Source organism: Prochlorococcus sp. MIT2302, assembly GCF_059772385.1.
In genome coordinates this window covers 1,239,753-1,297,423 of the sequence record NZ_CM186285.1, presented here as the reverse complement: position 1 = coordinate 1,297,423, position 57,671 = coordinate 1,239,753, and the positions used below count along the sequence as shown (strand labels likewise).

The following is a 57,671-nucleotide window of genomic DNA, read 5'->3' as shown; positions in this document are numbered from 1 at the left end:
TTTGTCGTTCATAATTACTATATTAATGCTTGAGATTGATCTTCGCTAATTCCCAGTATTTTTCTAATTTCTTTTTTGATTGCGAATGTAATTCCCCATCTATATTTTCTTCTATATATGTTAATCGTTCAAGGAACCTTTTATTGGTTTTTGCTAATCCTTCTTCTATAGATACCTTATGCCATCTTGCAATATTGATCAATGTAAATAATACGTCTCCTATTTCAGCTTCAGCCTTGGAAGTATTTTCGTTTTTTAATGCATCTTTTAATTCTTCTAATTCTTCATATAATTTATCCCAAATCTGATCACTTTTTTCCCATTCGAATCCGTTTTTTGAGGCTTTATTAGAGATGATTAGTGCTGCTTTTGTTGAAGGTTGAGGTCGTATCTTTAATTTTAATCGGTCACTAATTGGAGTTTTTGAGTTATTTGATGGTCTCTCTTTATTTTTGATTTTTTCCCACGAGTATTCCACTTCTTTGATACTTACTGTTGCTTTTTCTTGAAATACATGTGGATGCCTGCGAATAAGTTTTTCAGTGATTATGTCAATGACATCTCCCATATCAAATAAGTTTTTTTCTTTTGCTATTTGAGCATGCAAAATTATTTGTAATAAGAGATCTCCAAGCTCCTCCTTTAATTCGTCAGGATTGCCTTCTCTTATTGCGTGAGCAACCTCATAGGCTTCCTCTAAAACATATGGGATCAACGAAAGATGAGTTTGATTGAGATCCCAAGGACAACCATTGATTGGATCTCTTAGATCTGAAACTACATCAATGAGTTTATTAATTTTTTTGTCTAAATTTAATTTGTTTGTGTTTGTCATTTTTAGTTGTCCTCAGAGAGCTGTAACGAAGCTTCTAAATCGATTTTTTTTGAATCGTTCATCTAATTATGATTAATTCTCAACATCAGAGCAGCTTGAGGTATAAAGTAAATGAATTAGTCCTTCGACTAAAAGATGTATGGGCGATTAGCTCAGCGGTAGAGCGCCTGCCTTACAAGCAGGATGTCCCTGGTTCGAACCCTGGATCGCCCATCTAGATTATTTTTCAATTTATGCAAAATGGTCCTGGATTAAAAATTTCAGCAACAGCAGTAGCAGAGTTAACTAGGCAAGCTGCTTTTACTGGAACACCAGGAGTTATGCATATTGATCTACTTGATGATAAGTGTGGAGAGGGATGGAAATTTATAAGAATTAGGCCAGGGAAAAATGATGGTGTTCCCCTTGCTAGAGCTGACGGGATTACTTTGTATGCTCGTCAAGATCAAGTCCAATTTTTTCAAGGTCTAAAGCTTAATTATTTTGGTGATTTAAGTGGAGGTGGATTTCTGATTAGCACGCCAAAAGGTGCAGAAGCCTCTCCATGTGGATCAGGCTTTAGAAAACTTGCAAAAGCTCAATAATTTTTTAAAACAATTAGTGAATTGACACTATTCTTCTGGAAACAAGATTGAAGAAAGTTCATCAGAATCAACTTCATAGACGCGAGCTAAACTTGTCTCAATTGCGCTGGTGACTTCACCAGGTAAGAATCTCATAGCATTTAAAGCATCATCCGATATTTCTTCTGTAAGTAACTTCTCCTTACTATTTAATTTTTCATCGTTGATTACTGCAATTACCCAGCTTTGATATGCGTAGACAAGATCGGAGAACTCAAGTTCAGGGTCGTTCAGATCCATGACAAATAAACAGATAATGAACAATAAACACTAGTTTGGCTGTAGTTGGAGAAAATGTCTTCTATGGAACAAATATCACGCACGTCTATTCAAGCAAAAGCATTTGAGTTCGCATTGATGGAATTAATTTATAGTAAGCGAGATAGCTTTCAGCCGCTATGGAGCGTGGATAGTTGGGTTAAATTTTTAATCTGGTTAAGTTTAAATTGTGGGCTTTCTGGAGATAAAGAAAGCCTGGAATTGTTTGCGAAAGCCATGGGTTCTCCTTTAACAAGTCGAATGAGAAAAATATTTTTTGAACGAGTTTTAGAAGATTTATCAATACATGTGATGGCTGATCCTGCAGAAGCGCAAGTTTTGATAATGCCAATAGCCGTAGATAAGAAGATTAATGATATTGATATAATTCAAGCCTTAAAAACGATTGGTTTAAGTGAAAAGGTTTCTCTATCTTCGACTAAATGGGAAAAGCATGATTCAATTGTTTCGATTCCTTGGAATGTGAAAAGTGACATTTGAATTTAGGAAAAGCAAGAATGATGTAAAACTTTTCTCGGGAATGAGTAAATTAAATTAAACACATTTTTTTTCTGTGATCGAGCGGGCAAAAACGACAAAATTATCTGAAGCCTTAGGGCTTTCTAAAACATATGATCCAGCTGGCACTGAAAATCGCTGGCAGAAAGCTTGGGAAGAAAAAGGAGCTTTTAAAGCTGATCCAGCAGCCTCTGGAGATCCATTCTGCGTAGTTATCCCTCCTCCAAATGTCACAGGGAGTCTGCATATGGGGCATGCATTTAATACTGCTTTGATCGATACAGTTGTCAGGTACAAGAGATTAAAAGGAAATAATGTTCTTTGTCTTCCAGGAACAGACCATGCTTCAATTGCAGTTCAAACTATTCTTGAGAGACAACTTAAGGAAAAAGGTATAAATCGTCGTGATCTTGGTAGAGCGTCCTTTTTGGAAAAAGCTTGGGGGTGGAAAGAAAAAAGTGGTGGAAGAATTGTTGATCAATTAAAGCGTTTGGGATATTCCGTAGACTGGAGTAGAGAGAGATTTACATTGGATCAGGGCTTGAGTAAAGCTGTTTCCGAAGCATTTGTTCGTTTATATGAGAAGGGATTGATATATAGAGGAGAATATTTAGTGAATTGGTGCCCTGCCTCAGGTTCGGCTGTGAGTGATTTAGAAGTTGAAATGAAAGAAGTAGACGGACATCTATGGCATTTTCGATATCCGTTAAACACAACATCTATATCAAGTGCAAGAAAAATTAGTTATTTAGAAGTAGCGACTACACGTCCTGAGACGATGCTTGGTGATGTCGCAGTTGCAGTGAACCCATCAGATGAAAGATATAAAGATCTCATAGGGGAGAAAGTTACTTTGCCTCTAGTTGGTAGAACTATTCCAGTTATTGGAGACCCTCATGTAGATAAAGATTTCGGAACTGGATGTGTCAAAGTTACTCCTGCTCATGATCCTAATGATTTTGAGATAGGCCAAAGACATGACTTACCTCAAATCACAGTCATGACTAAAAAAGGAACTATGAATCATAACGCAGGTCAATTTGAAGGCCTTGATCGTTTTGAGGCTCGTAAAGCTGTTATTAATTCTTTAAAGGAAATTGGTCTTTTAACAAAGATTGAAGCTTATAAACATAGTGTTCCTTTCTCTGATAGGGGGAAAGTACCAGTAGAGCCACTTCTTTCTACCCAGTGGTTTGTCAAAATGGATACTCTTGCAACTAGTTGTTCTGAATTTTTTGATAAAGGGCAACCTAAATTTATTCCTAATAGATGGTCTAAAGTTTATCGCGATTGGTTAACTGATATAAGAGATTGGTGTATTAGTAGACAATTGTGGTGGGGACATCGTATTCCGGCTTGGTTTGTAATTAGTCAAACAGATAATAAAGTTGTTAATGAAACACCGTACATTGTTGCTCGGACAGAAGATGAAGCGAAGAAATTAGCACGAGAAAAATATGGAGATTCAGTCAAAATTGAGCAAGATGAAGATGTTCTAGATACATGGTTTTCCAGCGGTTTATGGCCTTTTTCTACATTAGGTTGGCCTGATGAAACACATCCTGATTTTCAACGCTGGTATCCCACAAATACTCTAGTTACTGGCTTTGACATTATTTTCTTTTGGGTAGCAAGAATGACAATGATGGCTGGAGTCTTTACGGAGAAGATGCCATTTTCTGACGTTTATATTCATGGACTTGTTAGAGATGAGCAGAATCGAAAGATGAGTAAAAGTGCAGGAAATGGTATTGATCCTTTATTACTAATAGAAAGATATGGGACAGATGCTTTGAGGTTTGCTCTTGTTCGTGAAGTTGCAGGTGCGGGACAAGATATACGTCTTGATTTTGATCGTAAAAATCAAACTTCAGCAACGGTTGAGGCCTCTCGAAATTTTGCTAACAAGCTTTGGAATGCAACTAGATTTGCTCTTATCAATCTTGAGGATCAAGATTTTGAAAATTTGGAGAAATATGATTCTTTTCAGTTGCAATTATCAGATAAGTGGATTTTATCAAGGCTTGCTCGAGTCAATCGCGAGACTGCTAATCGATATGAAAATTATGCTTTAGGAGAGGCTGCTAAGGGATTATATGAGTTTGCTTGGAATGATTTTTGTGATTGGTATTTAGAATTAATTAAACGTCGACTGAATACTTCAAAAAATTTGTCTCCTGCTGAATTATTAGATCAAAAAATTGCGAAAAGTATTTTATACAAAGTTTTAAGTGATCTTTTGATTATGCTTCATCCTTTAATGCCCCATTTAACAGAGGAGCTTTGGCATGGATTAACAGGTTTAGCTGAAGATCAATTTCTAGCTTTGCAGCCTTGGCCAAAATCAAATGAACACGACTTGAATATTGATTTAGAGAGTTCTTTCACTGATTTATTTGCATCTATCAGATTAATTCGCAATCTACGAGCAGTTGCTGGGTTGAAACCCTCTCAAAAAGTTCCTGTTATGTTGGTCTCTGGCAAGGAAGTCTTGCAAAACACCCTAAAAACATCAACCAATGATATTGCTGCTTTGACTAAGGCTAAGGAAGTCCAAATATTATCTCCAGAGCAAGCAAAATCATTACCTTCTATGAAAGCTTTAGCCGGCGTAAGTGGCGAGCTAGAGGTGGTTCTTCCTATTGAAGGATTGATAGACATAGCTTCTTTACGATCAAGGCTTGAAAAAGATTTAAATAAAGCACAAAAGGAAATAGAAACTCTCTCTGGACGTCTAGCAAATAAGAATTTTATTGATAAAGCTCCCAAAGAGGTTGTTGAGGAATGCAGAGCAAATTTAACGGAGTCAGAAGCTCAAGTTCGCCTTGTCAAAGAGCGTTTAATGGGATTGGACTGAACTCTTAAACTATGTCTAACAACTTAGAGGCTCTTGTTAATAATTTCATTCCTTTTTTAAGTAGCCCTTTTGGAATTTTGTGTTTTGCTTTGGTGTATGTTTTTTGGGTGTCTTTTTTGTTGCCAGGCTCATGGCTTTCCATGTTGTCTGGCTTTCTGTATGGCACCTGGCTTGGAAGTTCGGTTGTGTTTGTAGGTGCTTTTCTTGGAGCTCATCTAACTTTTTATTTAGGGAGAACTTTTTTAAAAGAATGGGCTCAAAAAAAGGTCTCCAATTTTCCAAAAGTTCAAATAATGGAGAAAGCTGTTAAAAGAGAGGGTCTAAAAGTTATTCTTCTCACAAGACTTTCTCCTCTTTTTCCATTTGGCTTACTTAATTTTACATATGGCTTGAGTGAGGTAAAAGTTCGTGATTTTACTCTTGGAATGATTGGTATATTACCAGGTACAATTTTATATTGTAGCTTAGGTTCTTTAGCACTCAAAGTTTCAAGTTTTGGTGAAGTACTCTCAGGAAGATCTGATACTAGTTCATTTATTTGGAGCTTAATTAGTATTTTATCGACTATTTTAGTTGTTATTTTAGTTTTACGTTCAACAAGAAAACTAAATCAGGATTCTCAAAAACTAGATTAATCATCAGCTTTTAAATTCCAATCTTCAATCGCTGCAAATACGATAAACCAATAAAGTCTTATCCGATTAAATATACCTTTTTTAGAAGCCAGTATCTCATATTTTGCGCGTCCACATTCTGTTTTAATTAAAGCAAAGATTTGATTTTTATCCATTGTTAAATTCTAATTATTTTCACAATAATAGCTTAAATTCATTTTCGCTAATTATTTTTACTCCGAGTTCTTGTGCTTTTTTTAATTTACTACCCGCTTTTTCTCCTGATAGTAGAAAATCAGTTTTTTTACTAATTGAAGAGCTGACTTTCCCTCCAGCACTCTCTATCAATTCTTTTGCCTTATCTCTTGTAAGCGAATCCAAAGTTCCTGTTAAGACAAAAACTTTACCATCAAAAATATTCGATTTATTTGAGTTGTAGCTTGAATCTAAACTCTCTTTTAGAGAGAATCCGATAGCTTTTAATTCTTTAATTAATATTTGATTATTAGAATCATCAAACCATTTAATTATTGCATCTTTCATTTCATTTCCAAATCCATAAATATTGGATATATTTTTAGGTGACTCCTTAGCAACAGTAATAAGTTCTTCAATGCTATGAAAGTTTTTTGAAAGAGATTTAGCATTTGCTTCTCCTATGTGAGGTATCCCTAAACCGTAGAGCTGTTTGTGCCAATTTTTGTTTTTTGACTCGTTAATTTCTATGAGTAAATTATTTGCAGATTTTTCACCAAACCTTTCAAGTTCTAAAAGCGAATCAATTTCAAGTTTGTATAAATCTGCGATTGACTTCACATATCCTTCATTTACTAATTGATTAATAATTTTTTCACCTAATCCATCTATGTTCATGGATCCTTTACTAACCCAGTGACGTAAAAGACCTTTTAATTTTGCTGGGCATTTTGAATTAATACATTTCGTTATTGCTTCGTTTTCTTCTTGAATTAACTTGGAATTACATGCTGGGCATTTTTTAGGAAATTCTACTAATTTTGAATCAATTGTTCTAAATTCTTTGATAACTTTAATAACCTCAGGAATAATTTCTCCAGCTTTTCGAACAATAATTGTGTCTTCGTAATGAAGATCTAAAGAGGAAAGTCTTTTTGCATTATGAAGAGTTGCACGATTCACAGATGTTCCTGCAAGCTCTATCGATTCAAACTCTGCTACAGGAGTAATAGCACCAGAGCGTCCTACTTGGAAAATTAGTTTTTTTAATTTAGTCGCTTTCTCTTCTGCTGGATATTTCACAGCAATGGCCCATCTTGGGGCTTTATTCGTTGCACCTAAGACATTTTGTATTTCAAAATTATCTATTTTTACTACTATTCCATCAGTTGCATATGCTAAAGAATCTTTTTCAATTTCCCAATACTTGTAATAGCTGTTCGCTTCAAATAAGGTTTTTTTTGCTTCATATTTAGGGTTAACTTTAAAACCAATATTTTTTAAAAACTCAAGTGATTCAGATTGAGACTTTGGTTTTTTTAAATTGCTATCAGTAGGTTCCCAATTGTCTGGTAAATAAAGACTATATGCGAAGAAGTCAAGTTTTCTAGATGCAACTATTTTGGGATCTAATTGTCTTAATGTTCCTGCACAAGAGTTTCTAGGATTGGCGAAGAGTGCTTGATCAGTATTTTTTCTCTCAATGTTGAGTTTTTTAAATATATTATTGGGCATGAAAGCTTCGCCTCTAATTTCAATCCAAGTAGGTGGATTTTCTAATATTAAACTTAATGGAATTGTAGAAATTGTTCTAATATTAGTAGTGATATCTTCTCCATTTTTTCCATCTCCACGAGTAGCTGCTTTAGTTAGAATTCCATTTTCATATCTAATTGAAATAGCATTTCCATCAATTTTTAATTCACATATTAGTTCTGGATTATCAAAGTCTTTAGTATTTTTATTTTGAGAACTTATTAATTTTTTGATTCTTGAGTACCATGCTTCTAATTCATTTATATTGAAAGCATTATCTAGGCTTAAAAGAGGAATATTATGCTCAACATTTTTGAAACCTTGAGAAGGAACGCCTCCTAATCTCTGGGAAGGACTATCATTAGTAATTAATGATGGGTGGATATTTTCAATTTCAATTAATTCTCGGTAAAGTTGATCATAAACAGCATCATCTATCTCTGGTTTATCTAATACATAATAAGAGTAATTTGCTTTGTTGAGTAAAGCTCTAAGCTCCTTGGCACGTTCAGAATGTTGATTCAAGTTTGAATTCACTTATCACATTTGCGTCATTATGTATTGGCCTTGGCAATACGATCTATTTGCCAATTTTCGTTGATTTTAATAAAAGTGAAGTCCAGCGGCATTTCATTTTTTTTATCTTCAGATTTCAAACTTAGTGTGAGCATTATTTGATTGCCTTCTATCCTTGGGCGTCCTGACTTCAAGTTTCTATAACGATTTAATTGCAAGCTACCCAAAAATTTGATGAAGTCTTGTCTATTGACATGTGTTTTATAAGCTTTTGTAGTAAGTCTATAAGCTCCATCTATTCGGCCAGCTGCAATTTGATCAAAAAACTTTTTTACAAGAGGATTAATGCCTCTCGCACTTATTACGAGTTTAATTGCGTTAAAAGTCCAAAAAAGGAGAAGTGCACCAACTCCAACCAAGAGAGCTTTTAATCCAATTGCTTTGACAAGAGCACCATCCATTTTTTTAATTCCGTTTAGTTAAGGATTCTGACTTATTAGCCATGAGATTAGCTTGTTTGTTATTGATAGTCAGACAGAATGTTATCGGAATAATAAAGCTAATGAGTTCTCTGGATCAATGTCTTTAATACCTGTTTTACCATTGTTTCTTAAATTAAACAGGCAATTTTTTGAGAACTCTCTGCTTGAGAATGGAGTTCCTCGAGTCTCTGTGCGTTGGAGTGATGGCCGTATGCGTACTACGGCTGGGATGTATAAACGACAAACGAATTTTTTCGGAATGAAATCTAGTGAAATAATTTTATCTAGACCAGTATTAGAGAATCTCCCAAGGAACGCATTGATGAGTACCTTATGCCATGAAATGATTCATGCATGGATAGATCTTGTCCTAAAAGTTGAAGAGGCACATGGGCCAAATTTTCATCAACGTATGGCCGAGGTCAATTCTCTTCAACATGATTTCCAGGTAACAGTTCGTCATTCTTTCCCAGTTTCTAAAAAAATCCCTAAATGGTTGGCAACTTGCCCTTCATGTAAAAGAAGTTTTAGTTATCGTCGTATTGTTAAAGGGGCTGCTTGTCGGAGCTGTTGCAATAGTTATTTTGAAGGTCGGTGGGATCAAAAATGTGTACTTGAATTTCAGCCTTTTTCTAGAAGTTCATAAATATTTTTAATTAGCTTTTTTGGGAATTTTGGAAAAATTTCATCATTACGTTGTTTCACTAGTTGGTTTAAAAGCGTTAAATTTAGAAAATGAAATCATATAAAAATCGTTATCAAATTCGCCAGCGATCTCGGGCACCCCTTGATCGCAGAATGGATCAATGGATACAAACAGGGAAACAGGTGGTAGATGGAGTTGCAGGCAATCGCCCTGGTCAAAGAAGGAGAGGATGGCAGGATAAAGAGACCTCAGCAAATTTTGAAAAAGTTGGTCGTTGGATGGAAGAGAAAATTGATTGGTTTTTTGAAGATGATGATGATTGGTTCGATGTTGAGGAGTTGGATGATCAATCTTTTCAAGAAAATACAAACGATATAAAAAGACCCTTAAGTGCTATTTCCTTAAGAGCTCCTAAAGCTTTACCGCCTCAGATTGAAGGAAGGAGAAACAATCCAGACGAACTGGAAGAATGGCCAGATGATCAATCTTTTAAATTAAATAAGTGGGAAAGAAAAGATAATTTAATTAAGCAAAATGATCCTGAAATAGAAGATTTTTCTCTAAACGAACGAACTCCTCAAAGAAGAAAAAATATACCAAGATCTAATCGAAAAAAATATTAGTTGTTTTTAAAAAGCCTTTCTTGGTATTGGTCCTAACCACTTTTCTAGCTTTGGGCTGAACACTTCTCTGATTACAGTTAATTCTTTTTGTTGACGAAAAAATCGATAATGTCGGCTCCAAAAAGGACCATCTTCATTAAATTCCACTTTCAGCCACTTCGCATTAACTAATCCCAATCCATCTACTTCTCTAAAAAGTTCTGAGCGTCCTTGGGTCAAGCTTTTCCATATTGGTTGATCCTTATTTTGTAGATGTTTTTCTGCCTCTTGATAATTCCACCAGCTTTCAGCCCATGCCAGGGTTAAATCTCCACATGTAAGCCAAACTTGTCTTCTTATTAAAGGTGGCTCAAGCTCATTAACTTCTTCTGGAACTCCATTTTGATTATTATTTTCCATAGCCATAGATATGACCTTTATGGCAACCTCATGTCCTGTTAAAAGCTTCAGATGCCTGGTTGGGCTGCCATCACCAAGTAGCATTAGCTGCCATGCTCCAGATAGTTTGTAGTTACCTTTTCCTGAAAGAACACTTTCTTTTGAGGCTTTCCAAATTACTTCAGGGGAAGGTAATTGAGATTGGTCTGAATTCACTTTTATCAGCTTGTTATTTTAAGTTGATCTTTTCTCTCAGTTTTTTTCATTTGCTCTATTCTCAACCATACAAGAAGTGCAGTAAGGTCAGCTTTGCTCACGCCAGGGAGTTGAGCTGCATGCCCAAGGCTTTTCGGCTGAGAAATTGTTAATTTTTCTCTTGCTTCTTTCGAAAGGGTTTTTATATTATTGTAGTTAAGATTTTTTGGTAATAATTTTTTACTTTGTTGTTTTAATTGGTTTATTTGAGCTTTTTGTCGTTCTAAATAACCGGTATACTTGATATCTATTTCAACTCCTTCTTCAACATCTAAAGGAATACTTTCGGAGGCCAAATGATAATTAATCAAGTCTTTATAGTGAATATTTGTTCTTCTAAGGAAATTTGCTAGCGTTATTGAACCTTTGATAGGTGTTCCAGTTGAGGAATATATTTCCTTTGCACATGCATCGCTTTCTTTAATTCGTTCTTTTTCTAATCTTTCTTTCTCTTGATCGATCAACTTCTGCTTAGCATGAAATATCTTCCATCTTCTTTCATCAATTAATCCTAATTTGTAACCTAAGGGCGTTAGTCGCCTATCTGCATTATCACCCCTTAGGATTAATCGATATTCACTTCTACTAGTTAATACCCGATATGGTTCTTTTAAATCTTTTGTAACTAAATCATCAATCATAGTTCCTATATAACTACTTTCTCTTTCAAAAATAATTCCTTCTTTATCGTTTACTAATCTTGCAGCATTTAAACCTGCCACTAAACCTTGTGCAGCAGCTTCTTCATACCCGGTTGTTCCATTTAGTTGACCTGCACTGAATAAACCACTTACTCTTTTTGTTTCTAGTGTTCCCTCTAATTGTGTGGCTGGAATATAGTCATACTCTACTGCATAAGCAGGTCTAAGCATTACACAGTTTTGTAAGCCTGGCAGAGTCCTTAAAAGCTCTAATTGCAAGTTTTCTGGCAGTCCAGTTGAGAAACCTTGTACATATATTTCTGGAGTATCTCGACCTTCTGGCTCTAGGAAAATTTGGTGAGAATCTTTGTCAGCAAAACGTACAATCTTGTCTTCAATGGAAGGGCAATATCTTGGGCCTTTACTATCAATAAAACCTCCATAAATAGGTGTTAAATGAAGATTATTTTTAATAAGTTGGTGTGTTTCTTTTGTTGTTCGAGTTATATGGCAACTCATTTGCTCTCCACTTTCCCAGGAAAGAGGATCAAAAGAAAAGAATTTGTCTGAAGCATCGCTTAATTGCTCATCAAGAGAATCCAGATCAATACTTCTTCTGTCGATTCGAGCAGGTGTTCCTGTTTTTAAACGATCAGTAGTAAAGCCTAACTTTCGTAATTCTTCAGTTAACCCCTCAGAGGCTTGCTCTCCTGCTCGACCTGCACTCATGGATTGATTGCCAATCCAAATTCTGCCTCCTAAAAATGTTCCTGTTGTAAGTACAACGGCTTTTGCATGAAAAATGCTTCCGAAATAGGTTTTAACTCCCTTTATAAATCCAATTCTCTCTTGAATGTCTGGTTTATGGTCTTCAATCTTCTTGGGATAATGTTCAATTTCTAGCCCAGTCACCATTGCTTCTCTAATCTTTAGGTTTGGGGTGTTTTGAAGAATTTTCAACATTTCATTTGCATATAATCTCTTGTCTGTTTGTGCTCTTAATGCTCTAACTGCTGGACCTCTGCTTGCGTTCAGGACTCTTTTTTGAAGAGCTGTTAAATCGGCTAATTTTCCGATTATTCCTCCTAGCGCATCAACTTCATGAACTAATTGACTTTTAGCTGGTCCCCCTACGGCAGGATTACATGGTTGCCATGCGATTCGATCTAGATTTAGTGTAAATAAAGCTGTATTCAATCCTAATCTGGAAGTAGTCAGGGCAGCTTCGCAGCCTGCATGACCACCTCCAACAACAATTACATCAAAACTTTCATTTGAGGATTGTTTAGTAACCATCAATTAAGCATCAGGAATTTAATTTTCGAAAAATTAAGCCGCAAGGTTTCTAAATCTAGTAAATTGGGGCTCAAAGAGTAATTTAACTGTTCCAACAGGCCCATTTCGATGTTTTGTCACGATAACTTCTGTAATTCCTTTATCAGTAGTTTCTGGATTGTAATACTCATCCCTATAAATCATTAGGACCAAGTCCGCATCTTGTTCAATAGAACCTGATTCACGAAGATCACTAAGCATTGGTCTTTTATTTGTTCTTGATTCAACTCCTCTACTTAATTGAGATAAAGCGATAACAGGAACTTTCAGTTCTCTTGCCATGCCTTTAAGACCTCGAGTGATCCTTGAGATTTCTTGAACTCGATTATCTGGCGATGTGCCTTCCATTAGTTGTAGATAATCAATCACAATTAGTCCTAACTCTTTGCCTTGCTCAGCGATTAGGCGACGACATAATGACCTCATTTCAAGAACACTTGAATTTGGTTTATCGTCAATGAATATTGGTAATTGACCAAGGGTGTTAATACCTTGACCAAGTAATGGCCATTCATCTTGTTGCAAACGACCTGTCCTTAATCTGCTGCTTTCAATACCTACCTCGCTTGAAAGCAGTCTGTAAGTCAGTTGCTCTTTACTCATCTCAAGACTGAATACACAAACAGGTAGATCATGAAGTTGAGCTACGTTTTTAGCCAAATTCAAAACAATTGAAGTTTTTCCCATTGCTGGTCGTCCTGCAACGATTATTAGATCGCTCCTTTGAAGTCCTTGGGTCATTGCATCTAGATCGTAAAAATTAACTGGTATTCCTGCTACTGATGTGCCAAGCGATCTACTTTCTATTTCATTGAAAGTACTTGTCAGGATTTCTGCAGTAGGTGTTAAACCTTTTGATGGTTGTTCTTGGCTAATAGCAAAGATTTTCTGCTCAGCTTGATCAATGGCCTCTTCCATTGGGAGGCTTTGATCAAAACCTAATTTGATCACATCATTCCCAGATTTTATGAGTTGTCTGCGCAGAAATTTATCGCTAATTAATTTAGCAACTTGTTCGATTGAGGCTGTAGATGTAACCCTCTCAACTAGTTCAACTAATCGATTATTTCCTCCAACTTTCTCTAAAGAATTTGTATCGGCTAGCCAAGCACTCATAGCTGTTAAATCTGTAGGCTTTCCTTGGCTATGAAGCATTAGTGCGGTTCTATATATTTCTCGATGAGCAGATATGTAAAAAGCTTCTGCTTGCAGCAAATCAGCAATTCGTCCTATTGCATCAGGATCCAGTAAAATTCCTCCAAGAACAGATTCCTCTGCTTCTAAATTTTGTGGTGGTATCTGATCAGGTTGAGCTTCAAAACGAGGCTTATCAATCTTGGAATTATTAAAAGCTCCAAAATCTCTATTTTGTTTTGAAAAATCCCCGTTGTTTGAAGAGGGGGTGCTTATCATTTATTGCTTGTTGGACAAGGACACCTACTTTGGCCTGTTCAGCCAAAGATGCAACTATTAGTAACTAGTAACTTCAAGGTTTATTTCAGCATTCACTTCGTTGTGAAGCTTAATTTGTACTTTATACTTGCCAACACCGTGTATCTCTGGGACGGATATGTCTCTACGATCTATTTCCTTTTTAGTTGCTTCTTTTACAGCCTCTGCTACATCACCATTTGTTACCGTTCCAAATAAGACTCCATCCTCTCCTACTTGTTTTTTCACAGTAAACCTTCCAATTGTCGTAAGAGCTGTTTGAAAATCAATTGCTTCTTGCTTTTTAGCAGCTTCTTTTTCGGCTTGTTTTGCTCTTCTATGTTCAACTTGTTTAAGAACAGTTGGCGTTACAGGTAAAGCTTTCTTGTTAGGTAATAAAAAGTTTCTTGCAAAACCAGGAGCAACCTCAACTAGGTCACCATCTTTGCCAAGACTTTTTATGTCTTCATTTAGTACAACTTGAACTCTCTTAGCCATGGATTGAAAATGAATTAATACTTTGAGTCATGTTGATAATATTACGATGCGATAGGGAGTCTTATTTTTTTAGCTAACCCAATTGCTTTCAAAAAACGTATGTGTTGCCAAGTTAGGTCTATTTGCTTTCTTTGAAGGCCGTGCTTTGCAGAATTAGGAAAAGCATGATGATTATTATGCCAACCTTCACCAAATGTCAGCGCGGCTACCCACTTGTTGTTTTTTGAATTATCTCCACTCTCATATGCAGTAGTACCCCAGCAATGAGTGGCTGAGTTAACAAGCCAAGTTATGTGATAAACAAAAACAAGTCTTAGAGGAATCCCCCATAGGACCATTGACCATCCACCAACACCAGCTGATTGGCCAATTAAATAAAGCGTTGCCCCTAAAGGTATTTGCAAAAGTAAAAAATTTTTATTTAAGAAACGGTAGTAAGGATCTTTGATTAAATCTCCAGAAAGTCTCGGAACGGCTTTCATGGCAGGAACATCTTCAAACATCCATCCCATATGACTCCACCAAAATCCTTTGTTGCTGTCATGATGATCAGCTTCAGTATCGGAAAAAGTGTGATGATGCCTATGAAGACCAACCCAATCAATTGGTCCATGTTGGCAACTTAATGCTCCACAAGTTGCAAAAAATCTTTCAAGCCATTTTGGAACTTGAAAAGAGCGATGTGATAGAAGGCGATGATATCCTGTAGTTACTCCCAAGCAAGCAGTTACCCAATACAAGAAAATAAATCCAGAGAATGCTAGCCAGCTCCAGAATTGAGGTTGTAAAGTAAATATTGTTAGAGCGTGGATTGTCAACATAAATATGACTGTTCCCCATCTCCTCCTGGATCTTTGGTTCTGAATACGTCTGGGTACATGTCCTTGGAGCTTTTTGGATGCAGCCATTGCTTTTTCAGCAGCAACTGGTTTTTTTAATGGAGCCGAAGCCTCGATTAAACTTGAAACCATTAGTGATCCGTCTACTTAGTGTATATAATATACGATAAGGATCCTAATCAGGTCTTGTGGTTAATCTTGAATGTGATTTGTGGCCTCTTCTAGTTTTCGGGAGCAATTGAATGCAGGTAGAAGGGCGATGGCTCATCTTGTCCATGTCTGGCATGAGCGTAATGGCTGGTCTCATAAAGTTTTGCCTGCTTTGGCTGAATGCTTGGATTTAGGCAGGGTTCACAGTTCTCAGATTTCAAATTTAAGAAATGGAAAACTTGTATCGCCAAGCCCTGAAGTATTTTTTGCATTGGGTAAAGTAAATCAAGTACTTTTTCGCGGGTTAGAAAACATAGAAAATCAAATATCAAGCGTTCATCCTGAGCTGTATAAATCACTTCAAGAGTCGGCTATTGCTGTTGAGGGCAATAATGGTCACCCACTTTCTGCTGGGGACTTTTTTGAGATTTTTGTTGGTTTAGCTTCTTTACCTTCATCTTTTGATTGGTTTATTGAGGAAGCTGAGGCTCCTGTGCTTAGTGCTGCTTTGGCTGATTATTTGTGTAAAGGTAGATCTTGGAGAATCTGTAGACAACAAGTTATGTCTGCATATCCAGTAAGTAAAAAACAACGAAGAGAAAGATTTGAAGCAGTTATGGCTGGTTTAAAAGATTACACCGCTGAAGAACTTGATGGTGAATTGTTAGATTTACATGAAACGAATAAATTGTTAAACACAAATAATTTGCAAGGTGCTGATGACTTTTTGGAAAATCTACGTCAAAGAGGTTTACTGCTTAAGGATCAAGAAAAATTAGAAATTATTTTTTCAGATTAACTTCCGAAAACTTTTTAAGCTATATAAAAGACAATATGTTCAAAAATTCTGCTAAAAATTTTATTGAAAATATAGAAAAAAAATTATATTTATCTATTAATGAAAAGACTGATAGCATAACATTTAAATTAGAAAAAGTATTAAAGGCTTTTTCTGATTCTCATTTAAATGTACAACATTTTGCCTCTATAACAGGATATGGACATGGAGATTTAGGGAGAGATATCATTGATAAAATTTTTGCAGATGTTTTAGATTGTGAAAAAGCAGCAGTAAGACTTCAGTTCGTAAGCGGTACCCATGCTATTACGTCATGTTTGTTTGGTGTTTTAAGACCAGGAGATGCTTTATTATCTGTTACCGGGAGGCCTTATGAATCACTTGAAGAAGTAATTGGATTAAGGGGGAACGGTCAAGGATCTTTGATTGATTTTGGTATTAACTATGAAGAAATTTCTTTAAAAAATGATGGAAATATAGATTTTCTAGCTTTAGAAAAAGCTTTAAAAAAACCTAGAAAATTAATTTTTATACAACGTAGTTGTGGTTATACATGGCGTCCATCTTTGAGTATTGAAGTGATCAAGGAAATTTGTTACTTATGTCATAAGATGCAACCTAATTGTATTTGCTTTGTTGATAATTGCTATGGAGAATTCGTTGAAAATAAAGAACCAACGTCAGTAGGGGCAGATTTGATTGCAGGTTCTTTAATTAAAAATTTAGGTGGAACTATTGTTCCTACTGGTGGATATATTGCGGGAAAAACTGATTTGGTTGATAAAGCATGTTGCCGCCTGACTGCTCCAGGTATTGGATCTGAGGGTGGTGTTACTTTTGACTTAAATAGAACTATTTTACAAGGACTTTTTCTCGCACCTCAAATGGTTGCAGAGGCTTTAATTGGTGCTGAAATTATTGCCACTACATTTAGCGAATTGGGCTTTCAAGTGTTGCCTACCTCAGGTTCTATTCGAACTGATTTGATTCAAATAGTCAGAATAGGCGACCCAAAAATACTACAAATTATTTGTAGGTCTTTTCAGGAAAAGTCACCTATTGGATCTTTTCTCGACCCTGTACCTGCCCCAATGCCAGGATATGAAAATAACTTAGTCATGGCTGGAGGAACTTTTATAGATGGTAGTACCAGTGAATTTTCTGCGGATGCTCCTATGAAACCTCCATTTGATCTTTTTATTCAAGGAGGATCTCATCGCTCACATGTCAAAATTGCTTTGATTCATGCACTATCCAATTTATTTCAGGCAGGATTGATCAAATTGCCCCAGAATGATTAAGCGTTTTACGTTTTGACGCAAATGGCTTTTTCCTTCCCAAATCATTTTCGTTTTGCTGACAGTCATGAATACGCTTTTGCTGATGATGATTTAGTTCGAATTGGTATCAGTGAATTTGCTGTAGATCAGTTAGGAGATATCGTTTTTGTTGATCTACCAGAAGAAGGTACTGCAATAGCCAAAGGAGAAAGCTTTGGCTCAGTTGAATCTGTAAAAGCTGTTGAAGATATGTATGCTCCAGTAAGTGGGGAAATTGTTCACAGAAACAATTCTGTTTTGGCAAGTCCAGAGGAACTTCAGAATGACCCTCATGGCGAGGGTTGGTTATTAATCATTCGTCCTGATAACCCTGATCAATTAAAAGAGCTTATGGATTCAGAAAGTTATGCTAAGAAAATTGGTGAATAAAATTTTACTGAATAATTTTTCTTACAACAAATTGGGAAATTTTTGTCTACACTAACCTTCTTTACAACAATTTAACTTGCTTGTGCTTGAGAACAAGCTCATGTCAAAAGCAGAATTAAAGGATCCAACTTTTAAGTCTCGCCATATAGGTCCCACTATTGAAGATGAAGCTTTAATGCTTCAAAAACTTGGTTTTCAAACTTCGGAAGAGTTCATATCTTCTGTAATCCCCAGTGAAATCTTTGATTCAGAAATTAAAGATGCCTCTATTCCAGATGGCTGTGATCAAAATGAAGCGTTAAAAGAAATTAATATAATTGCTAAGAAAAATGTTGAATATCGCTCTTTAATTGGCCTTGGTTATCACTCAACAGTCATACCTCCAGTAGTACAAAGAAATGTTCTGGAAAATCCAAATTGGTATACGGCTTATACTCCATATCAAGCAGAAATATCGCAAGGCAGATTAGAGGCTTTATTTAATTTTCAGACTTTAATAAGTGAATTAACAGGTCTGCCCATATCAAACGCGTCTTTGCTTGATGAATCAACTGCAGCAGCTGAGGCAATAAGTTTGAGTTTGGCTGTTAGGAAAAACAAAAAAGCCAATAAATTTTTAGTAGATCAAGAAGTTTTGCCTCAAACTTTTGATGTATTAAAAACTCGTTGTGAACCACTAGGAATTCGATTGGAGGTATTTGATAACAACAACTTTGAGATAGACAATAATGTCTTCGGAATACTTATTCAATTACCTGGCAAAAATGGTCGGATTTGGGATCCAACTTCAATAATTAATCAGGTACATGAATGTGGCGCAATTGCAACTATTGCAATCGATCCTTTGGCTCAAGTTTTGATTAAACCCATGGGAGAGTTCGGTGCTGACATAGTCGTTGGAAGTGCGCAAAGATTCGGAGTTCCTATTGCATTTGGTGGACCACATGCAGCTTTTTTTGCAACGAAAGAAATATATAAAAGGCAAATACCAGGAAGAATAGTTGGCCAGTCAGTTGACTCAGAAGGCAATGAAGCTTTGAGGCTTGCCCTTCAAACGAGAGAGCAACATATTCGAAGAGATAAAGCGACTAGTAACATTTGTACTGCTCAAGTTTTATTGGCTGTTCTTTCTTCTTTTTATGCAGTACATCATGGTCCAAATGGTCTTGAACAAATAGCAAAAAAGATTGTTATCTATAGATCATATTTTGAATCTATAATAAGCAATCTTGAATATCCCTTAGATAGATATTCAAGGTTTGATAGTATAGATATTTACTGTCCGGAAGCATCAACGGTTCTTCAGTTGGCTTCCGAAGAAGGATACAATCTTAGAGTGCTTCCAATCGGGTCAGATGTTATAAATGCTAAAGGCTTTGGTGTGACTTTTGATGAATTAACGTGTGATGAAGAAATTGATACATTACATCAAATACTTGCAAAGGCTAAAGGTAAAAATATCAATGATTTATCTATATTAATTAATGAAAATGAACTTTTAATTGATATTCCACTTCGCGAAAAACCCTGGCTTCAACAACCGGTATTTAATAAATACCAAAGCGAGACTGATTTAATGAGATATATACATTTTTTAGTATCGAAAGATTTTTCTTTGGTTCAAGGAATGATTCCTCTTGGAAGTTGCACAATGAAATTGAATGCAGCGGCTGAACTTTTACCCATTGAATGGAACGAGTTCGCTTCTATTCATCCTTTTGCTCCTCAAGGTCAATTAATGGGTTTCCAGGAGATAATTAATGACCTTGAAGATTGGCTATCTGCTTTAACTGGCTTTCAGGGAGTTTCGCTTCAGCCCAATGCAGGTTCTCAAGGAGAATTTGCTGGTTTGCTTGTCATACGTTCTTGGCATCAGTCTCTTGGAGAGGTGCATAGAAATATTTGCTTGATCCCAACAAGTGCACATGGTACTAATCCAGCTAGCGCAGTCATGTCTGGCTTTAAAGTTGTTTCTGTTGAATGTGACGAGTACGGTAATGTTGATTTAGAAGATCTAAGAAATAAAGCAAAGATTCATTCAAATCATTTAGCTGCTTTGATGGTTACATATCCTTCAACTCATGGAGTATTTGAACCAAATATTCGTGAAATGTGCCAAATCATTCATCAAGAGGGAGGTCAAGTCTATTTGGATGGTGCCAATCTGAATGCTCAAGTAGGTATTTGCAGGCCTGGATCTTACGGCATAGATGTGTGCCATTTAAATCTTCATAAAACTTTTTCTATTCCTCATGGAGGAGGAGGCCCAGGAGTGGGTCCTATAGCTGTGGCAAGTCATTTGGTTCCTTATCTCCCTGGACATTCAATTGTTAAGTGTGGAGGAGAAAAGGCTATTTCAGCAGTCTCAGCCGCTCCGTTTGGTAGTGCCGGAATATTGCCTATCAGTTGGATGTACATTCGGATGATGGGTAGAGATGGGTTACGCAAAGCAAGTTCAATCGCAATCCTCTCTGCTAATTATGTGGCAAAAAGACTTGATCCTCATTATCCAGTCCTGTTTAAGGATCCCAATGGTTTAGTAGCTCATGAATGCATACTAGATTTAAGACCTTTAAAGAGTCAGTTAGGAATCGAAGTTGAAGATATTGCTAAGCGATTGATGGATTATGGATTTCATGCTCCAACCATAAGTTGGCCTGTTGCTGGAACTTTGATGGTTGAACCAACAGAAAGTGAAAGTTTGACTGAACTAGATCGTTTTTGTGAAGCGATGATAGGAATAAGAGAAGAAATCGAACAAATAAAATTAGGAAAGATTGATCCTGTTAATAATCCTTTAAAACAATCTCCCCATACTTTAAAAACAGTCACATCTGATGATTGGGATAGACCGTATTCTCGTAAAGAAGCAGCTTACCCATTGCCAGATCAAGAAAAATATAAGTTTTGGCCATCAGTTTCACGTATAAATAATGCATATGGAGACAGGAATTTAATATGTAGTTGTGCTTCTGTTCAGGATTTAGAAAATATTAATTCTTTGTGAAGACTGGTTAAAACTTGTTTTATTAGTTAAATTTCAAGCGAAAACCAAATTATTGGTTTTATTAGGCTGTTTTGCAATTTTTTTATTAATTTTTGCCGCGGCTTTAAATTACATGGGGACCAAATGAACAACAAGACATCTTTTGATCTCCCAGATCAAAAGAACAAAAAGGATGACTTGTCCTTGCCCTCTTTTACTAATTGCTTTGAGTCTGTTTTAAATAAAGGAGAACTTTTACAAGTTGCTGGAACAAATGTAGTTCGAGTCCCATTTGGGGTTCGTCAGCCGAAGAAACAAAGGCCAGCCAAACTTTCTAAATGGGCAACTTTGGTATTACCTTTGCAATCATTTGATTCCCCAACTCCACCTCCTCATGCTGCTTGAAAACTAAGCAACAAGCTTTGATTTTGATTGTTTTTGATCTAGTACACCTTCGTAATAACGTCTTAATTGTTTTGTAGCTCCTGCCCAACCCCATCTTTCCGCTTCTGAACGAGCTGCTTTTCTCATTGCAGTGCGTTCTACTTCATTACCTAATAACTTTTTTGTAGCCTCAATTAAACTTAAAGCCCCGTCATCATCTCCATCGGGATTGTATAAACATCCATTTTTCCCGTCTGAAATGATATCTGGGATTCCACCTTTATTGGCTCCTACTACTGGGCATCCAGCAGCCATTGCTTCTAAAAGAACTAACCCCAAAGTTTCTGTACTTGAAGGAAATAAGAAAGCATCTCCAGATGCATAAGCACTTGCTAATTCATTCCCACTTAGATATCCCACAAATGTAGTAGAGGTTCCCTGGAAAAATTTTTCCAATTGTTGTCTGTGTGGACCATCTCCAACAAGAGCTAGTCGAGTGCTTGGCAATGCCTCAAGTACAGGTCTTATTCTTTCAATTTGCTTTTCGGCTGAGAGTCTACCGACGTATATCAATAAAGATCCTTCATCACTAAAGTTTCCTAAAAGACGCTTTCTCATTTGTTCGTCTCTTAGTTCTGGTTTAAAAATGTCTGTATCAACTCCCCGTTGCCATAAAGCGGTATTTTGAATTCCTTTTTCTGAGAGCTCTTGCACCATTGCAGTGGAAGTACACAGATTTAGGGTTGCTTGATTATGAGCGGCTTTTAACAATTCCCATAAAAGTGGCTCTAACATCCCCATTCCATAGTGCTCTAAGTACTTAGGTAAATGAGTATGGTAACTGGCTACAAGTGGAATATTGTTTGTTTTTGCTAACCAAATACCACCCAATCCAAGCACAGCAGGATTAACTACATGAATGAGGTCTGGTTTAAAATTGTCTAATTCATCTGAAACACCTGGACCAGGCAACCCTAATTTGAGTTCTGGATAGAGGGGTAATGGCATCGCGGGAACACCTATAACTTTTGCACCCATGTAGCTTGATGGACAGCCTTCTGGACAAAAAATGGTAACCTCATCACCTGACTCAACTAAGTTTTGAATTGTTTTAGTTAGACGCGTTACTATCCCATCAACTTTTGGTAGGAAAGTTTCTGTAAAGAAAGCTATTTTCACTGAGCGTGTCTGTTCAAGATTTTGTATTAGTTAGATTTAGGATTTATTGATTGCTTTTGCTTGGGTTGATGTCCATGCAGATACACAAGGTATTCGTTTTAAATCGCATCTATTAGAGAATTTTTTCGCGACATTAACAACTTCTTCTAAAAGTCCATTATCGAGAGTGGTGGGGTCTAATCCCAGCTCAATAAAACATCGATTATCAACTATTAAATCATTTTCTACTGCTTCGTTTCTTGGATTTGGAAGATAATCAATTTTCGCTCCAGTTAGAGATGCTACTTTTTTTGCTAATTCCCCAACTTGGTGACTTTCAGTCATTTGGTTGAAAATTTTCACCCTTTCACCTTTTTCTGGAGGGTTCTCCAGTGCAAGCTGAACACATTTTACTGAATCTTGAATATGAATAAAAGCTCTTGTTTGTCCACCTGTACCATGGACTGTTAATGGATATCCAATGGCAGCCTGCATTAAAAATCGATTTAATACTGTCCCGTAATCACCGTCATAGTCGAATCGATTAGTCAGTCTTGGGTCACGGCTTGTGACATCAGTATTTGTTCCCCATACAATTCCCTGATGCAAATCAGTGATTCTGATCTGATCGTTTTTGTTGTAGTAAAGAAAAAGCAATTGATCGAGCGTTTTTGTCATGTGATAAACGCTTCCAGGACTGGCTGGATGTAAAATCTCCTCTTCAAATCGACTACCATCTGGTTGGGGCACTTCCACTTTTAAGTAACCTTCAGGAATGGTTGCACCTCTATGGGAGCCATAGCCATATACCCCCATTGTACCAAGATGAACAATGTGAATATCTAATTGAGATTCAACAATTGCGGCCAATAGATTATGAGTGCCATTAACATTGTTATCAACTGTATATCTCTTGGTTGCGCTGCTTTTCATGGAATAAGGAGCAGCTCGCTGTTCAGCAAAATGAATTATTGAATCAGGCTTTTCCTCGATCAAAAGATCTAAAAGCTTTTGATATTCAGAGGCGAGGTCTAAATGAATAAATTTAATAGGCCTTCCACCTATCTCAGACCAAGCTTTAATCCTTTCACCAATACTTGTTATTGGAGTTAAGGATTCAACTTCAAGGTCTATATCGATTTTGCGACGACTGAGATTATCCACGATGAATACATCATGACCCTTGTCAGCAAGATTGACTGCACAAGGCCATCCGCAGAAGCCGTCACCACCAAGAACGAAAACTTTCACTCTAAACTCCTAAAGAAAGAGCAAATGCTCATTTTATTCAAGCTACTACAAGGGTTTCACTTGATTGTTAAAGAATATGCGATAAGCCCAATTACAAGGATAACTCCAGCAAGGGTAAAAAGCCAAGAACCTTTGTTGCCACTGCTTTCTTTTGTAAGGATTTCAATTCTCGGTTCATCCGCAAAAACGTTAAGCCTGCCTTGACTTTCCTTAGTGACTGCCATGTTTTTTTGTTTATTAGGCTATAACGTTACTAATTTTTAACGAATTACTCTAATTTTTTGAAACAACTCCATCTGAGGGGGAACTTGGATAAGCAAGTTGGCTCTCTTGGAGCCTTCCAGATAGAAAAGCTTCTCTGCCGGCTTCAGTTGCCTTTGAGAAGGCCTGAGCCATTAATTCTGGGTCTTTTGCTAGAGCAATAGCGCTATTGATTAGAACCCCATCAGCACCCATTTCCAATGCTTGGGCTGCTTCACTTGGAACTCCAATACCTGCATCAACAATAATTGGAATATTAGATTCTTCGATAATCATGGCAATGTTTGCTGCATTTTTTATGCCTTGAGCAGATCCAATGGGGGAACCAAGAGGCATAACAGTTGCACATCCAATTTCTTCAAGTTGCTTGGCAATTAATGGATCAGAATTAATATATGGTAGAACCGTAAATCCTTCTTTAACTAATATTTCTGCTGCTTTTAAAGTTCCAATTGGGTCTGGTAATAAATATTTTTTGTCAGGAATAACCTCTAATTTGACAAAATTATTATTTTCCTGACCTGCTAACTTTGCTAATTCTCGGCCCATTCTTGCCACTCGAACTGCTTCTTCAGCATTTGTGCAACCTGCAGTGTTTGGTAGCATCCATATACTTTTCCAGTTTATTGCTTCCATTAATCCTTTATGTCCATTTTCTAGTCCATGAATTCTTCTGACTGCGACAGTAACTATTTCACATTTTGTATTTACTAGGCTTCTTTGCATTACCTCTAAGGATGGGTATTTACCAGTCCCAATAAGTAGCCGACTGTTGAATTCTTTATTTCCTATTTTGAGAAATTGATTTGTTTTTTGCATGGGTAAAATATCAAGAATTAAGATTTATTCAGAAACCTTTTTTATTCAATAATTGACTTTTATTTTTCCCAATTATACGTTCAAGTCTTTTGATTTGAGAGATTGCCGTTTTGTTTTTTGGATCTAGCTTTAAGACCTCTTGATAATTTTTATAAGCTTCATCTTCTTTTAGTAGACGTTGATAAGCGAAACCGAGATTATTAAGTGCAACTGGATATTCAGATTTTGCTGTTAATGCTTTTTTGTAGTGAATTACTGCTGATTTAAAGTCGTTTTGAGCTGCAAGTGCAAATCCTAATGCATTCTCTATAAGTGCTTTAGCTTCTTTTGGTTCGCCATCAAGTTTCTTTAGGGCTTGTTTTAAAGTTGATGTGGCTTGAGGATACAATCTTTTCTTTAATTGTACAGATGCTAACTCATACATTTTAGCTGAATCTTCTTTTGTATTTGAATCTTCTTTTTCTAATTTTATTAGCTTCAATTCATCTTTCCTTACTTTAAAAAGTTGCCTCCCTACTAAAATAGCAATAATTACTAATAGCAAACAAAGTCCTATTAAATAAGTTTGAGGAAGATCAATAATCATAACCTAAAACTCAAATACTAATTTGTTGACTGTATCGTAATTATTTATTATTTGCATCTTCTTGATTTTTGGAATTTCTTCTGTATTCTTTTATCTTAATTAATCATTTCTGTAGAGTTTAAAAAGGTAAAAACAACACTCAAGCACATTTATCATTTTGCATTAGCTACAATATTTGTGAATGCTTGAGGATCTGTAACAGCTAATTGAGCCAACATTTTTCTGTTGATTCTTACATCTGCTTTCTTTAATCCACCAATAAATTTACTGTAACTCAGCCCATTTAATCTCGCTGCTGCATTGATTCTTGCAATCCAAAGTCTTCTGAAATCACGCTTTCTTCTTCTTCTGTCTCTATAAGCATTACATAGAGCTTTCATTACTCTTTGGTTTGCAGTTCGGAACAGAGTTCCATTCCCTCCTCTGAAACCTCTTGCTAGGCGAAGGATTTTGTTTCTACGTTTTCTAGCAACATTACCTCTTTTAACTCGTGCCATAATTAAAAATTAGAAATCAAAAAATTGAATTAATAAACGTTCCGAAGAAGTCTTAAGCATAGGGAAGCATAAGGCTTACGTTGTCTGCATCACGTTCGTCTACGACTGCTTTTGTTTTAAGGTGCCTTTTTAATTTAGGACTCTTATGGTCGAGTAAGTGATTGTGAAATGCACGACGTCTCATGAACTTACCAGTGCCTGTTGCTTTGAACCGCTTTGCAGCAGCTTTGCGGGTCTTGAGCTTTGGCATTGATAAAGCGTAGTTAGTTTATAAGAATACGTCCTTGAGCTCACTTAAGCCAACCTAAAATTATTAAATTTTTTCTGGAAGGAGACTTTTGTTGTGATTAAAAGCTATTTACGGGCTAAAAAGCGTTTTTTTGTTTTTGGTTTGTTTCTCTTGATTGGGTTTCATTCTTCCTCTCAAGTTACTATTGCGAATTCTCGCAAAATTAAGTTTTTTCCAACTCATCAGGTGCCACCGGAAACACCTTCAATAAGTTTAGAAAAAAATGTACTGCTTGTTGGGATTAAGCCATACTTGGGCAAGGAAGTCATGAATGACAATGTTGCTCCAGTTCTGAACCTTTTAAGTAATGGTAGAAACTTGATTTTGAAAGACGCTAATGGTGTAGTTCGAAAAGCCAAAGAAATTAACATTAGTTGGCGAGCAAAAAAATTAATAAATCCACAAGTGTTTGGTCGAAATAAAATTGGCCCCTTCTCAAGTTTCGAGTCTGCTGAAAGGCTGGCAAATGATTTAAAAGATAAAGGTATTGAATCAATTATTGCTCATCCTTTAGATTGGGAGGTTTGGGTCTCAGGTGAGATCAAGATTCCACGATCCATCAAGTCTACTTATCAGAAAATAAAAGTTTCAAAGATTGTTTTTCCTTATCTAGAAGGAATTAATGGAAAGATTTCCCTCGAGGGTCCTATCTCTTTGCAAGCCCCAGATGGGTTGCGCTGGGGGAAGGGGATATATTTAGGTCCGTTCTCAATCCAGTCAGATGCATATGGGACTTGGACACTAGTTGAACATGTACCTATCGAGAGATATTTAAATGGAGTAGTTCCTCATGAAATAGGCGCCAGCTCTCCTGAAGAAGCACTTGCAGCGCAGGCAATATTAGCTAGGACATGGGCCTTCGCTAATAGTCATAGATTCAAAGTTGATGGTTACAATCTCTGCAGCGATACGCAATGTCAGGTTTATAAGAATCCATCTAAGGCCGATCAAAAAATTAAAACGGCCATTAAAAAAACTACTGGTAAAATTCTTACTTGGAATCAAAAGCCAATAAATACTGTTTATCACGCAACAAATGGAGGTGTAATGGCTTCTGTCGATGAAGCATGGTCAATTAATCAAGTTCCGTATTTGAAAATGCGCTTGGATGGACCAAAGCATTGGACTCGGACGGTTGATTTACCTCTATCAAATGAGAAATATCTGAGATCTTTTTTGTTTTCAAAGTCTGAGGCTTTTGGTTCTGATCATCCACTTTTTAGATGGGAGAGGACTCTAGACGCCTCCAAAATTGCAAAACAGCTGAATCAAGCTCAAAAAGTTAGAACCACTTTTTATCCAAGAAAAATTAAGGTTGTAAGTCGAGGAAGTAGTGGAAGAGTTACATCGTTGAAAATTGACGGACATACTGGCTCAGAAACCTTTCTTAAACTTGATGACATTCGTGGTGTCTTAAGACAATTACCAAGCACGTTATTTGTTGTTAAAGAAATTAAAGAAGGTAAATGGCTTTTTTCTGGAGGAGGCTTTGGCCATGGAGCAGGAATGTCTCAGTCTGGGGCTATAGATTTAGCAAAAAATGGATGGACTACCAAGCAAATTCTTACTCATTATTATCCAAATACTAAATATGGATTTTTGCCTTAGTGATGAAAGACTCTTAGAGTCATTAGTTGATAAAAGGACTACTCCATGGCTTTAGCCAAAATCAGTGGAGAAAACCGACGCACTAAATCAATATTGTTTTTGATTTGCTGCGCTTTGATCGGGATTTTTCCTCATTTGCTGGAGCCTAGCAATAATTTATTTCCTTCCATTACATTGGCTGCATTGCTGGGTGGCTATGGGTTAAGGGTCGTTTTACGAGAGAGTAGGCAAAATTATCAATTACAAAAAGAGTATCTAATTGATAATGAAACTTTTTTTGAAACTCTTCCTAAAGTTGATGTGTTGGTGGCAGCCCGCGATGAAGAAAATGTAATCGAGCGATTAGTTTCAAGACTTTTATCAATTGAATATCCAGAGGATAAGATCTCTCTGTGGATCATTGATGATGGGAGTCAAGATCGTACCCCTTATTTATTACAAAAATTACGTACAACTTTCTCTAGGATTAATGTGTTAACTCGTCCATTAATGAGTGGTGGCGGTAAATCAGGTGCCTTGAATTCTGTATTGACTAAAACCGATGGAGAATGGCTATTTATTCTTGATGCTGATGCACAATTACAGAGCGATGTATTACTTAGGGCAATAGCCCTTGCCTTGAATGGTGGATGGTCTGGTGTGCAGTTGAGAAAATCGGTCGTAAATTCTGAGTTAAATCAAATTGCAGTGTATCAAGCAATGGAGATGGCTATGGATGCTGTTATCCAAAGAGGCAGGCTTGCTTGTGGTGGGGTTTCGGAGTTAAGAGGTAATGGTCAATTAATCAATAGAAAAGTTCTTGAATCATGTGGAGGATTTAATGAACAAACTATCACTGATGATTTAGATCTAAGTTTCCGGTTTTTGTTAACTCGATCACCACTCGTAATCATGTGGGATCCACCCATTCAAGAGGAAGCAGTGGAATCTTTGTCGGCTTTATTTCGACAAAGAAAAAGGTGGGCTGAAGGAGGCTTACAAAGGTTTTTTGATTATTGGCCATTGTTATTCTCCAAACGTCTATCCAACTTTAAAAAAATAGATTTATCTTGTTTTTTCTTACTGCAATATGTCTTACCAGTTGTATCATTTTTAGATTGCCTTGTGTCAATTATTTTATTTGAAATGCCACTATATTGGCCTTTATCTATTGTTGCATTTGGTATTTCTAGTTTAGCGTATTGGAAAGGATGTTCTCAAAATAGTGAAGGGCCAAACTTACCATCTCCTAGCTTTATTAATATACTTGGAGCAACAATTTACCTTGCACATTGGTTTGTTGTCATACCATTTATAGTCATTAAGATGTCATTATTTCGCAAAACATTAATTTGGGAAAAAACCGATCATATTGGCTCTTGATTAATTTATTTTAATCAATCAAGATTTACTATTTCTCCATTAAAAAAATCTGCAAATTGCTTAGCTTTTTGATCAATAGAATTTGTTTCTAAATTATTTTTTGATTCTACTTTCTCTTCTTTTAAATAATTTTTATCTCGATTTTTATCAATTTTAAATTGATTTTTGGCTTCTATTTTTTGTACAAATTTTGCTTCTTTTTTATTATTAGATAGATTATCTTTTTGTTGTATTAAAAGAACTTTGGTTGATGATCCTGTTGCTTTATAAACAGCATCCTCAATAAGATTTTTACGACTTTGAATCATATTTATCCATTTTTCTGAGATTGCTATTTCAGCAGAATCTGAGTTTAAATTTATTAATTTAGCTTGTTGTGAAAGTAACATTTTTGTTGAAGGAAGCTCAAGCATAGATATAATTTTTTCCCAGGTTTGATCAAGATTTATTTCTTTAATTGGTTTAGATTCTTTTTGAATAGATGTTACCTGTGTTTTTTCTTTTTTGTTAATTGAGGGCAAATGCTCTGATATATCTTTTTCAGGATCAGAAATATTTGAGATAGTTCCTCCTCCAATGGTTTCTTTGATGCTTTTAACTTTTTTAAAATCTTCTTCTGAAAGCATTCCAAGTAAATGAATTTCCAACCACAATCTAGGCTGATTACTATTTCTAATATGGCTTTCTGAGCCTTTTAATTTAGACTGTAGTCTTAGTATTTGATCAAGATTAATAGACTTTGCAATGTCATTTAAACCTTCTCTATTCTCTTGAGAAATTTCACACAAATCAGTTGGTTGATTTGTGACTTTTGTGACAACTAAGTCTCTTAATATAGATGCTATTCCTTGTAAAATTGCAAGTGGTTCTTTCCCCGTGTTGATTAGGCGATTGCAAATATTTAAAATAGAATTAGGATCTTTTTTTATTAACGATTTGGCTAATATTAGTAATTCTTCTTCTGGCACAGCCCCTATAAGATCAATGATATTTGATTGAGATATTGGTGGAGAAAGCAAGCTGACTTGATCAAGTAAGCTTTCTGCATCTCTTAAGCCCCCTTGGGAATGCTTTGCAATTAAGGAGATCGCCCCTTCGTTGATTATAATTTTTTCTTTTATAGCAATATTGGTTAAATGATTTTCTAAATCATCCAGACCTATTCTTCGAAAATCAAAGCGCATACATCTACTAAGAATTGTAGGTAATACGCGTTGAGGATCTGTTGTCGCAAGAATAAAGACAACTTGTCGAGGAGGTTCCTCTAATGTTTTTAGAAGTGCATTAAAAGCCGCAGTTGAAAGCATATGACATTCATCTATCACATAGACTTTCCAGCGAGCTTTTGCAGGAGCAAATCTAGACCTTTCAATTAGTTCACGAATATTCTCAACACCCGTATTAGATGCCGCATCAATTTCAATTACATCCAAAGAATTCCCAGAATTAATACCTTTGCATAGGTCACATTTTCCGCATGGGTCGGTTGTAGCTTTTTCACTTTTTAAGCAATTCAATGATTTAGCGAAAATTCTTGCACTGGATGTTTTACCTGTTCCTCTAGGCCCAGAAAATATATAAGCAGGGGCTATACGGTTGGTGATTAATGCTTGTTTTAGTGTGGCTGTGATCGGATCCTGACCCACAAGCTCGTCAAAGCTTGTGGGTCTATATTTATGGTGTAATGGCTCATAAATATTTATCATTTGTACTTACAGATAAATATGAATTTGATATTCGTTTTTTTGATCATATTCTAAGTTGATAAATATTGCTGAGATACTTGATTAACTTTATTTTTAAAAAATTTTCTAATTGCTCTAATTACATTTAATAAAGTTATTTGTAAAGTTTATTTCTCTAGGCAGATTCCTTAACAATTCTTTTCTCATTTGATAAAAGAGGAACTACCTTTCCGCCTGTAATTTCATCGACCATTTTTTTGGTTACATTGAAATTTTTTATCTTAGTTTGAGATGGAAGGCTATACATCAGTTCTAACATAATTTCTTCAACAATTCCTCGCAAAGCTCTAGCCCCAGTTTTTCTTTTGTAAGCTTCTTGAGCAATTGCCTCAACAGCCTCTTCATCAAATGAGAGTTCTACATTATCCATACTTAATAAGGTTCTAAATTGTTTTATTAAGGCATCTCTAGGTTCTGTCAAAATAGATTTAAGAGCTTTAGCATTTAATGGTTCTAATATTGCAGTGACAGGCATCCTCCCAATAAATTCGGGAATTAGTCCATATTTGACTAAATCGTCAGGCTCAACGTCATTAATTAAGTCTGCACCAATTCGTTCTCGATTGGTTTTGCTTCTAGCCCTGGTTTCATTTGGTATGAAACCAATTGAATTTCTTCCAAGTCTTTTTTGCACTACATCTTCTAAACCAACAAATGCTCCTCCACAAATAAAGAGTATTTGGCTTGTATCGATTTGAATAGAATCACCATAAGGATGCTTTCTTCCTCCTTGCGGTGGGACGTTAGCCGTCGTGCCCTCGAGCATTTTTAACAGGGCTTGCTGGACGCCCTCTCCCGAGACATCTCTCGTAATCGAGGGGTTTTCACTTTTTCTAGCAATTTTGTCAATTTCATCGATATATATAATTCCTCTTTGTGCTAAGTCCACATCCATGTCTGCTTTTTGCAAGAGTCGTAACAGAATATTCTCTACATCTTCACCAACATATCCAGCCTCAGTAAGAGTTGTTGCATCAGCGACAGCAAATGGAACATCAAGCATTTCAGCTAGGGTTTGAGCAAGTAATGTTTTGCCGCATCCAGTTGGTCCTATTAATAAAATATTGGATTTTTGTAATTTCGTAGCTGTTAGATCAGTCTCGCCAGAACCGTCTCCTTTCCATGCAAGTCTTTTATAGTGATTGTAGACAGCAACTGACAAGATTTTTTTTGCTGGTTCTTGCCCAACCACCTGATCATCTAAAAACTTTTTAATTTCAATCGGCTTTGGTATGGAAGCCAAAGTTGGAGCAGGCTTGCTTGTGGTTGTTGTGGCAGCTTTTGCTTTACGGCTTTGTTCATGTCCACTTCTTTGATGATTTGGATTATCAATTAGTTCTTCATCTAAAATTTCGTTACATAAGTCGATACATTCGTCGCATATGTAAACTCCTGGACCAGCAATGAGTTTCCTCACTTGATCTTGGGCTTTGCCACAAAAGGAGCATTTAAGATGGGCCTCAAACTTTGCCATCGAGCTCTAAAAAAAACAGGTTGGATGGACCGATCATTAATTTTATTCAGTCTCAATTAATAGGATCATTGAGGATTGATGCCTTGTCAGCTTTCCTTAATGATTCATATGGAGTTGAGATTTGAAACCACTTTGTCGATCAGGCCATATTCAACCGCTTCTTGAGGAGAAAGAAAGTGGTCTCGATCAGTGTCTTCTGAAATCTTTTCAATATTTTGCCCAGTATGCTCCGCTAAAAGTGTATTAAGAGTTTCTTTTAAGTAAAGAATTTCTTTGGCTTGAATTTCAATTTCAACAGCTTGACCTTGAGCTCCACCAAGAGGTTGATGAATCATTATTCTGGAATTGGGTAATGCAAGTCTTTTACCTTTAGTCCCTCCAGAGAGAAGAAAAGCTCCCATGCTTGCTGCAAGGCCATAACAAATTGTTATGACATCAGGACTTACTTGCTGCATAGTGTCATAGATGGCTAGTCCTGCAGTTACTGATCCTCCTGGAGAATTTATATACAGTTGAATATCTTTTTCTGGATCATCAGCTTCTAAAAAAAGCATTTGAGCCACTAATGCATCAGCAACTTGATCATTAACATCGGTACCTAGAAAGATGATTCTTTCACGCAGTAATCGAGAATAAATATCAAACGCCCGATCACCTTGACCTGATTGTTCAATTACTGTCGGCAGAACACCTGGTCCTGAGAATAGACAAGAGTTATTCCAGAAATTATTAATGGGATGATTTTGTCTTGCTTCAATCAACTTAGAACTTTAGTAGTCAACACTGTTAATCTATGCGTAGAAACTAGGATTTGGGTGTTTTAGAACTTTTCTTTTCTTTATTGGTTTTTGTTGTTTTCTTTTGAGAACTTTTCTCCTCGCTGTGATCCTTTGTCTTCCCAGGCGCTTTTTCTAAAATAGTATTATTCTCCTCAAGCCAAGCAAATAACTTTTCTTGCAACAAATCATCAGTAATAGCATCTTTAAGACGGTTCTCGTCGATATTTTTTTCGTTTGATAATTTGTTATCAGCTTGTATTTCACTCAGCTTTGTATTGATTTCTTTTTGCGAGACCTCAATTTTTTCCGACTTGGCTAACGCATTTAAAGCAAGTTTTTGACGAAGTTTTTTTTCTGCTTCTCCTTTTGAAGACTCCATTAACGATTTCACAAGTTCTGGAGTAAACATTGATTTGACATCAATTCCTTGTTGAGCGAAATTTTGAGCTGTTTGTTCAACAATTACACGAACTTCTTGATCAATAAGACTTTTTGGTAACTCCACTTCAAGTTCTTTAACTAAAGCATCAAGCAGTGAGTCTCGACGTTTATTTGTTTGTTTTCTATCCGTATCCTCTTTGAGCCTCTTTTCAAGATCGGCGCGTAAGTCAGTCATATTTTCTTTATCACTAGCTTGCTTGGCAAAATCGTCATTTAGTTCAGGTAATTCTTTGATTTTTAAATCTTCTAGATTGACTTTGAATTCAGCTTTTCTGCCTTTGGCATCTTCTTGATGATAATCCTTGGGAAATTCACACTTTAATATTTTTTCATCATTTACATTCATTCCTATTACCCCTTCAATGAACCCAGGAATCATTCGGCCTTCTAGAAGTTCTATTTCTATTGAATCCGCGCTTCCCCCTTGAATTTCGCTCCCATCATCCGTGAAATTCCCCTTAAAACTTACTAGAGCAATATCTCCTTCTTTCGCGGGTCGACCGCTGATTGGGACCTTGGTTGCAAGTTGCACTCTAGATTGCTCAATCAGTTCATCTACTTTTTTTGGATCAAAGATTAAAGTTTCTACTTCAGCAGTTAGACCTGAAGATTTTTTTAAAGTTGGTATTGGGGCGATATCAGTTTCAAGTTTTAATTTGAGAATTTTTTCAGTGTTAAAATTTTCTAAAATTGTTTCAAAACCTTCTTCCAGCTCTGGCTCACATAAAGGTTCAATACCTTCTTGATCCAGTGCTTCTGTCCATACTTTTTGCAAAAGTGATTCAAGAGCAGAGGCTTGTATTCTTTTTACTCCAAGCTGCTGGATGACGACTGCTTTTGGAACTTTACCTTTGCGAAACCCTGGGATTGAAATAGACCTGCTGAGTTTACTTAAAGCTTCGTTGTAACTATTTTTGCATCGATCTGCGGGCACCTCAACCTCAACAGCAATTCTGCTATTGGGTTTTGAACTGGTTGATACTTTTAATTTGGCAGCACTCATTGAAACGGAATTCTCAAATTTGGTTAGCGTAAGAAAGCGTTAATTCACTTCCAAAGCTATTGTGGCCTAAAAAGTATCTAAAAATTTGTTATTTGTTGATTTTTCCAATAAGAAAAAATTTTTTGTTAAACCTTTTTATTCTTTTTATCAAGCTTGAACTCACAGTTTCTTCTCCCGAATAGACCCCTTACAGTTGCAATCCTTGGATCGAGCGGGGCTGTAGGTCAGGAATTATTGGCTTTGCTTGAAGAAAGGTCTTTCCCAATTCATAAATTAATTTTATTAGCTTCTCATCGCTCTGCTGGTGAGCTTCAGAACTTTTGTGGAAACAAATTAAGAGTGCAAGAAACAACTCAAGAGAGTTTTCAAAATGTGGATTTAGTTCTAGCTTCGGCTGGTGGTTCAGTATCCCGTAAGTGGAAAAACATAATAAAAAGTTGTGGAGGCTTGATGATTGATAATTCAAGTGCATTTCGAATGGACGAAAATGTTCCTTTGGTTGTGCCTGAAGTCAACCCCAATGCTGCAAGTAAGCACAAAGGTTTAATTGCTAATCCTAATTGCACAACTATTTTATTGGCATTGGTTCTAGCTCCGTTGCATAGACATATTCCTATTAAGAGAATTGTTGTCTCAACTTATCAATCGGCCAGTGGTGCGGGAGCAATGGCAATGGAAGAATTGGAAAAATTAAGTCTAGAAGTTTTAAATGGAGGAACACCAAAAAGCAAAGTTCTTCCTTATTCGTTGGCATTTAATCTTTTTTTGCACAACTCACCCTTGCAATCAAATAACTATTGCGAGGAAGAAATGAAAATGGTTAATGAAACTAGAAAGATTCTTGGAGTCCCAGAACTTGCTTTGACAGCAACGTGTGTAAGAGTTCCTGTTTTACGGGCGCATTCTGAAGCAGTCAATATTGAATTTCAACAGCCGTTCCCAGTAAAAGAAGCTTATGAGATTTTGGAATCTGCTCCTGGAATTGAGATTCTTGAGGATTTTGACAAAAATCGTTTTCCTATGCCAGAAGATGTAACGGGTAGAGATTCAATATCAGTTGGTCGTCTAAGGAAGGACATTAGTAACCCCAATGCTTTGGAACTATGGTTATGTGGAGACCAGATACGAAAAGGAGCTGCACTTAATGCAATACAAATTGCTGAACTTTTATTGCCAAAATCATGAGTCAGTCTGCCTTACTATCACCAGCCCCTTTTGGAAGGATGTTAACCGCAATGGTTACCCCCTTTGATGAAAATGGGAAAGTTGATTATGGTCTAGCTGCTGATTTGGCACTTTACTTAGTAAATCAAGGTTCAGATGGCATTGTTGTATGCGGAACGACAGGAGAATCGCCAACTTTAACTTGGCAAGAACAAAAAAAGATGCTTGAAACAGTAAGAAATTCTTTAGGCTCTAAAGCTAAGGTTTTGGCTGGCACGGGAAGCAATTCTACCTCTGAGGCAATTGAAGCCACCAAAGAAGCAGCCAATTCAGGCGCTGATGGGGCATTAGTTGTTGTTCCTTATTACAACAAACCACCTCAAGAAGGATTAGAAATTCATTTTCGCTCTATCGCCAACGCTGCACCGGAGTTACCTTTAATGCTGTATAACATTCCAGGACGGACAGGTTGTTCGATATCGCCTAGTATTGTAAGTAAGCTTATGGATTGCAGTAATGTAGTCAGTTTCAAAGCGGCAAGTGGAACAACTGACGAAGTGACTCAATTAAGAAACTATTGCGGATCAAATTTAGCTATTTATAGCGGTGATGATGCTTTGGTTTTACCAATGCTTGCAGTAGGTGCAGTAGGTGTGGTTAGTGTGGCAAGTCATCTTGTTGGTCTTAATTTGAAGAAAATGATAGAGAGTTTCTTTGAAGGTAAATATGATCAAGCACTTTATTTGCATGAGACATTACAACCTCTTTTTAAATCCCTTTTTGCAACTACAAATCCTATTCCTGTTAAAGCGGCACTTCAACTCATTGGTTGGTCTGTTGGACCTCCTCGAAGTCCTCTAGTCTCTTTAAACAGTGAAATGAAAGAAGAACTCGTGAAGATACTCTCTTCTATGAGATTGATTTGATCTACTCCCTCGTTTTCGAGTGGATCCAACTTTCATTTAGGTAACAACCAAGTTTTTCGCATAAATTTTTCCATGACATCAAGTTCAATGAATTCTCAAGGTTCAAAAAATAATCAATCTAAATCTCCTTGTTTGAGGATTATTCCTTTAGGTGGCCTCGGAGAAATTGGAAAAAATACCTGCGTATTTGAATATGGTGATGACATCATGATTCTTGATGCTGGTCTGGCTTTCCCTACCGACGGGATGCATGGAGTAAATGTTGTGATGCCAGACACAACTTATTTACGCGAAAATCAAAGTCGAATAAGAGGTTTAGTAGTTACCCATGGACATGAAGATCATATTGGTGGGATTTCTCATCATTTGAAAAACTTTAATATTCCAATTGTTTATGGTCCTCCCCTTGCTATGTCTATGCTCAGGGGGAAGATGGAGGAAGCAGGAGTTGCGGATCGCACAACAATACAGGTATGCGGCCCAAGAGAAGTTATCAAAGTTGGACAACATTTTTCACTTGAATTTGTAAGAAATACGCATTCAATTTCCGATAGTTATTCCTTCGCCGTAACTACTCCAGTGGGAATAGTATTTTTTACTGGTGATTTCAAGTTCGACCATACGCCACCTGATGGACAGCCTTCAGATTTAGCCAGAATGGCTCACTATGGAGATAAGGGCGTTCTTTGCCTTCTATCTGATTCAACTAACTCTGAAGTCACAGGATTCACACCCTCTGAATATTCTGTTTTTCCAAATTTAGACAGATATATTGCTACTGCTGAAGGCAGAGTTATGGTCACTACATTTGCTAGTTCAACTCATCGCGTGGCTATGCTTTTAGAGTTGGCGATGAAAAACGGTAGAAAAGTCGGCTTGCTAGGCCGTTCAATGCTGAATGTGGTTGGGAAAGCAAGAGAACTTGGCTATATGCGTTTCCCTGATGATTTGTTTTTCCCAATTAAACAGATAAGAGATTTGCCTGATAGAGAGACTTTTTTATTGATGACAGGTAGTCAAGGAGAATCAATGGCCGCTTTGAGTCGTATCTCTAGGGGAGAGCATCAACATGTTCAATTAAAAACCAGTGATACTGTCATTTTTTCCGCTAGTCCAATTCCTGGAAATACTATTTCCGTGATGCATACGATTGATAAATTGATCAAATTGGGTGCAAAAGTTATTTATGGGAAAGATAAAGGTATTCATGTATCCGGCCATGGATGTCAAGAAGATCAAAAATGGATGCTCGGATTAATTAGACCCAAATACTTTATTCCTGTGCATGGAGAGTACAGAATGCAAGTTCTTCATGGAAAAACTGCTGTATCAATGGGGGTTCACCCAGATAATGTTTTAGTTATGGAAAATGGGGACGTAGCTGAATTAAGGCCAGATTCTCTTGTTCAAGGGTCACCAGTTAAATCAGGAGTGGAATTACTCGATTCTTCTAGAACAGGGGTTGTTGATACTCGCGTCTTAAAAGAACGTCAGCAACTGGCTGATGACGGGGTTATTACGGTTCTTACTCCCATTAGCACTGATGGCGTAATGGTTGCACCTCCGAGGGTCAATCTGCGAGGTGTTATTACTAATGTTGATGCTAAAACAATGGTCAATTGGACTGAAAGAGAGATTAATTGGGTCTTGGAAAATAGATGGAAACAGCTTGTTCTTAAGACAGGAGGTAAGTCGATTGAGGTCGATTGGATTGGTTTGCAAAGAGAAGTTGAATCAGGTTTATCTCGTCGATTAAGAAGGGAGGTTCAGGCTGAGCCATTAATTCTTTGCCTTGTTCAACCTGCTCCTGGTGGAACACGTGCATATAAGCCTCAACTTGATCAACAGCCAGACTCACGACAAGTAGTTAAGAAAAATGCAGATACAGTGGTTAAGCAGAGAAATGAATCCATAACAAATCAAGATAAAAATGGAACAACTGAACAAAAAACAAATAGTGACAAAAGTACAGAGGACATGCCATCTGGAAGAACAAGACGTCGAAGATCTGCAATCAGCTGATAAAAGATTATTTGTTTCTTTTAATTAGTCTTATTTGATATGTAAATAACTTTTTTGTTCCATTGTATTAGGTAGTCTCCATGAAGATGAATTCTTCCAGGTGGATTCCTGTCAGATATTTTGGTATTTATTTCTTCGATTTGCAAAGCTGTTACTCTTTTTACTCCTAACATTTTTAACCAATTAGTAAGTATTATCTTTCTAACAGAGTGTGTAAAATTTATTAGTTTTTTTCTGGATAGAGAATTTATTTTTTCTCCTTGGCAAAATTCTATTGCTATTTTTGCTAATGATTGTTGGTCGTTAGTATAACTTTCAAGTCTATTAGCTAAAGATGATATTCTTGAATCTGCGCCTTTATAGATTGAATTTAAAATTGGTAAAATTTCTTTTCTAATTTTGTTTCTTGTCAAATTAATATTTTCATTTGAAGGATCTATCCAAATTGGCAAATTAAACTCTTTGCAAATTTCGAGTGTTTCGTTTCTATTAAATACTAATAGAGGGCGGATTAAATCTATACTATTGTCTAAAGGTCTTTGTTCTCTAAGGGTGCTGAGACCAATCAGATTAGTTCCTCTGGCTAAGTTCATAATGATCGTTTCTGCTCGATCAGTAGCTGTATGACCAGTTAATATTCTTGTATGTGGGAAATTGATATTTTTTGACGATAACACCTTGGCTTTCATTACTAGTTTTTTATATCTCCAATCTCTCGCCTTTTTTTCATTAACTACTTCTTCTTTATTTGCTTTATTAGAGTGAAATGATATTTGCTTATTAAGACACCAAAGCTTTAGTTCTTTTTCTATATTTTCGGATTCGTTGTGCCATTGGTGATCTCCATGCCAGACTTCGACTTGCCATTTATATAGTCTTTTTAAATCAATAATTAATTTAAGAAGGGCCATAGAATCTTGACCACCAGATATTGCTAAAAGAAGTGTGGATTTGATCGGAAGCAGAGATTGATTATGTTTTAACCTTTTATGTAAACGCATATGCCATTTACTCCATGAAAGGTCATTTTTAGTAGATGGTGACATTTGCTTTGTTTTCAGAGCACTATTCGTCTTTTTTAAGTTCTTTTGCTGAGTCAGTGTCACAATCAGGTTAATAGCTGATGTTTTTATGACACGCCTGCAGACATTGCCACTTTCACTTCAAAAGAGTATTCAAAATAGATCTTTGTTAAAAGTAATTGCTGGTTTAAATAATTTTAATTCAGAATCAGTATCTCTAATTTCTAAAGCTGCAGGTCTTGGGGGTGCAGATTTACTGGATATTGCTTGTGAGCCTAAATTAGTCAAGCTGGCTGCGGAGGCATCGAATATTCCTGTATGTGTAAGTTCTGTGGAACCAAAACTTTTCCCTCAAGCTGTTCAGGCAGGAGCATCAATCATTGAGATTGGGAATTTCGACTCTTTTTACCCAGATGGACGTTTTTTCTCGGCAGAGGAAGTCCTCTCATTAGCGGTGGAATCTCGTAGGCTTTTACCTGAGGTTGTTTTATCAGTTACTGTTCCCCATATATTGCCTTTGGATAGTCAAGCTCAATTAGCTGTTGATCTTGTAGATAACGGGGTCGACTTAATTCAGACTGAAGGAGGGACGAGCTCTCATCCTATTAGTCCTGGAACATTAGGATTAATAGAAAAAGCGTCACCTACGTTGGCTGGAACTTTTGCTATCTCCACTGCTTTAAAAGAGAGTCGTCATGATGTGCCTGTTATTTGCGCTTCTGGACTTTCTGAAGTGACTGTTCCAATGGCTATATCAGTTGGTGCTCATGGAGTTGGTATTGGTTCAGCTATCAATAAGTTGAAGACCGAAATAGCTATGATAGCTACTGTTAAAGGTCTTCGTCAGGCTTTAGATTCTATAAAACTTATTTCCACAATCAATCAATCAATTATATAAGGTAATTGCAATCCTTTTTTTATCAAAATGATAAGAATATGGAATTAATAAATTTTTTTTAGAATTGAATTAAGAATATGCCTGAATATAAGCTTCAAGCTCCATACGTTCCAAGAGGTGATCAACCTGCAGCAATTGAAGGACTTGTTGGAGGAGTAAATGATGGTGAGAAGTTTCAAACCTTATTAGGTGCAACCGGAACGGGCAAAACTTTTACAATAGCTAATTTGATAGCTCAAACGGGTAGGCCATCATTAGTTTTAGCTCATAACAAAACCCTCGCAGCTCAATTATGTAATGAATTAAGGGAATTTTTTCCTGAGAATGCTGTTGAATATTTCATTTCTTATTATGATTACTATCAGCCAGAAGCTTATGTTCCAGTTAGTGATACTTACATAGCAAAGACATCATCAATTAATGAAGAAATTGATATGTTGCGCCACTCTGCAACCAGGTCTTTATTCGAGCGAGATGATGTCATTGTAGTTGCTTCAATTAGTTGTATTTACGGCTTGGGAATTCCAAGTGAATATTTAAAAGCATCTGTAAAGTTTCGAGTTGGACAAAATATTGATTTAAGATCTTCTCTTAGATCATTAGTTTCCAACCAATATACACGTAATGATATAGAAATTACTAGAGGTAGATTTCGAGTTAGAGGAGATGTATTAGAAATAGGTCCAGCATATGATGACAGACTTGTTAGACTTGAATTATTTGGTGATGAAATAGAAAGCATTAGTTATGTCGATCCTACTACTGGAGAAATATTAAATAAACTTGACTCAATTAATATATATCCTGCTAAGCATTTTGTAACTCCGAAAGATCGTCTAGAGTCTGCAATTAAAGAAATTAAAAAAGAATTAAAAGATAGATTAGAATTTTTTAATCAAGAGGGAAAATTACTTGAAGCTCAAAGATTAGAACAACGAACAATTTATGATTTAGAAATGTTAAAAGAAGTTGGATATTGCAATGGAGTTGAAAATTATGCTCGTCACTTATCTGGTAGAGAACCTGGCTCTGCACCAGAATGCCTAATTGATTATTTCCCTAAAGATTGGTTATTACTTATTGATGAAAGTCATGTTACTTGTCCGCAATTAAGAGCTATGTATAATGGCGACCAAGCAAGAAAGAAAGTGTTAATTGATCATGGCTTTAGATTACCAAGTGCAGCTGATAATCGTCCTCTAAAGGATACAGAATTTTGGAATAAAGCAAAACAAACAGTTTTTATTAGTGCTACTCCTGGTGATTGGGAATTGTCTCAAAGTCCAAGAAATATAGTTGAGCAAGTTATTAGGCCTACCGGTGTTTTAGATCCATTGGTTGAAGTACGTCCAACACATGGTCAAGTTGAGGACTTACTTTTTGAAATTAGAAAAAGAGCATCGAAAAATCAGAGAATACTTGTCACAACTCTTACAAAAAGAATGGCTGAAGATCTCACAGACTATTTATCTGAGAATAAAATAAGAGTTCGTTATTTACATTCAGAGATTCATTCAATTGAGAGAATTGAAATTATTCAAGATTTAAGATTGGGAGAATATGATGTATTGGTTGGAGTTAATCTTCTAAGAGAAGGTTTAGATCTTCCAGAGGTTTCTCTTGTAGTAATTCTAGATGCAGATAAAGAAGGATTTTTAAGAGCTGAGAGATCTTTAATACAAACAATCGGTAGAGCAGCAAGGCATGTTGAAGGACTAGCTTTACTCTATGCAGATAAAATGACCGACTCAATGGCAAAGGCAATTAGTGAGACTGAAAGACGTCGAGAAATACAAAGTAATTACAATATTGAGAATGGCATAACTCCTAAGCCAGCAGGAAAGAAAGCTAATAATTCAATTCTCTCTTTCTTAGAGTTATCAAGGAAATTAAATCAAGATGGAAATGTTAATGATTTTGTTGATATTGCTGATAAGTTGATTGATTATAATGATAAAGATTCTGATAGCGGTGCATCTTTAGAATCTCTGCCTGAATTAATTGAAAAATTGGAATCTAAAATGAAATTAACAGCTAAAGATCTAGATTTCGAGAAAGCTGCAATTCTGAGAGATCGTATTAAGAAATTAAGGCATAGGTTAATTGGAAAATAATGTATTATTATTCTGAATACTTTCCTAATTGAAAGCAAGAATGAATTTCATTTAATGCTTTTTCACCATATTTTTCGGAGATAATACAAGTTGTTCTGATTTCACTTGTAGCGATCATTTCAATATTAATTTTTTGATTAGCCAGTGCTCTAAATATTTTGCCAGCTGTTCCTTTAGTGAAAGGCATTCCAGAACCTACTGCGCTAATTCTAACTATGGATTCTCCTTCCTCGAGTCTGGACCCTTTCCAATTAGCTATCAATTCCTCTAAAGCATATTTAGCCTCGCTTCTATCATTTTTCTTTAATGTGAAACTAATATCTTTGGTTTTATCCTTATGCTTTCTTTCTGATTGTACTATTGTATCTAAGCTGATAAACTTCTCAGCCAATGTTGAACATATTGTTGAAGCAGTACCTGGCTTGTCTGGGACATTCTTAACGCTAATTTGAATTTGATCTTTATCTAAAGCTACTCCTCTTACCTCCGGCTCGTTATTATTTTCAATTATAGGATTAAGAGTAATTTGTTTATCAGAAAGCTTGAAAACCTCTCCTACATTGCGTAATGCTTTATTCCCTGATTCTGCGTCAATAACGCAACTTACTTTGACTTCACTAGTAGCTATTAGCCTGATATTAATACCAGAATCGGATAGAGTTTGAAATAGAGAAGATGCTATTCCAGGTCTACCCATAATTCCGGCTCCGAAAATACTTAGCTTGGTAAGATTTTTTTGAAAAGAAATTTCACCTCCAATAGCATTAATAAGTTTTTTACATTGAGCTTGTGCATTATTTAATTCATTTTCTGAAACAGTAAAAGTTATATCGTTAGAGTTGATTTGATGTGTTGCTTGAATAATGAGATCTACATTTACACCTCCTTCTGATAGAGATTCAAAAAGCTCAGCAGCAATTCCTGGGCGATCTGGAATATTAGATAGAGCTACGACTGCTTGATTCTCAACAAGCTCTAATCCATCTACTGGGCTCCGATGTTCTATCCCACCTTTAGAAAAAACATTCTTCTTATTACTAGTTAGAGTCGTTCCATCAAGGTTGTCCCAACTTGACTTGACTACAAGAGTTAGGCCGAAATTTCTTGCTATTTCAACAGCCCGAGGATGCAAAACAGCAGCTCCAAGGCTTGCGAGCTCTAACATTTCATCACAACTAATATTTTTCATTAATTGTGCATTTTTAACAATTCTTGGATCAGTTGTTAAAACGCCTGGAACATCGGTATAAATTTCACATGTTTCAGCTTCTAGAGATGCTGCTAAAGCAACTGCAGAAGTATCTGATCCTCCTCTTCCTAAAGTTGTGATTTCAGCAATTCCTCCTATTCCAAGACTGGTCCCCTGAAAGCCGGCAATGACTATAGTTTTACCTTGATTTAAAAGATTTTTTATTCGTTCTGTTCTAATCTCGAGTATTCTTGCTCTTCCATGAGCTGATTCTGTAATAATTCCAGCTTGAGTACCAGTTAAAGATATTGCTTGTATGCCCAATTCATTCAGGGCCATTGTCAATAATGATATTGAAATCTGCTCACCAGTTGATAGGAGCATATCCATCTCTCGATGAGGAGGATCAATAGTTATTTCCGAGGCTAGTTGTGTTAACTCATCAGTTGTATGTCCCATTGCCGAAACAACAACAACCAGATCATTTCCTTTTTCTTTACTTGCTTTGATTTTTTGGGCAACAGATTTTATTCGCTCAATGTTTCCAAGAGAGGTGCCGCCAAATTTTTGAACCAGCAAAGACATTGAACTCTCAGTAACTTATCAATTATTTCAGTTATTAGTCACAAATATACTTTCTGTTAGCAGATTATCTTTAAAAGAATTGATTGGATTGCTTCCTGATTTTATTGAAACTTCAATTTTTAAAAGTTTTTTCATCAAATCAAGTAACGATTTCAATGATTTGCCTTGAATTTGTTTTCGGATTACAAAAATACGTTTTGGATTGGCAATCCCAGCAAGTTTTGCTATTTCTTTGACGTCATGATGTCCTTGGGCATCTAATAGGTGTACCCATAGCCATCCTCTTGCTTGACCAGTCAAGGTTGAAATTAACCTTAATGCTGGTTCTCCATTTTTAAGCAAGGATTGAATTTTATTTAGAGCTATTATTCTCTCTTCTTTTAGTAAAAAATTAGCAATTTCTAAAGCATTAGTTGAATTATTTTGAATTATCTTTTTGACTATATCCTCTGTGATTTCTTGAGTTTCATTGATATTTGAATTTTTATTCATTGCTTCTGCTAATAATGATAATTTTTGAAGCTCAGTATTAATTAATGAGCTATCATTACCTATACTTTCTATCGTCAAGTCAATTGTTTTATTATTCATTCTTAAATTCAATCTATATAAAATATTCTTAACTAGCTTCCGCTGCCCATTGATATCCCATGGCTGTGGAAGAATAAAGCTTTTTTCATTAGATAAAGAATTCGATTGTATAGTTTTCTGTATTAATTTAGTTGTTTTAAGTCTTTTATCAGGTTTGTTTGAATTATTTAAAATCAGATGTGTATTATTAGGAATTAATGCAATGACTTGTTCAAGCTTATTAGCAAGCTCAATGGAACATCCGTTACAAAAAGGACTTCTTCTGACTAGTACAATTCTTCCTCCGCCTCCTAAAGGAGGACTTTTTATCTCTTCCAGCGCTCGAAGATTTTGCTTTGGATCATTCCCATCTATTTGACTATGATTAAAATTTTTCCATGCTGGATCAACAACTTTTTGAATTATTTCTTCTATTTCCCTGTTACTGGCCTCATAATCGTCTCCCCAAATTAGATGTATTGGCATTACTTAGAGATATGTTTTAAAAAGATCTGATCTTAAATTAGCCTAGGAACTTAAGCAGTGAAAACTCCGGAACATCCAATTTTTCTTAAAAGCGTTCAATATATTAGATCTCAAATCGGATATACCGGGCTTAATAAACTACAGCAATCGGTCTTAGAACGAATTATTCATTCAAGCGGTGATCTTGGAATGCAGAGCTGTTTGAGGTTTAGCTCGAATGCTTGTGAAAATGCTATTAATTCTCTAAAAAAAGGAGCCAATATTTTGACTGATACTTATATGGCAGAAGCAGCTGTTTCTCCGGTTGCTAAAAGAACATTAAATTCAAATGTTAAATGTATTTTAGAAATGGCTCCTGAATTTATTGATTCACCGTCGAAAACTAGAAGTTCAATGGGAATGCGAAAAATGTGGTTAGACATAGAAAAAACAGAAGAATACTTGGAAGCACCAATCGTTCTAATTGGTAGTGCACCCACAGCATTGATGACTTTATTAGATTTAATTGAGGAAGGTAGTAAAAGACCAAGTTTAATTATTGGAATGCCAGTAGGGTTTATAGGAGTTTCCGAGTGTAAAAATAGATTATTGAAAAGTGATTGTTCACATATAGTTTTAGAGGGCTCTAAGGGAGGGGCATCTCTTGCGGCAGCAACAGTTAATGCTTTGCTGAGAGCTGCTGATTATTAGTGTTGTTATGTAAATTTTTGAATTCCTGAGTAACTACCCGTAAATTTTTATTCTTTTGGATTATCTATATTTTGTTAAAGCTATTGTCTTCAAGATCGCTTAAGATTTTTCGAGCATTATTTATGACTTCTTTTGGAACTCCTGCCAGTCTAGCGGCTTCAATTCCATAACTTTTAATCGAACCGCCTTTGGCAACCTTGTGAAGAAAAGTAAGTGAATTCTTATCGTGTTTCACAAGGACTTGAAAATTCTCTACATTTTCATTGAATTCGGAAATTTGATTTAATTCATGATAATGAGTCGCAAAAATTGAACGACTTTTTATCTTTTTTGCCAGAAATTCGCTTACTGACCAAGCAATAGATAAGCCATCAAAAGTTGATGTTCCTCGACCAATTTCATCTAATAAGACTAATGATTTTTCTGTTGCTTTATTAAGAATAAAAGCCGTTTCTATCATCTCAACCATGAAAGTAGATTGACCTGCTGCTAAATCATCTACTGCTCCAACACGGGTGAAAATTTGGTCTGCAATTCCAATTGTGCATGATTTTGCTGGGATCCAGCTACCAATTTGTGCCATAATTTGTAGCAGACCTATTTGCCTTAAATAACAACTTTTGCCGCTAGCATTTGGTCCAGAGAGAATAATTAAATCGATTTTTGATCCAAGATTGATATCATTAGGTACGAAAATTTTATCAACAAGAATTTGCTCAACAACTGGATGTCGGCCCTCTAAAATTGATAGCTTCCTTGACTTTTTAGAATTTGTATTGTCAACGATATTCGGTTGAACATAATTATTTGTAGCAGCAAGCTCTGCTAAACCAGTCAAAACATCTAAATATGAAATTGCTTTGGCAGCTTTTCTAATGCTTTTTGCTCTTTCTCCAACAAGAAGTCGAAGTTCACAAAATAAATCATATTCTAGCTGTGATATACGAGCTTTTATTTGGAATATTTTCCCTTCCCTTTCTTTTAATTCGGGTGTTACAAATCTTTCTTCATTAGTAAGAGTTTGTCTTCTGATCCAGTGATCTGGAACATTAGTTGACTTTGCTTTACTGACTGCTAAAAAATATCCAAAGGATCGATGATATTGTAATTTTAAATTATTTATTTTACTTATTTCTTTTTCTTTAATTTCTTGAGCCCTTAACCATGAATTTTGATCATCAAGTTGATTTCTAAGTCCATCAAGAATGAGGTTTATACCATCATAGAATAGACCACCTTCTGTAAGACTTAGTGGAGGATTTTCAATGATCTCATTATTTATCTTTGATGCAATTTCTATTAAATTTTTGTCTAAATTTATAATAGATGAGAAGTATTTAGATTCTTCAAAAATTTCGTTATTCAGATTTTTTGCGAGCAATGGTAAACGATTAATGCCTTCTGCTATTGCTACGAGTTCTCTTGCACCTGCTTGTTGTGCACTTGCTCGTCCTGAGAGCCGTTCAAGGTCTCCCATCGATTTGAGTATTTTTCGAAGATTTTTTCTTATGGAGGGCGATTTAACTAGTAAAGAAATTATTTCTTGTCTGTTCTTTATTTCATTTACATTTGTTAGAGGTTCTTCAAGCCATCTTCTGATACATCTGCCTCCCATCCCAGTTAAGGTCTTATCTATTGCCCATAATAAAGATCCTTGAAATTGTCCTCCTCTTTGAGTTGAGACAATCTCTAGATTTCTTCTTGTTTGATTATCTATAATTAAACCAGCATTATCGTTTTTGATATGTGGATAATCTAAGGATATATGAGTTTTTACTGAATGTTCATTATGACTACTTAGATTGGGATGTGTTTTATTTAGGTATGCAATTAGTCCCCCTAAACTTCTAATTGAAAGAGAATGAGAGGCTAAACCCAGTCCTTCAATATTATTTAAAGAATAATAGTTTAATATTGCTCTTTCAGACTCTAATTCTGTAAATGAAGTTTGATTGAACTCGGATATTTTCATTGATCTCGTGTACCATTGCCCTCTACTTATTGTATTTTTTTCTGAGATCACCTCAGCTGCTTCTAATTTGATTAATTCTTGTCTTAAAATATTAATTTCTTCTCCTTCCTGGACAACAAGTTCACCCGTGCTGACATCTACTTTTGTAAGGGACCATTGAATAAATTCGGTATTCGAATGAGAGTCAATGAAAACTGAAGCCAGCCAATTATTTTTCTTTGCGCTAAGCATTCCCTCTTCTAGAATCGTCCCAGGAGTGATTAATCTTGTAATACCTCTTTTGATTAATTTATTCCCCTTTGATGGGGCAGCCTCCAGTTGGTCGCAAATGGCAACTGATAAACCTTTCTTTATTAGTTGAGAGCAATATCTATCAGAAGCATGATGCGGTATGCCAGCCATTGGAATCCGACCAATCTTTTTACCTCCCTCTTTGCTGGTCAGAGTCAGTTCTAAAAGTTCAGACAGTCTGATGGCATCCTCAAAAAAACATTCAAAGAAATCACCAAGCCTATATAATAGAATTCTGTCCGGATTTTCTATTTTTAGTTCTACATAATGTTTTAGTGCAGGAGTGAGATCATCGATTTTGGGTAAGCTGTGATGCGACCATTTGGTTTCTTCAATTTCTGGAACCAATAACCCATCAAAATTTTTAAGTTGTTTTTTTTGTGTCTTCGTTTTTCCGGCGCGTGGTCTTGATTGAGCGTCATCCTTAAGTTGTTCATTGTCTAGATTATCGTTTGAGATCTTGAGAGAATTATTCTTTTCAGCGTTTGATGGAAAGGGTTTATCTTCCCCTTTAAAAAGGCTGCCTTGCATAGGATTTGGGCTGGCAGCCATTTAATTAGTTACTGTTTCATCAACGCATATTAGAAGAATTAATTTTTTTTGCATGTGAAGCCTCGCTACAAATATTAAGAGGTGGTTCATCAAATCACACTTACGTGGGAGAATTATTGGAATTGAGTAATTCTTCTTCAGATTTCTCCCTCATGCTGGCTATTAATTCCATCGTCGCGAACGCACTTTTATTTTCTTCATTACTTTTGGTAATTGGAGTACCTGTTTTCTACATGACCCAAACAAACCCAGAGGACAATAGAAATCCAAATATTAAAAAGATAGAAATACTTGCTGGTGTATGGTTCCACTTGGTTCTTCTACAAGCATTGGTAGGTGAGTACATAACACATCAGATGAGTGTTTAGAGACTTTTTGCAATTGAAAATTGCATATATTCAGAGTTATTTTGTTGAAATGTTTTAAATTTCCTCTCTGGAGGTTACTGTTAGTAAGTAAGTAAGGCCTTAAAAAATGGCGACTTTAGAAGGTACCTTCGAAAATTCATCATCTTTGCGCGCAGCAATAGTGATTGCTCGATTTAATGATTTAATTACAAATAAACTTTTAAGCGGTTGTCTTGATTGTTTATCCAGGCATGGCATTGATGTAGCAGAATCAAGCTCACAATTAGATATTGCATGGGTCCCTGGTTCTTTTGAACTCCCAATTGTTTCTCAAGGACTCGCTCGTACAGGGAAATATGATGTTCTAATTACTTTAGGTGCAGTGATCAGGGGAGATACTCCTCATTTTGATGTAGTTGTTTCTGAGGCAAGTAAAGGAATTGCAACTGTCTCTAGGGAAACAGGAATTCCTATCGTTTTTGGAGTTTTGACAACTGATACTATGCAACAGGCTTTGGAGAGAGCGGGAATTAAGAATAATTTAGGGTGGAGCTATGCATTGCAAGCACTTGAAATGGGTTCATTAATGAAAGTGGTTGGTTAAACAATTTTTAAATGAAAAGAAATCAATTGATTATCTTTCTTAAACTATGGCCTATTAATTGGTAACATGATTGAGGGTCTAATGCGGATGTAGCTCAGTGGTAGAGCATCTCCTTGCCAAGGAGAATGTCGAGAGTTCGAATCTCTTCATCCGCTTCATGCTTAACTAAAAATCCATTTTTATTAACACCAGAGTTTTTCTTAGAGAGAGCCTAAATTTGAATTTGTTTTTTGATCTGATCTTTAAATAGATACAATTAGCTTGATCTAATCATCCAGCACCAATGGATGTAAGATTTTTACAATTAATATTAAAAATATAAAATTTCTACTTTTTATTTTCCAGTGTTTGTCATTACACCTTCCTTATGTTTCATATTTCTGAGTCTATTCAAGTTTAATATTCTAATTAATTAATGATAAATTGCTTATAACAAATAAAATAATAAAGTAAATTATTCATGGGTATTGAATTGGCTGATTCTATTTATTCAAAAGAAAAGCCTTTGTCCCAAATGCGAGTCGCTGTAACAGCTATTGATCTAGAACAGGACGAGCATCGTGGAATTGCATATTTATCAAAAGGTTTAATAACATCTTTATCTGATCTGGGAGCAGAAGTTTATTTATTAACTGGATTTTATGGTCGACGCTTAAATCCTTTAATGAAACTTGCAATGAGCCCAAAGTCGGTTATAGAAGTTGACTGCGCAGATATTCTGGATCAATTCTGTGATCCATTAAGTCAATTTACAAAAATAAAAAAGAAGAAAAATCAAGATCAAGATGAAGATTTAATAACTAGAGTAATAAATAAGTTTATAAGATTTAAAAACGAATCAAAAGTTAGCCTTAATTTGCTATTTTCTGTATTTAGATTTTACCTGAATAGAGGTAAATTTTCAGGACGATTAATTAAGCTATCTAACTTTCAGAATACTCCTTATTTTGGTCAAGAAAGAGTAGACTATCTTTCGAAAATATCAGGTTTTTTATCTGTTAAAGATATTTATAATTTTACTACTTTAAGAAGTAAAAGGTTATTATTTAAATCTCCAATTATTGACTTAAGAAAGTTAAATATAGACTTGTTAGTCACATCCTGTCCATTGAGTATTACGGTAAGAACTAAGGATAAAAATAGTCTAAGTTGTTTACAGCTTATTATGGATTTTATACCTCTTTCCTTCTCAAAACATCCGGATCATCCTTTTGATTTTTATAATCGCTTGAAAGATGCAATGAAAACTAAAAATTGTTTTATTTCAAAGGCTTCTAGAGATAAAATATGTTTACTACTTGAAAAAAAGTGTTCAAAAGATGAGAGTAATATAATTTATCCAATGCCTTCATTAAATATAAATAAGTTACAATTAGCTAGTCAAGTAAAAAACCTAAGAGGTATCAGTAAAAAATATATTTTATTTAATTCCTCAGTTGTACCAAGAAAAAATCTACATTTTTTAATAAATATATTTCAAAGTAGTGAACTTGCTAGCAAAGGTTTTGATTTATGTGTGGCTGGTAAAATACATAATGATAAATATGGTTTAGAGATAAAGAGAATGTGTGCAAATCAACCTCATATTAGATTATTAGACTATGTAGATGAAGCAGAAAAGGCTTGGCTATTTTTGAATTCTTATGCATTTGTTTCTCCGTCTTGCGTAGAAGGTTTTGGGATACCAGTTTTGGATGCTGCATCATTGGGGCTTAGAGTTTTAGCAAGTGATTTACCTTCTCATCGGGAAATTTCAAACCTTGTTAATCAAAATCAGGATTTTCGATTACTCGACCTATCTAATGTGGATAAATGGATTTATGAATTGAAATTATTAAATACTTTAGACTTATGCATGGAAGATGAAATCAAAGATCGTATTTTGAATTATCGCTATTGTTTTAATGGCTTGAAAGAAATTTTTGAGAAAAGTATTATTGATTTGGTTACTTGAAAGATCTATTAACTGATTAATTATAAAAATTAATATTTGTTTTTATTTATTACCATCAATGACTGCTTAATGTTTAATTTAAATCCTAATTGTTTATAAAACTCTGAACAGTTAGTTGTCATTAAGTAGATTTTTTCAACAGACTTGATTTTTTTATCGGTTAATATTGCATCGATTATTAACTTCCCAAATCCTAGGCCTTGACGATCTGAAGCAATAACTATATCCCAAAGCACGGCTCTGAAGACAAGATCACTTGTTGCTCGGCCAAATCCTATTAATTGATAATTATCCCATAGGCTGACTATAACGGAACTATTAGTGAGCATTTGACAGAGCTGTTTTTTATTTCTACCCCTAGCCCAAAAAGTGTTTTCATTGAGAAAAGATTGGAGTTTTTCTAACCCATTTGTTGGCGTAAGCTTAGGACCAATTCCCAGTAATCGTAGCCCAGGGGCCGTTGTTGCATGCTTGATTAGAGATATTACGCTCATTAAAAATTATTTAAGATCTCGATTTTTTTAATCTTACTTCTGCAAGGATTCATTTTTATATTTCCAACAAAAGAATAATGATTTCAAAGGTTTAAATATTTGCTTTGGGATCAAGCGTATTCCTAACCTTTAAATAGTAACATGAGTAAATAATCTTTCGTATGGGATTATCTTTAATGGTCAGAAACTAGTATGAATTTTAGCTTCTAAATTAAATTAATTAAAAATTATGGATTCAGATTTTTATACAGAATTCGAAAATAATTTTCGTGGAAGTCGAGAACAAATAATGAATCTTCTTTCTAATTACGATGGTTTAATAGATTATATTTTGACTGTAGATAATGATCCTTCTCTTTTGGATATAGGATCTGGTAGAGGTGAATGGATTCAAAAATGCAATGCAAAGGGTTTTAAATCTATAGGTCTAGAGATAGATCCTAAGATGGTCAATGATTGTAAAAAATTAAATCTAAATATTCAACAAGGAGACGCATTAACATTGTTAGATCAATTTTGTGAAGATAGTTTCTCTATAGTCAGTGCTTTTCATGTGATTGAGCATATGAATCATGAAAATATTAAAGAACTTCTGATTAAAGCTAAAAGAATTTTGAAGTCTGACGGATTTCTTATTCTTGAAACACCTAGCATAGATAATCTTATGGTTTCTGCCAAATCTTTTCATATTGATCCTACTCATATCAATCCAATTCATCCTGATCTATTGGCTTTTATGATTAAAAGAACTGGCTTTACTAATCTAAAATATTATTTTATTAATGGCGGACCATTACAAAATTCTGAGGCTGATGCATTAACAAGAGTATTAAATGGAGTTGCTCAAGATCTTGTATTAATAGCATCTAAGTCTAATCTTTTAGATAATTCAATTTTTGAAAATATTAACTTTATAAAAAGAGATATGAGGTTAGGAATCACTTCGATAGAGGCAGCTATAGATTTTGATAATTATTCAAGGAATCGATACGCTCAATATGATGAGTCTATTTTCTTAATGCGAAAACAGATTATAGCTCTAGAAAGACAATTACAATATTATAATAGTCTTTATGATAAGAGCTTTTTACCTATTCTTTTTAAGACAATTAAAAGGTTAAGAAGATTGATGTTTGCTGCCAAGGTTCGATTAAAAACCTCAATCAAAATTTTAATTAGTTCTCTTAACAAGAGTAAATTCTATATTGCTATTACTAAAAGAATATATAAAATTCAATATTTCTTTTATATTCTTAGATATATAGAAAAAATTATTGATAATCTTGGCTACCGAATTTATCAATATCAATTTGTAAAAAGAAGTAAAAAGAGCAAGGAAGACTCTTTATTAGTCTCAGATTATGCTAGATATTTGGAGACTTACTATGATTCCTCTGAAGATTCTAAGGAAATTTTTGAGGATTTTAATAATTGCTCTAAATTATGAAAATTGTACTTGATTTACAAGGATTACAAAGGGATGGAAATCGTAAAAGGGGAATAGGTAGATATTGCTTGGATTTGACAAAATCTTTGATAAACTTTTATCCAGAAAATGAATATATCTTATTTGCTAATGCTGGATTATCTGATTTGAGAAATGATTTCTCTGAAGAATTTAATAATCAAAAATTTAATTTAACTTACTTTAATTGTCCAACAGTTGGTGATATTAATGACATTTATGTTGGGAAATATTCAATGCTTTGGTTATCAATACAATTAAGAAGTTATGCATTATCAGTCATTGATGCCGATGTTATATTAATCACAAGCTTTTTTGATGGATTTAGAGATAATAGTCTAGTAAGTCTTAGTGGTGATTATAAATTACCTCCTGTGGTATCAATTATCTATGATTTGATACCTTTAATTCATAGTGAACAGTATTTAAGTACTGATCCAGAATATAAGCTTTTTTATCTCGAAAAAATTAAAGAATTATCAAGCTTAGATGGACTCTTTACTATTTCGAAATCATCTTTAGAAGAAGCTTGTAAGTATTTAGAAATAAACCCTAAATTTATCTATAATATTTCATCGGCCTGCAACGAACAAAAATTTTCGCTCCAACTTTCTAATCCTGATTTTGATAGAAAAGATTTAGGAAGATTTTTATTATATTGTGGTGCCACTGATCCCAGGAAGAATTTATATCGATTAATAGAAGCTTATTCATTACTCCCTTTAGAAATAATATTTAAGCACAAATTAGTTTTAACTGGTCCTTATACAGAGGAAGAAATATTACTCATTAAGGAATGGATAATTAATTTTGGTCTATCTCCTGAATATGTTGTATTTCTTGGATATGTAACCGACACTCAACTTGCACATTTATATAGTAATTGTTATTTATTTGTGTTTCCTTCATTGCATGAAGGATTTGGTTTGCCAGTTTTAGAGGCAATGAATTGTGGCGCACCTGTTATTGCTTCTAACCTCACCAGTTTGCCAGAGATTATTGGCAACCAGAGCTTTCTTTTTGATCCATATAATGCAAAAGATATCTCATGCTTAATGAACAAATGTCTTACTGATAATAGTTTCTATCAGTCTCTATGTAAAAATTCTGAATTAAGAAAAAAATTTTTTTCATGGAAGAATACATCTGATAAAACTATAAACTCACTAAAGGAAATTGTACTTAGAGTAAATCGGTCTTCGAAAAATAATAATCATGATATTAAGTCTTTAATTTCTACACAATATAATATCTTAAGGTTAAATTTATTGCGAAGTCCATTAATTAAAGAGAAAAGCAAGTTGAATCTCGAATTATTAAAGCTTTTTTCTTCGGCTATATCAATTATTAATAAGCAAGCGAATAAAATAGAATTTATTAGGCAGGAAAAAATAGAAAATAAATATACATGGCGTATTGAGGGTCCATTTGATACTACTTATAGTTTAGCTATCTTAAATAAAAATTATGCTCTAGCAATGTATGATTTAGGGCAAAATGTTTTACTATATTCTACAGAAGGCCCAGGCGATTATGAACCAGATTCTATTTTTTTGGAAAAAAATAAAATAATTAAAAACCTCTTTTATAAATCAAAAGAGGTTAATAAAGGATTGTTCATATGTACTAGAAATTTATATCCACCAAGAGTTCATGACTCCAAAGGCGTAATTAATTTACTGCATGCTTATGGTTGGGAGGAATCAATGTTTCCACAATCATGGGTAAGAAATTTTAATACTTACTTAACAGGCATGACTGTAATGTCATGCGAAGTTAAAAAAATTCTTATAGATAATGGAGTGAATGTTCCGATTTCTGTTTGTGGTCTTGGAGTTGATCATATAGATAATATTGATGGTACAACTTCTAATATAATTGATAAAAATAAGTTCACTTTTTTGCATATTTCATCATGTTTTGCAAGGAAGGGTATTGAATGTTTGCTCGCAGCATATTTTCAAAAATTTAACGCTAAAGATGATGTGATTATGATCATAAAAACTTTTAGAAATCCGCACAATAATATTTATAAAATTCTCAATAATCTTAAAAAAGTTTACTCCAGTACACCTGAAGTTTTAATTTTAGAGCAAGATTTATCTCCTTCTGAAATAAAGTCGCTTTACCTATCCAGTAACGCACTTGTAGCTCCAAGTTATGGAGAAGGTTTTAATTTAACCGTAGCAGAAGCCATGAGAGTTGGTCTTCCTGTCATTACTACAGGATGGGGTGGTCAGACAGACTTTTGTAATGCTAAAAATTCTTTTTTAGTTGATTTTACTTTTGAATATTCTAATTCCCATTTGGGTTTATTTTCATCAGTTTGGGCTAGACCTTCCGTTGATCATTTAGCGAAACTTATGAAAGAAGTCTATTCTTTAAGTAATGAAAAAAGGCTTTCTAAGATTGAGTCTGCCAAAGAGTCAATTTCTCAATATACATGGAAAAAAGTAGCGGAAGAAAATTTAAATTTCGTGAAAAATTTAAGTAATAGTTTTGTTGACCACTCATCTAAGCTTGGCTGGATATCCACTTGGGGAACAAGATGTGGCATTGCTACTTATTCTGAACATTTATTGTCAGAAATTAAAAGCAATTATCTTATATTTGCTAATAGAATTAATCTTGAACGTCAAGATAAAGTTGTTAGATGTTGGAATATCGGAGATGATAATTTACAGGCATTGTTTGATGAAATTATATCTAATAATATCACTTCAATAGTTTTACAATTTAATTATGGTTTTTTTGAATTTACTAATTTATCTAAGTTTATAAGGAAAATTAATTTAAAAAATATTAAGATAATTATTTTTCTACATTCAACAAAAGACCCCGAATCTGATGATACTAAAAAAATATCTTGTATCAAAGATGATTTATCTTTATGTCAAAGATTATTAGTTCATACTCCTGCAGATTTAAATCGTTTAAAGGAAATAGGACTAGTTGATAATGTTACATTGTTTCCACATGGCTTATTAGACTTTAATGTAGGGAATAGAGTCTATAAAAAATCAAAAAGTTCAAAAAGCAATATTCATTTCTCATCATATGGTTTCTGCTTGCCTAATAAAGGTTTTTTAGAATTAATTAAAGCAATTAATATTTTAATTAAAGATGGTTTTCAATGTAGACTATCTCTCTATACAGCTTTATATGATAATCCAGCATCCGTATCCGTTTATAATCAACTTGTTGATTTTATAGACAATCAAAATCTCAAACAATATGTGACAATTAATACTGCTTTTATGAGTGATAAAGAAACATTAACAAAACTTTCTAGTACTGATTTGGTAGTCTTTCCATATCAGTTCACCAATGAATCAGCCAGCGGAGCAGTAAGACAAGCTATCTCATCATTTACACCTGTAGCAGTAACACCTTTAGCTATATTTGATGATGTTTTACCTGTTGTTTATAAGCTACCTGGCACGACACCTTCATTAATTGCTAAAGGACTTAAAAATTGGGTTATTAATTTTCTTGGAAAACCTATGACAGATCTTGAAAAAGAATGGAGGAATCAGCATTCTTTTGAAAAATTAGGATATAGGTTGCAGGGTTTAATAAATAGTCTTGAAGTCAATTGTTAGATTAATATATAAGAAAGTTAAGACCTTTTTGTATACTTCATTTTCTGCTCTAAGAGCTTAGTTATTATTTCATCAACACTGACTTTGGCTTTCCAATTTAGTTTTTTTTCAAGGGGTTCAGGATCACCAAAATTTTTTGAGATTTCATTTTCTCTTTTTAATGATTTATCAATCAATACATGATTTTCCCAATTTAAGTCTAATTTACTAAAGGTAATATTGATAAATTCAAGCAACGATGTTAGTTTTCCTGTGCAAATGATGTGATCATTGTTATTACTGTTATTTAAAATGATCTGCATTGCTTCTACGTATTCTTCTGCCCAGCCCCAATCTCGACTA

52 protein-coding genes and 2 tRNA genes (2 of these 54 cut by a window edge) are annotated in these 57,671 nt (G+C 35.1%); 26 read left to right on the top strand and 28 right to left on the bottom strand.

The genetic code is table 11. From position 1 onward, the window contains the following. Both speE and mazG read right to left on the bottom strand, forming a co-directional pair. Window positions 1-12, bottom strand: partial view of a polyamine aminopropyltransferase gene (gene speE / locus AC6EI2_RS07455; protein ID WP_498461717.1) — the 5' end (the start) only. It extends 855 nt beyond the left edge of the window; the window shows 12 of its 867 coding nt (coding positions 1-12); the start codon lies at window positions 10-12; its stop codon lies beyond the left edge, outside the window. A gap of 10 nt (window positions 13-22) precedes the next feature. Beyond that, window positions 23-835, bottom strand: a complete 813-nt coding sequence (gene mazG, locus AC6EI2_RS07450) for a nucleoside triphosphate pyrophosphohydrolase (RefSeq protein WP_498461716.1) — start codon at window positions 833-835, stop codon at window positions 23-25. A 141-nt stretch (window positions 836-976) separates the two neighbouring features. Here mazG and AC6EI2_RS07445 point away from each other — a divergent pair. Further along, window positions 977-1,048: transfer RNA gene (locus AC6EI2_RS07445), tRNA-Val, on the top strand. Between the two features lie 20 nt (window positions 1,049-1,068). Continuing rightward, window positions 1,069-1,419 (top strand): AIR synthase, encoded by a 351-nt coding sequence (locus AC6EI2_RS07440; RefSeq protein WP_498461715.1) that lies wholly within the window; start codon window positions 1,069-1,071, stop codon window positions 1,417-1,419. 27 nt (window positions 1,420-1,446) lie between these two features. Here the strand turns inward: AC6EI2_RS07440 and AC6EI2_RS07435 are convergent, their stop codons facing one another. Further along, window positions 1,447-1,698 carry a hypothetical protein gene (locus AC6EI2_RS07435; protein ID WP_158467456.1) on the bottom strand — a complete coding sequence of 84 codons (252 nt, stop codon included), beginning with the start codon at window positions 1,696-1,698 and terminating at the stop codon, window positions 1,447-1,449. Between the two features lie 63 nt (window positions 1,699-1,761). Here AC6EI2_RS07435 and AC6EI2_RS07430 point away from each other — a divergent pair, with 63 nt between their 5' ends. The 3 genes from AC6EI2_RS07430 (at window position 1,762) to AC6EI2_RS07420 (ending at window position 5,727) form a co-directional block, all read left to right on the top strand. Next, on the top strand, window positions 1,762-2,217 hold the full coding sequence (locus AC6EI2_RS07430; protein WP_498461714.1) for a protein phosphatase: 456 nt from the start codon (window positions 1,762-1,764) through the stop codon (window positions 2,215-2,217). 73 nt (window positions 2,218-2,290) lie between these two features. After that, window positions 2,291-5,092, top strand: coding sequence for a valine--tRNA ligase (locus AC6EI2_RS07425; protein WP_498461713.1), 2,802 nt, complete (start codon window positions 2,291-2,293; stop codon window positions 5,090-5,092). 11 nt (window positions 5,093-5,103) lie between these two features. Next, on the top strand, window positions 5,104-5,727 hold the full coding sequence (locus AC6EI2_RS07420; RefSeq protein WP_498461712.1) for a TVP38/TMEM64 family protein: 624 nt from the start codon (window positions 5,104-5,106) through the stop codon (window positions 5,725-5,727). Here AC6EI2_RS07420 and AC6EI2_RS07415 read toward each other — a convergent pair. From AC6EI2_RS07415 to AC6EI2_RS07405, 3 genes are read right to left on the bottom strand one after another with little or no spacing between them, the layout of a single operon-like run. Beyond that, window positions 5,724-5,882: a hypothetical protein gene (locus tag AC6EI2_RS07415; protein ID WP_498461711.1), complete on the bottom strand. Its 159-nt coding sequence runs from the start codon at window positions 5,880-5,882 to the stop codon at window positions 5,724-5,726. The genes AC6EI2_RS07420 and AC6EI2_RS07415 overlap by 4 nt on opposite strands. 19 nt (window positions 5,883-5,901) lie before the next feature. Continuing rightward, window positions 5,902-7,974, bottom strand: a complete 2,073-nt coding sequence (gene ligA / locus AC6EI2_RS07410; protein WP_498461710.1) for an NAD-dependent DNA ligase LigA — start codon at window positions 7,972-7,974, stop codon at window positions 5,902-5,904. Window positions 7,975-7,991: 17 nt separating this feature from the next. Beyond that, window positions 7,992-8,414 (bottom strand): hypothetical protein, encoded by a 423-nt coding sequence (locus AC6EI2_RS07405; protein ID WP_498461709.1) that lies wholly within the window; start codon window positions 8,412-8,414, stop codon window positions 7,992-7,994. Window positions 8,415-8,532: 118 nt separating this feature from the next. Between AC6EI2_RS07405 and AC6EI2_RS07400 the strand changes: the two genes are divergently transcribed. Next, complete coding sequence (locus AC6EI2_RS07400; protein WP_498461708.1) at window positions 8,533-9,081, top strand: SprT family zinc-dependent metalloprotease; 549 nt, start codon at window positions 8,533-8,535, stop codon at window positions 9,079-9,081. 89 nt (window positions 9,082-9,170) lie between these two features. Continuing rightward, complete coding sequence (locus tag AC6EI2_RS07395) at window positions 9,171-9,704, top strand: RNA helicase (RefSeq protein ID WP_498461707.1); 534 nt, start codon at window positions 9,171-9,173, stop codon at window positions 9,702-9,704. A 6-nt stretch (window positions 9,705-9,710) separates the two neighbouring features. On the opposite strand, the gene AC6EI2_RS07390 is transcribed toward AC6EI2_RS07395, so the two are convergent. Genes AC6EI2_RS07390 through AC6EI2_RS07370 form a run of 5 tightly spaced genes read right to left on the bottom strand, consistent with a single transcriptional unit; the run spans window position 9,711 to window position 15,213 of the window. Beyond that, window positions 9,711-10,298 (bottom strand): chorismate lyase, encoded by a 588-nt coding sequence (locus AC6EI2_RS07390; protein WP_498461706.1) that lies wholly within the window; start codon window positions 10,296-10,298, stop codon window positions 9,711-9,713. A gap of 5 nt (window positions 10,299-10,303) precedes the next feature. Then, window positions 10,304-12,274 (bottom strand): tRNA uridine-5-carboxymethylaminomethyl(34) synthesis enzyme MnmG, encoded by a 1,971-nt coding sequence (gene mnmG / locus AC6EI2_RS07385; RefSeq protein ID WP_498461705.1) that lies wholly within the window; start codon window positions 12,272-12,274, stop codon window positions 10,304-10,306. Window positions 12,275-12,307: 33 nt separating this feature from the next. Next, a complete protein-coding gene (gene dnaB / locus AC6EI2_RS07380; RefSeq protein ID WP_498461704.1) occupies window positions 12,308-13,726 on the bottom strand; it encodes a replicative DNA helicase in 1,419 nt (472 codons plus the stop codon). Window positions 13,727-13,783: 57 nt separating this feature from the next. Then, the gene (rplI, locus tag AC6EI2_RS07375; RefSeq protein WP_498461703.1) at window positions 13,784-14,242 is read right to left on the bottom strand and encodes a 50S ribosomal protein L9; all 459 of its coding nucleotides are present in this window, start codon (window positions 14,240-14,242) and stop codon (window positions 13,784-13,786) included. 41 nt (window positions 14,243-14,283) lie between these two features. Next, on the bottom strand, window positions 14,284-15,213 hold the full coding sequence (locus AC6EI2_RS07370; RefSeq protein ID WP_498461702.1) for an acyl-CoA desaturase: 930 nt from the start codon (window positions 15,211-15,213) through the stop codon (window positions 14,284-14,286). Between the two features lie 127 nt (window positions 15,214-15,340). On the opposite strand from AC6EI2_RS07370, the gene AC6EI2_RS07365 reads away from it, so the two are divergent. The 5 genes from AC6EI2_RS07365 (at window position 15,341) to AC6EI2_RS07345 (ending at window position 21,130) form a co-directional block, all read left to right on the top strand. Continuing rightward, entirely contained in the window at window positions 15,341-16,030 is a 690-nt protein-coding gene (locus AC6EI2_RS07365) for a DUF8644 domain-containing protein (RefSeq protein WP_498463471.1), read from the top strand. A gap of 35 nt (window positions 16,031-16,065) precedes the next feature. Beyond that, window positions 16,066-17,331 (top strand): methionine gamma-lyase family protein, encoded by a 1,266-nt coding sequence (locus AC6EI2_RS07360; protein ID WP_498461701.1) that lies wholly within the window; start codon window positions 16,066-16,068, stop codon window positions 17,329-17,331. A 21-nt stretch (window positions 17,332-17,352) separates the two neighbouring features. Then, window positions 17,353-17,739 (top strand): glycine cleavage system protein GcvH, encoded by a 387-nt coding sequence (gcvH, locus tag AC6EI2_RS07355; protein ID WP_498461700.1) that lies wholly within the window; start codon window positions 17,353-17,355, stop codon window positions 17,737-17,739. A gap of 100 nt (window positions 17,740-17,839) precedes the next feature. Further along, on the top strand, window positions 17,840-20,746 hold the full coding sequence (gene gcvP, locus AC6EI2_RS07350; protein ID WP_498461699.1) for an aminomethyl-transferring glycine dehydrogenase: 2,907 nt from the start codon (window positions 17,840-17,842) through the stop codon (window positions 20,744-20,746). Window positions 20,747-20,869: 123 nt separating this feature from the next. Continuing rightward, window positions 20,870-21,130: a hypothetical protein gene (locus tag AC6EI2_RS07345; RefSeq protein ID WP_498461698.1), complete on the top strand. Its 261-nt coding sequence runs from the start codon at window positions 20,870-20,872 to the stop codon at window positions 21,128-21,130. 3 nt (window positions 21,131-21,133) lie between these two features. Here AC6EI2_RS07345 and AC6EI2_RS07340 read toward each other — a convergent pair whose 3' ends face one another. The 7 genes from AC6EI2_RS07340 to rpmI form a co-directional block, all read right to left on the bottom strand. After that, window positions 21,134-22,288 (bottom strand): glycosyltransferase family 4 protein, encoded by a 1,155-nt coding sequence (locus AC6EI2_RS07340; protein WP_498461697.1) that lies wholly within the window; start codon window positions 22,286-22,288, stop codon window positions 21,134-21,136. A gap of 36 nt (window positions 22,289-22,324) precedes the next feature. After that, entirely contained in the window at window positions 22,325-23,518 is a 1,194-nt protein-coding gene (locus AC6EI2_RS07335; RefSeq protein WP_498461696.1) for an NAD-dependent epimerase/dehydratase family protein, read from the bottom strand. Between the two features lie 56 nt (window positions 23,519-23,574). Continuing rightward, the gene (locus AC6EI2_RS07330; RefSeq protein WP_269609104.1) at window positions 23,575-23,742 is read right to left on the bottom strand and encodes a high light inducible protein; all 168 of its coding nucleotides are present in this window, start codon (window positions 23,740-23,742) and stop codon (window positions 23,575-23,577) included. 49 nt (window positions 23,743-23,791) lie between these two features. Next, window positions 23,792-24,598: a thiazole synthase gene (locus AC6EI2_RS07325; protein WP_498461695.1), complete on the bottom strand. Its 807-nt coding sequence runs from the start codon at window positions 24,596-24,598 to the stop codon at window positions 23,792-23,794. 28 nt (window positions 24,599-24,626) lie between these two features. Then, window positions 24,627-25,184 (bottom strand): tetratricopeptide repeat protein, encoded by a 558-nt coding sequence (locus tag AC6EI2_RS07320; protein WP_498461694.1) that lies wholly within the window; start codon window positions 25,182-25,184, stop codon window positions 24,627-24,629. A 152-nt stretch (window positions 25,185-25,336) separates the two neighbouring features. Next, a complete protein-coding gene (rplT, locus tag AC6EI2_RS07315; RefSeq protein WP_498461693.1) occupies window positions 25,337-25,681 on the bottom strand; it encodes a 50S ribosomal protein L20 in 345 nt (114 codons plus the stop codon). Between the two features lie 52 nt (window positions 25,682-25,733). Beyond that, the gene (gene rpmI, locus AC6EI2_RS07310; RefSeq protein ID WP_498461692.1) at window positions 25,734-25,931 is read right to left on the bottom strand and encodes a 50S ribosomal protein L35; all 198 of its coding nucleotides are present in this window, start codon (window positions 25,929-25,931) and stop codon (window positions 25,734-25,736) included. A 225-nt stretch (window positions 25,932-26,156) separates the two neighbouring features. Between rpmI and AC6EI2_RS07305 the strand changes: the two genes are divergently transcribed. Both AC6EI2_RS07305 and AC6EI2_RS07300 read left to right on the top strand, forming a co-directional pair. Further along, complete coding sequence (locus AC6EI2_RS07305) at window positions 26,157-27,578, top strand: SpoIID/LytB domain-containing protein (protein WP_498461691.1); 1,422 nt, start codon at window positions 26,157-26,159, stop codon at window positions 27,576-27,578. A 45-nt stretch (window positions 27,579-27,623) separates the two neighbouring features. After that, window positions 27,624-28,940: a glycosyltransferase family 2 protein gene (locus AC6EI2_RS07300; RefSeq protein WP_498461690.1), complete on the top strand. Its 1,317-nt coding sequence runs from the start codon at window positions 27,624-27,626 to the stop codon at window positions 28,938-28,940. 14 nt (window positions 28,941-28,954) lie between these two features. Here AC6EI2_RS07300 and AC6EI2_RS07295 read toward each other — a convergent pair whose 3' ends face one another. The 4 genes from AC6EI2_RS07295 to tig form a co-directional block, all read right to left on the bottom strand. Continuing rightward, window positions 28,955-30,646: a DNA polymerase III subunit gamma/tau gene (locus AC6EI2_RS07295; protein ID WP_498461689.1), complete on the bottom strand. Its 1,692-nt coding sequence runs from the start codon at window positions 30,644-30,646 to the stop codon at window positions 28,955-28,957. A 154-nt stretch (window positions 30,647-30,800) separates the two neighbouring features. Beyond that, on the bottom strand, window positions 30,801-32,159 hold the full coding sequence (clpX, locus tag AC6EI2_RS07290) for an ATP-dependent Clp protease ATP-binding subunit ClpX (RefSeq protein WP_498461688.1): 1,359 nt from the start codon (window positions 32,157-32,159) through the stop codon (window positions 30,801-30,803). Between the two features lie 104 nt (window positions 32,160-32,263). After that, the gene (clpP, locus tag AC6EI2_RS07285) at window positions 32,264-32,920 is read right to left on the bottom strand and encodes an ATP-dependent Clp endopeptidase proteolytic subunit ClpP (protein WP_498461687.1); all 657 of its coding nucleotides are present in this window, start codon (window positions 32,918-32,920) and stop codon (window positions 32,264-32,266) included. Between the two features lie 43 nt (window positions 32,921-32,963). Next, complete coding sequence (gene tig, locus AC6EI2_RS07280) at window positions 32,964-34,382, bottom strand: trigger factor (protein WP_498461686.1); 1,419 nt, start codon at window positions 34,380-34,382, stop codon at window positions 32,964-32,966. Between the two features lie 153 nt (window positions 34,383-34,535). Between tig and AC6EI2_RS07275 the strand changes: the two genes are divergently transcribed. From AC6EI2_RS07275 to AC6EI2_RS07265, 3 genes are all read left to right on the top strand, one after another. Continuing rightward, window positions 34,536-35,567, top strand: coding sequence for an aspartate-semialdehyde dehydrogenase (locus AC6EI2_RS07275; RefSeq protein WP_498461685.1), 1,032 nt, complete (start codon window positions 34,536-34,538; stop codon window positions 35,565-35,567). Next, the gene (gene dapA, locus AC6EI2_RS07270; RefSeq protein WP_498461684.1) at window positions 35,564-36,472 is read left to right on the top strand and encodes a 4-hydroxy-tetrahydrodipicolinate synthase; all 909 of its coding nucleotides are present in this window, start codon (window positions 35,564-35,566) and stop codon (window positions 36,470-36,472) included. The genes AC6EI2_RS07275 and dapA overlap by 4 nt, the downstream gene beginning before the upstream one ends. Window positions 36,473-36,544: 72 nt before the next feature. Continuing rightward, window positions 36,545-38,494 carry a ribonuclease J gene (locus tag AC6EI2_RS07265; protein ID WP_498461683.1) on the top strand — a complete coding sequence of 650 codons (1,950 nt, stop codon included), beginning with the start codon at window positions 36,545-36,547 and terminating at the stop codon, window positions 38,492-38,494. Between the two features lie 20 nt (window positions 38,495-38,514). Here the strand turns inward: AC6EI2_RS07265 and tilS are convergent, their stop codons facing one another. Then, on the bottom strand, window positions 38,515-39,495 hold the full coding sequence (gene tilS, locus AC6EI2_RS07260) for a tRNA lysidine(34) synthetase TilS (RefSeq protein WP_498463470.1): 981 nt from the start codon (window positions 39,493-39,495) through the stop codon (window positions 38,515-38,517). Between the two features lie 130 nt (window positions 39,496-39,625). Between tilS and AC6EI2_RS07255 the strand changes: the two genes are divergently transcribed. Next, window positions 39,626-40,414 carry a DUF561 domain-containing protein gene (locus AC6EI2_RS07255; protein ID WP_498461682.1) on the top strand — a complete coding sequence of 263 codons (789 nt, stop codon included), beginning with the start codon at window positions 39,626-39,628 and terminating at the stop codon, window positions 40,412-40,414. Window positions 40,415-40,491: 77 nt separating this feature from the next. Further along, window positions 40,492-42,528: an excinuclease ABC subunit UvrB gene (uvrB, locus tag AC6EI2_RS07250; RefSeq protein ID WP_498461681.1), complete on the top strand. Its 2,037-nt coding sequence runs from the start codon at window positions 40,492-40,494 to the stop codon at window positions 42,526-42,528. A 7-nt stretch (window positions 42,529-42,535) separates the two neighbouring features. Here uvrB and AC6EI2_RS07245 read toward each other — a convergent pair whose 3' ends face one another. Both AC6EI2_RS07245 and holA read right to left on the bottom strand, forming a co-directional pair. Beyond that, the gene (locus AC6EI2_RS07245; protein ID WP_498461680.1) at window positions 42,536-44,302 is read right to left on the bottom strand and encodes an aspartate kinase; all 1,767 of its coding nucleotides are present in this window, start codon (window positions 44,300-44,302) and stop codon (window positions 42,536-42,538) included. A 27-nt stretch (window positions 44,303-44,329) separates the two neighbouring features. Continuing rightward, the gene (holA, locus tag AC6EI2_RS07240; RefSeq protein WP_498461679.1) at window positions 44,330-45,358 is read right to left on the bottom strand and encodes a DNA polymerase III subunit delta; all 1,029 of its coding nucleotides are present in this window, start codon (window positions 45,356-45,358) and stop codon (window positions 44,330-44,332) included. Between the two features lie 57 nt (window positions 45,359-45,415). Between holA and AC6EI2_RS07235 the strand changes: the two genes are divergently transcribed. Beyond that, entirely contained in the window at window positions 45,416-46,048 is a 633-nt protein-coding gene (locus AC6EI2_RS07235) for a precorrin-8X methylmutase (protein ID WP_498461678.1), read from the top strand. 64 nt (window positions 46,049-46,112) lie between these two features. Here the strand turns inward: AC6EI2_RS07235 and mutS are convergent, their stop codons facing one another. Continuing rightward, window positions 46,113-48,863: a DNA mismatch repair protein MutS gene (mutS, locus tag AC6EI2_RS07230; protein ID WP_498461677.1), complete on the bottom strand. Its 2,751-nt coding sequence runs from the start codon at window positions 48,861-48,863 to the stop codon at window positions 46,113-46,115. A gap of 122 nt (window positions 48,864-48,985) precedes the next feature. Here mutS and psbZ point away from each other — a divergent pair, with 122 nt between their 5' ends. The 4 genes from psbZ to AC6EI2_RS07210 all read left to right on the top strand — a co-directional run bounded on the left by psbZ (window position 48,986) and on the right by AC6EI2_RS07210 (window position 51,768). After that, on the top strand, window positions 48,986-49,231 hold the full coding sequence (psbZ, locus tag AC6EI2_RS07225) for a photosystem II reaction center protein PsbZ (RefSeq protein ID WP_498461676.1): 246 nt from the start codon (window positions 48,986-48,988) through the stop codon (window positions 49,229-49,231). A 106-nt stretch (window positions 49,232-49,337) separates the two neighbouring features. Further along, a complete protein-coding gene (gene ribH, locus AC6EI2_RS07220) occupies window positions 49,338-49,814 on the top strand; it encodes a 6,7-dimethyl-8-ribityllumazine synthase (protein ID WP_498461675.1) in 477 nt (158 codons plus the stop codon). Between the two features lie 83 nt (window positions 49,815-49,897). Then, window positions 49,898-49,969, top strand: a tRNA-Gly gene (locus AC6EI2_RS07215). A 305-nt stretch (window positions 49,970-50,274) separates the two neighbouring features. Then, the gene (locus AC6EI2_RS07210; protein WP_498461674.1) at window positions 50,275-51,768 is read left to right on the top strand and encodes a glycosyltransferase; all 1,494 of its coding nucleotides are present in this window, start codon (window positions 50,275-50,277) and stop codon (window positions 51,766-51,768) included. Window positions 51,769-51,797: 29 nt separating this feature from the next. On the opposite strand, the gene AC6EI2_RS07205 is transcribed toward AC6EI2_RS07210, so the two are convergent. Beyond that, window positions 51,798-52,262 carry a GNAT family N-acetyltransferase gene (locus tag AC6EI2_RS07205; protein ID WP_498461673.1) on the bottom strand — a complete coding sequence of 155 codons (465 nt, stop codon included), beginning with the start codon at window positions 52,260-52,262 and terminating at the stop codon, window positions 51,798-51,800. Window positions 52,263-52,491: 229 nt separating this feature from the next. Here AC6EI2_RS07205 and AC6EI2_RS07200 point away from each other — a divergent pair, with 229 nt between their 5' ends. Together AC6EI2_RS07200 and AC6EI2_RS07195 are read left to right on the top strand one after the other, a co-directional pair. Continuing rightward, window positions 52,492-53,709 carry a class I SAM-dependent methyltransferase gene (locus AC6EI2_RS07200; protein WP_498461672.1) on the top strand — a complete coding sequence of 406 codons (1,218 nt, stop codon included), beginning with the start codon at window positions 52,492-52,494 and terminating at the stop codon, window positions 53,707-53,709. After that, complete coding sequence (locus AC6EI2_RS07195) at window positions 53,706-57,329, top strand: glycosyltransferase (RefSeq protein ID WP_498461671.1); 3,624 nt, start codon at window positions 53,706-53,708, stop codon at window positions 57,327-57,329. The genes AC6EI2_RS07200 and AC6EI2_RS07195 overlap by 4 nt, the downstream gene beginning before the upstream one ends. Window positions 57,330-57,346: 17 nt before the next feature. On the opposite strand, the gene AC6EI2_RS07190 is transcribed toward AC6EI2_RS07195, so the two are convergent. Next, window positions 57,347-57,671 carry the end of a GDP-mannose 4,6-dehydratase gene (locus AC6EI2_RS07190; protein WP_498461670.1) on the bottom strand. It continues 650 nt past the right edge of the window, so only the last 325 of its 975 coding nucleotides appear in the window; its start codon lies off the right edge, out of view; its stop codon occupies window positions 57,347-57,349.

Coding starts and splice junctions, on each gene's coding strand:
- mazG (WP_498461716.1), bottom strand. CDS start 835: ATGACAAACACAAACAAATTAAATTTAGACAAAAAAATTAATAAACTC.
- AC6EI2_RS07440 (WP_498461715.1), top strand. CDS start 1,069: ATGCAAAATGGTCCTGGATTAAAAATTTCAGCAACAGCAGTAGCAGAG.
- AC6EI2_RS07435 (WP_158467456.1), bottom strand. CDS start 1,698: ATGGATCTGAACGACCCTGAACTTGAGTTCTCCGATCTTGTCTACGCA.
- AC6EI2_RS07430 (WP_498461714.1), top strand. CDS start 1,762: ATGGAACAAATATCACGCACGTCTATTCAAGCAAAAGCATTTGAGTTC.
- AC6EI2_RS07420 (WP_498461712.1), top strand. CDS start 5,104: ATGTCTAACAACTTAGAGGCTCTTGTTAATAATTTCATTCCTTTTTTA.
- AC6EI2_RS07415 (WP_498461711.1), bottom strand. CDS start 5,882: ATGGATAAAAATCAAATCTTTGCTTTAATTAAAACAGAATGTGGACGC.
- AC6EI2_RS07405 (WP_498461709.1), bottom strand. CDS start 8,414: ATGGATGGTGCTCTTGTCAAAGCAATTGGATTAAAAGCTCTCTTGGTT.
- AC6EI2_RS07400 (WP_498461708.1), top strand. CDS start 8,533: ATGTCTTTAATACCTGTTTTACCATTGTTTCTTAAATTAAACAGGCAA.
- AC6EI2_RS07395 (WP_498461707.1), top strand. CDS start 9,171: ATGAAATCATATAAAAATCGTTATCAAATTCGCCAGCGATCTCGGGCA.
- mnmG (WP_498461705.1), bottom strand. CDS start 12,274: ATGGTTACTAAACAATCCTCAAATGAAAGTTTTGATGTAATTGTTGTT.
- dnaB (WP_498461704.1), bottom strand. CDS start 13,726: ATGATAAGCACCCCCTCTTCAAACAACGGGGATTTTTCAAAACAAAAT.
- rplI (WP_498461703.1), bottom strand. CDS start 14,242: ATGGCTAAGAGAGTTCAAGTTGTACTAAATGAAGACATAAAAAGTCTT.
- AC6EI2_RS07370 (WP_498461702.1), bottom strand. CDS start 15,213: ATGGTTTCAAGTTTAATCGAGGCTTCGGCTCCATTAAAAAAACCAGTT.
- AC6EI2_RS07365 (WP_498463471.1), top strand. CDS start 15,341: ATGGCTCATCTTGTCCATGTCTGGCATGAGCGTAATGGCTGGTCTCAT.
- AC6EI2_RS07360 (WP_498461701.1), top strand. CDS start 16,066: ATGTTCAAAAATTCTGCTAAAAATTTTATTGAAAATATAGAAAAAAAA.
- gcvH (WP_498461700.1), top strand. CDS start 17,353: ATGGCTTTTTCCTTCCCAAATCATTTTCGTTTTGCTGACAGTCATGAA.
- gcvP (WP_498461699.1), top strand. CDS start 17,840: ATGTCAAAAGCAGAATTAAAGGATCCAACTTTTAAGTCTCGCCATATA.
- AC6EI2_RS07345 (WP_498461698.1), top strand. CDS start 20,870: ATGAACAACAAGACATCTTTTGATCTCCCAGATCAAAAGAACAAAAAG.
- AC6EI2_RS07330 (WP_269609104.1), bottom strand. CDS start 23,742: ATGGCAGTCACTAAGGAAAGTCAAGGCAGGCTTAACGTTTTTGCGGAT.
- AC6EI2_RS07325 (WP_498461695.1), bottom strand. CDS start 24,598: ATGCAAAAAACAAATCAATTTCTCAAAATAGGAAATAAAGAATTCAAC.
- AC6EI2_RS07320 (WP_498461694.1), bottom strand. CDS start 25,184: ATGATTATTGATCTTCCTCAAACTTATTTAATAGGACTTTGTTTGCTA.
- rplT (WP_498461693.1), bottom strand. CDS start 25,681: ATGGCACGAGTTAAAAGAGGTAATGTTGCTAGAAAACGTAGAAACAAA.
- rpmI (WP_498461692.1), bottom strand. CDS start 25,931: ATGCCAAAGCTCAAGACCCGCAAAGCTGCTGCAAAGCGGTTCAAAGCA.
- AC6EI2_RS07300 (WP_498461690.1), top strand. CDS start 27,624: ATGGCTTTAGCCAAAATCAGTGGAGAAAACCGACGCACTAAATCAATA.
- AC6EI2_RS07295 (WP_498461689.1), bottom strand. CDS start 30,646: ATGATAAATATTTATGAGCCATTACACCATAAATATAGACCCACAAGC.
- clpX (WP_498461688.1), bottom strand. CDS start 32,159: ATGGCAAAGTTTGAGGCCCATCTTAAATGCTCCTTTTGTGGCAAAGCC.
- tig (WP_498461686.1), bottom strand. CDS start 34,382: ATGAGTGCTGCCAAATTAAAAGTATCAACCAGTTCAAAACCCAATAGC.
- dapA (WP_498461684.1), top strand. CDS start 35,564: ATGAGTCAGTCTGCCTTACTATCACCAGCCCCTTTTGGAAGGATGTTA.
- AC6EI2_RS07265 (WP_498461683.1), top strand. CDS start 36,545: ATGACATCAAGTTCAATGAATTCTCAAGGTTCAAAAAATAATCAATCT.
- tilS (WP_498463470.1), bottom strand. CDS start 39,495: ATGCGTTTACATAAAAGGTTAAAACATAATCAATCTCTGCTTCCGATC.
- AC6EI2_RS07255 (WP_498461682.1), top strand. CDS start 39,626: ATGACACGCCTGCAGACATTGCCACTTTCACTTCAAAAGAGTATTCAA.
- uvrB (WP_498461681.1), top strand. CDS start 40,492: ATGCCTGAATATAAGCTTCAAGCTCCATACGTTCCAAGAGGTGATCAA.
- AC6EI2_RS07245 (WP_498461680.1), bottom strand. CDS start 44,302: ATGTCTTTGCTGGTTCAAAAATTTGGCGGCACCTCTCTTGGAAACATT.
- holA (WP_498461679.1), bottom strand. CDS start 45,358: ATGCCAATACATCTAATTTGGGGAGACGATTATGAGGCCAGTAACAGG.
- mutS (WP_498461677.1), bottom strand. CDS start 48,863: ATGGCTGCCAGCCCAAATCCTATGCAAGGCAGCCTTTTTAAAGGGGAA.
- ribH (WP_498461675.1), top strand. CDS start 49,338: ATGGCGACTTTAGAAGGTACCTTCGAAAATTCATCATCTTTGCGCGCA.
- AC6EI2_RS07210 (WP_498461674.1), top strand. CDS start 50,275: ATGGGTATTGAATTGGCTGATTCTATTTATTCAAAAGAAAAGCCTTTG.
- AC6EI2_RS07205 (WP_498461673.1), bottom strand. CDS start 52,262: ATGAGCGTAATATCTCTAATCAAGCATGCAACAACGGCCCCTGGGCTA.
- AC6EI2_RS07200 (WP_498461672.1), top strand. CDS start 52,492: ATGGATTCAGATTTTTATACAGAATTCGAAAATAATTTTCGTGGAAGT.
- AC6EI2_RS07195 (WP_498461671.1), top strand. CDS start 53,706: ATGAAAATTGTACTTGATTTACAAGGATTACAAAGGGATGGAAATCGT.